This is a genomic window from Mucilaginibacter sediminis (genome assembly GCF_051903035.1).
Taxonomy (GTDB): domain Bacteria; phylum Bacteroidota; class Bacteroidia; order Sphingobacteriales; family Sphingobacteriaceae; genus Mucilaginibacter.
On record NZ_CP170602.1, the window covers coordinates 4,841,479 to 4,899,149 of the forward strand.

Annotated in this window: 52 protein-coding genes, 1 tRNA gene, 1 pseudogene and 1 riboswitch (1 of these 55 running past the window's edge); of the genes and pseudogenes, 30 read left to right on the plus strand and 24 right to left on the minus strand. The window is 43.8% G+C overall.

Features of this window, described 5'->3' with window-relative positions:
• The 6 genes in view from ACFGVS_RS19855 to ACFGVS_RS19880 are tightly spaced (at most 18 nt apart) and all read right to left on the minus strand, a layout consistent with a single transcriptional unit that may run on beyond the window.
• Window positions 1-301: the 5' end (the start) of an ABC transporter ATP-binding protein gene (locus tag ACFGVS_RS19855; RefSeq protein ID WP_439695284.1), read on the minus strand. It extends 446 nt beyond the left edge of the window; 301 of the gene's 747 nt are visible here — the first part of the coding sequence; the start codon lies at window positions 299-301; its stop codon lies off the left edge, out of view.
• A 2-nt stretch (window positions 302-303) separates the two neighbouring features.
• On the minus strand, window positions 304-1,314 hold the full coding sequence (locus ACFGVS_RS19860; protein ID WP_090637999.1) for a BtrH N-terminal domain-containing protein: 1,011 nt from the start codon (window positions 1,312-1,314) through the stop codon (window positions 304-306).
• Window positions 1,304-1,711 carry a hypothetical protein gene (locus ACFGVS_RS19865; RefSeq protein WP_274210802.1) on the minus strand — a complete coding sequence of 136 codons (408 nt, stop codon included), beginning with the start codon at window positions 1,709-1,711 and terminating at the stop codon, window positions 1,304-1,306. The genes ACFGVS_RS19860 and ACFGVS_RS19865 overlap by 11 nt, the downstream gene beginning before the upstream one ends.
• An 18-nt stretch (window positions 1,712-1,729) precedes the next feature.
• Window positions 1,730-2,878 (minus strand): beta-ketoacyl-ACP synthase III, encoded by a 1,149-nt coding sequence (locus tag ACFGVS_RS19870; RefSeq protein WP_439695285.1) that lies wholly within the window; start codon window positions 2,876-2,878, stop codon window positions 1,730-1,732.
• Between the two features lie 8 nt (window positions 2,879-2,886).
• A complete protein-coding gene (locus ACFGVS_RS19875; RefSeq protein ID WP_274210804.1) occupies window positions 2,887-3,789 on the minus strand; it encodes a hypothetical protein in 903 nt (300 codons plus the stop codon).
• Window positions 3,789-4,301: a hypothetical protein gene (locus tag ACFGVS_RS19880; RefSeq protein WP_439695286.1), complete on the minus strand. Its 513-nt coding sequence runs from the start codon at window positions 4,299-4,301 to the stop codon at window positions 3,789-3,791. The genes ACFGVS_RS19875 and ACFGVS_RS19880 overlap by 1 nt, the downstream gene beginning before the upstream one ends.
• Before the next feature lie 312 nt (window positions 4,302-4,613).
• Here ACFGVS_RS19880 and ACFGVS_RS19885 point away from each other — a divergent pair, with 312 nt between their 5' ends.
• From ACFGVS_RS19885 to ACFGVS_RS19905, 5 genes are read left to right on the plus strand one after another with little or no spacing between them, the layout of a single operon-like run.
• Window positions 4,614-5,429: an SDR family oxidoreductase gene (locus tag ACFGVS_RS19885; RefSeq protein WP_439695287.1), complete on the plus strand. Its 816-nt coding sequence runs from the start codon at window positions 4,614-4,616 to the stop codon at window positions 5,427-5,429.
• Between the two features lie 20 nt (window positions 5,430-5,449).
• Complete coding sequence (locus ACFGVS_RS19890) at window positions 5,450-5,908, plus strand: 3-hydroxyacyl-ACP dehydratase FabZ family protein (protein ID WP_439695288.1); 459 nt, start codon at window positions 5,450-5,452, stop codon at window positions 5,906-5,908.
• Window positions 5,905-7,206, plus strand: a complete 1,302-nt coding sequence (locus ACFGVS_RS19895) for a beta-ketoacyl-[acyl-carrier-protein] synthase family protein (protein ID WP_439695290.1) — start codon at window positions 5,905-5,907, stop codon at window positions 7,204-7,206. Before ACFGVS_RS19890 ends, ACFGVS_RS19895 begins: the two co-directional genes overlap by 4 nt.
• Window positions 7,181-7,438: an acyl carrier protein gene (locus tag ACFGVS_RS19900; protein ID WP_090637967.1), complete on the plus strand. Its 258-nt coding sequence runs from the start codon at window positions 7,181-7,183 to the stop codon at window positions 7,436-7,438. Before ACFGVS_RS19895 ends, ACFGVS_RS19900 begins: the two co-directional genes overlap by 26 nt.
• On the plus strand, window positions 7,435-8,103 hold the full coding sequence (locus ACFGVS_RS19905; protein WP_439695292.1) for a 4'-phosphopantetheinyl transferase family protein: 669 nt from the start codon (window positions 7,435-7,437) through the stop codon (window positions 8,101-8,103). Before ACFGVS_RS19900 ends, ACFGVS_RS19905 begins: the two co-directional genes overlap by 4 nt.
• A 15-nt stretch (window positions 8,104-8,118) precedes the next feature.
• On the opposite strand, the gene ACFGVS_RS19910 is transcribed toward ACFGVS_RS19905, so the two are convergent.
• Entirely contained in the window at window positions 8,119-8,598 is a 480-nt protein-coding gene (locus tag ACFGVS_RS19910; RefSeq protein ID WP_439695293.1) for a hypothetical protein, read from the minus strand.
• A gap of 381 nt (window positions 8,599-8,979) precedes the next feature.
• Window positions 8,980-9,044: riboswitch (Fluoride riboswitch) on the plus strand.
• A 212-nt stretch (window positions 9,045-9,256) separates the two neighbouring features.
• On the opposite strand from ACFGVS_RS19910, the gene ACFGVS_RS19915 reads away from it, so the two are divergent.
• Window positions 9,257-10,636, plus strand: a complete 1,380-nt coding sequence (locus ACFGVS_RS19915) for a voltage-gated chloride channel family protein (RefSeq protein WP_439695295.1) — start codon at window positions 9,257-9,259, stop codon at window positions 10,634-10,636.
• A 146-nt stretch (window positions 10,637-10,782) separates the two neighbouring features.
• Here the strand turns inward: ACFGVS_RS19915 and ACFGVS_RS19920 are convergent.
• Window positions 10,783-10,856, minus strand: a tRNA-Pro gene (locus ACFGVS_RS19920).
• A 256-nt stretch (window positions 10,857-11,112) separates the two neighbouring features.
• Here ACFGVS_RS19920 and ACFGVS_RS19925 point away from each other — a divergent pair.
• The 8 genes from ACFGVS_RS19925 (at window position 11,113) to ACFGVS_RS19960 (ending at window position 19,861) form a co-directional block, all read left to right on the plus strand.
• Window positions 11,113-14,442 (plus strand): DUF4175 family protein, encoded by a 3,330-nt coding sequence (locus ACFGVS_RS19925; protein WP_439695296.1) that lies wholly within the window; start codon window positions 11,113-11,115, stop codon window positions 14,440-14,442.
• A 1-nt stretch (window position 14,443) separates the two neighbouring features.
• A complete protein-coding gene (locus ACFGVS_RS19930) occupies window positions 14,444-14,866 on the plus strand; it encodes an ATP-binding protein (protein WP_090637941.1) in 423 nt (140 codons plus the stop codon).
• Complete coding sequence (ybeY, locus tag ACFGVS_RS19935; protein ID WP_439695298.1) at window positions 14,866-15,297, plus strand: rRNA maturation RNase YbeY; 432 nt, start codon at window positions 14,866-14,868, stop codon at window positions 15,295-15,297. The genes ACFGVS_RS19930 and ybeY overlap by 1 nt, the downstream gene beginning before the upstream one ends.
• 41 nt (window positions 15,298-15,338) lie before the next feature.
• Window positions 15,339-15,854, plus strand: coding sequence for a glutathione peroxidase (locus ACFGVS_RS19940; RefSeq protein ID WP_439695299.1), 516 nt, complete (start codon window positions 15,339-15,341; stop codon window positions 15,852-15,854).
• A gap of 700 nt (window positions 15,855-16,554) precedes the next feature.
• Complete coding sequence (locus ACFGVS_RS19945) at window positions 16,555-17,355, plus strand: sulfite exporter TauE/SafE family protein (RefSeq protein ID WP_274210814.1); 801 nt, start codon at window positions 16,555-16,557, stop codon at window positions 17,353-17,355.
• Window positions 17,356-17,433: 78 nt separating this feature from the next.
• A complete protein-coding gene (locus ACFGVS_RS19950) occupies window positions 17,434-18,852 on the plus strand; it encodes an MBL fold metallo-hydrolase (RefSeq protein ID WP_439695300.1) in 1,419 nt (472 codons plus the stop codon).
• A 38-nt stretch (window positions 18,853-18,890) separates the two neighbouring features.
• Window positions 18,891-19,451: a YeeE/YedE family protein gene (locus tag ACFGVS_RS19955; protein ID WP_439695302.1), complete on the plus strand. Its 561-nt coding sequence runs from the start codon at window positions 18,891-18,893 to the stop codon at window positions 19,449-19,451.
• Window positions 19,448-19,861, plus strand: coding sequence for a DUF6691 family protein (locus tag ACFGVS_RS19960; protein ID WP_439695303.1), 414 nt, complete (start codon window positions 19,448-19,450; stop codon window positions 19,859-19,861). The genes ACFGVS_RS19955 and ACFGVS_RS19960 overlap by 4 nt, the downstream gene beginning before the upstream one ends.
• Before the next feature lie 114 nt (window positions 19,862-19,975).
• Here ACFGVS_RS19960 and ACFGVS_RS19965 read toward each other — a convergent pair whose 3' ends face one another.
• Window positions 19,976-23,239, minus strand: coding sequence for a S41 family peptidase (locus ACFGVS_RS19965; RefSeq protein ID WP_439695304.1), 3,264 nt, complete (start codon window positions 23,237-23,239; stop codon window positions 19,976-19,978).
• A gap of 149 nt (window positions 23,240-23,388) precedes the next feature.
• Between ACFGVS_RS19965 and ACFGVS_RS19970 the strand changes: the two genes are divergently transcribed.
• Both ACFGVS_RS19970 and ACFGVS_RS19975 read left to right on the plus strand, forming a co-directional pair.
• Window positions 23,389-23,949: a cytochrome c oxidase subunit 3 gene (locus ACFGVS_RS19970; RefSeq protein ID WP_439695305.1), complete on the plus strand. Its 561-nt coding sequence runs from the start codon at window positions 23,389-23,391 to the stop codon at window positions 23,947-23,949.
• Window positions 23,950-23,977: 28 nt separating this feature from the next.
• Window positions 23,978-24,283, plus strand: coding sequence for a hypothetical protein (locus tag ACFGVS_RS19975; RefSeq protein ID WP_439695306.1), 306 nt, complete (start codon window positions 23,978-23,980; stop codon window positions 24,281-24,283).
• Between the two features lie 24 nt (window positions 24,284-24,307).
• On the opposite strand, the gene ACFGVS_RS19980 is transcribed toward ACFGVS_RS19975, so the two are convergent.
• Window positions 24,308-25,468, minus strand: coding sequence for an IS4 family transposase (locus tag ACFGVS_RS19980; protein WP_439695308.1), 1,161 nt, complete (start codon window positions 25,466-25,468; stop codon window positions 24,308-24,310).
• A gap of 397 nt (window positions 25,469-25,865) precedes the next feature.
• On the opposite strand from ACFGVS_RS19980, the gene ACFGVS_RS19985 reads away from it, so the two are divergent.
• Window positions 25,866-27,557, plus strand: a complete 1,692-nt coding sequence (locus tag ACFGVS_RS19985) for a hypothetical protein (protein ID WP_439695309.1) — start codon at window positions 25,866-25,868, stop codon at window positions 27,555-27,557.
• Window positions 27,558-27,669: 112 nt separating this feature from the next.
• Here ACFGVS_RS19985 and gltX read toward each other — a convergent pair whose 3' ends face one another.
• Window positions 27,670-29,190 (minus strand): glutamate--tRNA ligase, encoded by a 1,521-nt coding sequence (gltX, locus tag ACFGVS_RS19990; RefSeq protein WP_439695311.1) that lies wholly within the window; start codon window positions 29,188-29,190, stop codon window positions 27,670-27,672.
• Between the two features lie 182 nt (window positions 29,191-29,372).
• On the opposite strand from gltX, the gene ACFGVS_RS19995 reads away from it, so the two are divergent.
• Window positions 29,373-30,581 carry a sensor histidine kinase gene (locus ACFGVS_RS19995; RefSeq protein WP_439699255.1) on the plus strand — a complete coding sequence of 403 codons (1,209 nt, stop codon included), beginning with the start codon at window positions 29,373-29,375 and terminating at the stop codon, window positions 30,579-30,581.
• Complete coding sequence (locus ACFGVS_RS20000; RefSeq protein ID WP_439695313.1) at window positions 30,556-31,071, plus strand: DinB family protein; 516 nt, start codon at window positions 30,556-30,558, stop codon at window positions 31,069-31,071. Before ACFGVS_RS19995 ends, ACFGVS_RS20000 begins: the two co-directional genes overlap by 26 nt.
• Before the next feature lie 679 nt (window positions 31,072-31,750).
• On the opposite strand, the gene ACFGVS_RS20005 is transcribed toward ACFGVS_RS20000, so the two are convergent.
• Genes ACFGVS_RS20005 through ACFGVS_RS20030 form a run of 6 tightly spaced genes read right to left on the minus strand, consistent with a single transcriptional unit; the run spans window position 31,751 to window position 39,084 of the window.
• Entirely contained in the window at window positions 31,751-32,605 is an 855-nt protein-coding gene (locus ACFGVS_RS20005; RefSeq protein ID WP_439695314.1) for an N-acetylglucosamine kinase, read from the minus strand.
• The gene (locus ACFGVS_RS20010) at window positions 32,602-32,982 is read right to left on the minus strand and encodes a response regulator (RefSeq protein WP_090637883.1); all 381 of its coding nucleotides are present in this window, start codon (window positions 32,980-32,982) and stop codon (window positions 32,602-32,604) included. Before ACFGVS_RS20010 ends, ACFGVS_RS20005 begins: the two co-directional genes overlap by 4 nt.
• 44 nt (window positions 32,983-33,026) lie before the next feature.
• Window positions 33,027-34,346: a TolC family protein gene (locus ACFGVS_RS20015; RefSeq protein WP_439695316.1), complete on the minus strand. Its 1,320-nt coding sequence runs from the start codon at window positions 34,344-34,346 to the stop codon at window positions 33,027-33,029.
• Between the two features lie 5 nt (window positions 34,347-34,351).
• Entirely contained in the window at window positions 34,352-37,480 is a 3,129-nt protein-coding gene (locus tag ACFGVS_RS20020; protein WP_439695317.1) for an efflux RND transporter permease subunit, read from the minus strand.
• Between the two features lie 4 nt (window positions 37,481-37,484).
• The gene (locus ACFGVS_RS20025) at window positions 37,485-38,564 is read right to left on the minus strand and encodes an efflux RND transporter periplasmic adaptor subunit (RefSeq protein WP_439695318.1); all 1,080 of its coding nucleotides are present in this window, start codon (window positions 38,562-38,564) and stop codon (window positions 37,485-37,487) included.
• 13 nt (window positions 38,565-38,577) lie between these two features.
• On the minus strand, window positions 38,578-39,084 hold the full coding sequence (locus ACFGVS_RS20030; RefSeq protein ID WP_274210828.1) for a MarR family winged helix-turn-helix transcriptional regulator: 507 nt from the start codon (window positions 39,082-39,084) through the stop codon (window positions 38,578-38,580).
• A 70-nt stretch (window positions 39,085-39,154) separates the two neighbouring features.
• Here ACFGVS_RS20030 and ACFGVS_RS20035 point away from each other — a divergent pair, with 70 nt between their 5' ends.
• The 7 genes and pseudogenes from ACFGVS_RS20035 (at window position 39,155) to ACFGVS_RS20065 (ending at window position 46,289) form a co-directional block, all read left to right on the plus strand.
• A complete protein-coding gene (locus ACFGVS_RS20035) occupies window positions 39,155-40,957 on the plus strand; it encodes a M61 family metallopeptidase (RefSeq protein WP_439695319.1) in 1,803 nt (600 codons plus the stop codon).
• A gap of 96 nt (window positions 40,958-41,053) precedes the next feature.
• Window positions 41,054-41,257 (plus strand): DUF2683 family protein, encoded by a 204-nt coding sequence (locus ACFGVS_RS20040; protein ID WP_274210830.1) that lies wholly within the window; start codon window positions 41,054-41,056, stop codon window positions 41,255-41,257.
• Window positions 41,248-41,331: pseudogene (locus tag ACFGVS_RS20045) on the plus strand (Txe/YoeB family addiction module toxin); the annotation flags it as partial. The gene ACFGVS_RS20040 and the pseudogene ACFGVS_RS20045, both read left to right, overlap by 10 nt.
• 34 nt (window positions 41,332-41,365) lie before the next feature.
• Window positions 41,366-41,509 carry a type II toxin-antitoxin system YoeB family toxin gene (locus ACFGVS_RS20050; RefSeq protein ID WP_439695320.1) on the plus strand — a complete coding sequence of 48 codons (144 nt, stop codon included), beginning with the start codon at window positions 41,366-41,368 and terminating at the stop codon, window positions 41,507-41,509.
• A 109-nt stretch (window positions 41,510-41,618) separates the two neighbouring features.
• Window positions 41,619-42,956 (plus strand): APC family permease, encoded by a 1,338-nt coding sequence (locus ACFGVS_RS20055; RefSeq protein WP_439695321.1) that lies wholly within the window; start codon window positions 41,619-41,621, stop codon window positions 42,954-42,956.
• A 104-nt stretch (window positions 42,957-43,060) separates the two neighbouring features.
• Window positions 43,061-44,473, plus strand: coding sequence for a glycosyl hydrolase 53 family protein (locus ACFGVS_RS20060; RefSeq protein ID WP_439695322.1), 1,413 nt, complete (start codon window positions 43,061-43,063; stop codon window positions 44,471-44,473).
• Between the two features lie 163 nt (window positions 44,474-44,636).
• Window positions 44,637-46,289, plus strand: a complete 1,653-nt coding sequence (locus tag ACFGVS_RS20065) for a M28 family metallopeptidase (RefSeq protein ID WP_439695323.1) — start codon at window positions 44,637-44,639, stop codon at window positions 46,287-46,289.
• A gap of 61 nt (window positions 46,290-46,350) precedes the next feature.
• Here ACFGVS_RS20065 and ACFGVS_RS20070 read toward each other — a convergent pair whose 3' ends face one another.
• Together ACFGVS_RS20070 and thiL are read right to left on the minus strand one after the other, a co-directional pair.
• Window positions 46,351-46,776, minus strand: coding sequence for a hypothetical protein (locus ACFGVS_RS20070; RefSeq protein WP_274210835.1), 426 nt, complete (start codon window positions 46,774-46,776; stop codon window positions 46,351-46,353).
• Window positions 46,777-47,823 carry a thiamine-phosphate kinase gene (gene thiL, locus ACFGVS_RS20075; RefSeq protein ID WP_274210836.1) on the minus strand — a complete coding sequence of 349 codons (1,047 nt, stop codon included), beginning with the start codon at window positions 47,821-47,823 and terminating at the stop codon, window positions 46,777-46,779.
• A 526-nt stretch (window positions 47,824-48,349) separates the two neighbouring features.
• On the opposite strand from thiL, the gene ACFGVS_RS20080 reads away from it, so the two are divergent.
• On the plus strand, window positions 48,350-49,774 hold the full coding sequence (locus ACFGVS_RS20080; RefSeq protein WP_439695324.1) for a DNA/RNA non-specific endonuclease: 1,425 nt from the start codon (window positions 48,350-48,352) through the stop codon (window positions 49,772-49,774).
• 124 nt (window positions 49,775-49,898) lie between these two features.
• Here the strand turns inward: ACFGVS_RS20080 and ACFGVS_RS20085 are convergent, their stop codons facing one another.
• The 5 genes from ACFGVS_RS20085 to ACFGVS_RS20105 all read right to left on the minus strand — a co-directional run bounded on the left by ACFGVS_RS20085 (window position 49,899) and on the right by ACFGVS_RS20105 (window position 54,218).
• Window positions 49,899-50,894 carry a virulence RhuM family protein gene (locus ACFGVS_RS20085; RefSeq protein WP_090637837.1) on the minus strand — a complete coding sequence of 332 codons (996 nt, stop codon included), beginning with the start codon at window positions 50,892-50,894 and terminating at the stop codon, window positions 49,899-49,901.
• A 167-nt stretch (window positions 50,895-51,061) separates the two neighbouring features.
• A complete protein-coding gene (locus tag ACFGVS_RS20090) occupies window positions 51,062-51,850 on the minus strand; it encodes an MlaD family protein (RefSeq protein ID WP_090637831.1) in 789 nt (262 codons plus the stop codon).
• A complete protein-coding gene (locus ACFGVS_RS20095) occupies window positions 51,847-52,638 on the minus strand; it encodes an ABC transporter ATP-binding protein (RefSeq protein ID WP_439695325.1) in 792 nt (263 codons plus the stop codon). The genes ACFGVS_RS20090 and ACFGVS_RS20095 overlap by 4 nt, the downstream gene beginning before the upstream one ends.
• 1 nt (window position 52,639) lies before the next feature.
• Complete coding sequence (locus ACFGVS_RS20100) at window positions 52,640-53,416, minus strand: MlaE family ABC transporter permease (protein ID WP_274210841.1); 777 nt, start codon at window positions 53,414-53,416, stop codon at window positions 52,640-52,642.
• Between the two features lie 91 nt (window positions 53,417-53,507).
• Window positions 53,508-54,218, minus strand: coding sequence for a pirin family protein (locus ACFGVS_RS20105; RefSeq protein WP_439695326.1), 711 nt, complete (start codon window positions 54,216-54,218; stop codon window positions 53,508-53,510).
• A gap of 189 nt (window positions 54,219-54,407) precedes the next feature.
• Here ACFGVS_RS20105 and ACFGVS_RS20110 point away from each other — a divergent pair, with 189 nt between their 5' ends.
• From ACFGVS_RS20110 to ACFGVS_RS20120, 3 genes are read left to right on the plus strand one after another with little or no spacing between them, the layout of a single operon-like run.
• Window positions 54,408-55,064: an NAD(P)H-binding protein gene (locus tag ACFGVS_RS20110; RefSeq protein ID WP_439695327.1), complete on the plus strand. Its 657-nt coding sequence runs from the start codon at window positions 54,408-54,410 to the stop codon at window positions 55,062-55,064.
• Window positions 55,061-56,929 carry an ABC-F family ATP-binding cassette domain-containing protein gene (locus ACFGVS_RS20115; protein ID WP_439695328.1) on the plus strand — a complete coding sequence of 623 codons (1,869 nt, stop codon included), beginning with the start codon at window positions 55,061-55,063 and terminating at the stop codon, window positions 56,927-56,929. Before ACFGVS_RS20110 ends, ACFGVS_RS20115 begins: the two co-directional genes overlap by 4 nt.
• Window position 56,930: 1 nt before the next feature.
• Window positions 56,931-57,176, plus strand: coding sequence for a CBU_0592 family membrane protein (locus ACFGVS_RS20120; protein ID WP_147054254.1), 246 nt, complete (start codon window positions 56,931-56,933; stop codon window positions 57,174-57,176).
• Window positions 57,177-57,671: the final 495 nt, after the last annotated feature.

Genomic DNA, 57,671 nt, shown 5'->3' on the forward strand with positions numbered 1-57,671 from the left:
GGTTTTCTATCGGGCTAAGTTCCTGGTAAAAGGAAAAATCCTGCGGAACAAAACCAAACAGCTTATTTACAGCCTTGCTTTTGTTGCCTATTTTATGCCCCAGCAATTCAACCGTGCCTTTATCGGCAACCAGCAGGCCGGTCATCAAATTCATGAGCGTGGTTTTACCGGCGCCATTGGGCCCAAACAAGCCAAAGCGTTCGCCTTCGGCAATCTTTAAATTCAGGCCATCATAAGTCACCCCCGAGTTGCCCGGATAATGAAAACAGAGGTTTTCGATATTTACGGCGAGAGATTTCATGCTTACCATTTAATATTTTTAAGCAGTGTAAAAGCTTTCTTTTCTATTTCGGCAATTTCTAACAAATAGTTGCCCATCACATTAAAATCTTCCTGGCTGCCTATGCGGCCTTTGTAAATACCCGCGGCCTGTACGGCGGCTGTTCGCCACATATCGCCGGCCTGGGTAAACATTTCTGACGCCTGTAGCAACACCGGGTTTGGCAGGTAATCATTAGCCTGTTGTAAAAACGCGGCATAAATGTACCTGAATCCGCCGCCACCTGTGCCTATTTCTTCCTGCATACGTACCAACTGTGCAAGGTACAAACCTGCAGTTTTAAGGCCCAGCTTATCGCGCCAGCCTTTTATTTTATTGCCCGTGTACCTTATCCCGTTTACGCCAGCGAAAGGCCCGGGGATGGAGATCATGTTAAAAGCATTTTTTTTAATGCCGCTTTTAATAGCGCTCCTGATCTGGTCGTCGGTGATTTCCGTTTGATTGGCAGGATAGTATAATTGTCCCTTTGGTGCCAAAGCCCCTTTGGCAAAACGCACGCGCTCCAACTCGTAGCTGGTTAGCGTGGTGGCGTGCTCCATAATAGGGTCGCTAATCAGGTAATTATCCCCTTCTTTGCCAAAAACAATCAGGTTATGCGCGTTAAAGTGGAAGCGGTACTCTTTAGGAAAATAGGATAAATAATAAACCCCTACCTGCGCGCCAACCGGCTGCCCGGCTTCAAGGCTTTCCATCAAAGCGGCCTCGGCCTTTTCTTTGGAACTGAACTTTTTCTGTATCACCGGGATGCCCAGTGATTTACAGGTACGGTTAAATATAAAGCCGGGCATAGAGCGAAAAGCAATTGCCGGCCCATTATTTATTTTTATTAGCGGTACGTATACAAAAAACAGCCCGGCGCCAATACCAAAAGCCAGAGGCTCGGTTATTTTGCCGTTCGAGATCTTTTTTAATAAATTACTGGTAACCCCCGATTCGCAATGTGCAGCTTGTCCGTGTTCAAAATCAATCTTCATGCACATCCATACTTTTTAGCTCTTCAACCTTTACATTAAAGGCCTCGGCATATTTTTTTAAATCCTTTTCCGATAGTTTATTAAACACACCGGGTTTCAGGTGGCGTTTTATCTGCCATTTCCAAAAGCCGGTATAATCGGCCAAAATACTCAAATCCATCAATCGCAACTCCATAAAAAACAACAGCGGACTGGCCTCTCCATTTAAAACCCTTTGTTTAGCGTTGGCAATGCGGCCATCAATTTCCTGCCAGGCAACATCAAGCGCAGTTATTTTTACATCCCATCCATCACTAAGCTGGGTTACATACCTCCCGTCGCTATCGGTAGCATAGCAAACCTCTTTGGTAATTTTACCAAGCGAACTTAGGTCCTGGGGTACGTTTTCCTTTTTCATTACAAACAGCTAAAACGATCAAACAACGGTTAGCATAGCGTACATATATGAAAATCTGGAGCTTTCGGGCACCAACAGCAATATTTTTTCGCCTGCTTTTAGTTTGCCGCTGTGAAACAACTCGTTTATCATTAAATAAACAGATGCCGCGCCAACGTTACCTACGGTATAAAGGTTCATAAACCATTTTTCGTAAGGGATACCGCCGCCGTAAATCTCCACCATATCATAAATTTTCGGCCTGAAAAAGTCGCTGGAGATATGGGGTAAAAAGTGGTCGATATCCAAGGTGGTTAACCCACGTCGTTCAAAAATCTCTTTAATCTTGGCTCCGCCCAAAGGCACAATATTGTCACTCAGCAATCCAATATCCTGCTTTACACTGAAGATGGATTTATTTTTAATCTCTTCGGGCGTAAAGTCCATAAAACCTTTCAGGCTGCCATCCGGCTGTTTTTCGGCCCCCATGTACATACAAGCATCCATCTGGTTGGCGTATGATACACCTTCAATCCAGTCAACCCGCAAACTCAGGCCTGTTTCATTTGGTTTATCGGTCATTAAAAATGCCGATGCCCCGTCAGAAAGCATCCACCTTAAAAAATCTTTATGAAATGCGATATACGGATTTTCGGTAAGCTCTTTTAATTTCTGCGCCTCCTCTTCAAACACGTCAGACACCAACAAGCCCGAAAACCTTTCAGACCCGGTAGCCACCGCTTGTTTGGCATCGCCAGATTTGATGGCCATAAAAGCATATTTTAAAGCATGCATCCCGGCGCAGCAAACCCCAGCCGGCGATACCACCTCAATCGGACCCGCCTCGGGAAGCCAGCCATGCGTCATTACCCCGTGGCTTGGCATCATTTGATCGGGCGATGACGTACCGCATGATAGGATATCGGTTTCCTCTATTTTAGCATCGGTATTTTTAAACAGTTCCTTAACGGCCAATGCGGTCATCTCGGCATTGGTATGCGTAGCCTTTTTATTTTTATCTAAAGCATAATACCGGGTGGTTATGGCATTATTGCGCAGTACTATTTTTTTTGATTTAGAGGGTTTATTGTCGATATAACCCAGATACTGCTCCATATCATCATTTGCAACGGGTTCGTTGGGCAGAAAAGCAGCTGTGGCGTTTATATAAACCTGATTAAAAGACATGTATATTTTTAATTTAGTTGTAAGTAAAAGTTCTTTTTCTCCTGTATCCTGTCACCAAAAAACGGACGTATTAAAATCATATCAACCGTTAAGGCTATAGGGGCAACAATAAACAGGGCAAAAAAAAGATAATATTTAAAAGCTGCAAGCCATGCCCCCTTATTTTTGCGCTTGGAAATAATTTTTGCCCAAACCGAAAATATAATCCTGGCCTTCCCTTCTATAAACATCAGGGGGTATTTAATGTTTACGGCGTCGTTGTGCATTAGCTCGTCCTGCAGGCTATCCCAATAGTCAACCATATTAAGCCTGGCCGCTATAACCCTGCCAAATTTGCTGGTGTCTTTTATTTCCTGCTCATCAACACCTGGCTTGGGGAATATATTCAGGTAGCTTTCTTTTTTACCCGTAAGCATCCAGTAAAAAATAGTAACAAAACTTATTGGGTTAAGGTGCCTGTCAACCAGGGCAATGTTACCAACCAGTCTTCCGCCGGCATCCTGAATAGATTTGCGCACCCGCACAAAGGCGTTTAGCCACATATTACGGGCAGCACTGATGGTTACAACAGGCGTATCTTGTACTACTTTAATAAAGTCGGGGTGGTTAAGCAGTGAATTTGATGGGATGCTGGGCGATAAAAACCAGGGCTGGTAACCAACAATAATCAAATCGTATTTGGTTTCCTTTAATAAAAATGGCTCCACTTGAGCGGGTACGCCTAAAACACAGTCGGGCATAACCCCAAAAAAGCTTGAACCTGTCCATGGAAAATTATAGCCGTTTACCATTTTTATCTCCACCTTTTCAACCGATGCCCCTGCGTCAATAATAGGCTGTGTTAACGAGTCGATGACATCGCGCATTTGACCCGATTGGGTGTAGTAAATAGCTAAGATCTTCTTACTCATTATTCAGCAGGTTTAAGGTCTTCAGTGTGCAAAACTTTAGATGTTTTGGTATAATCAACTATTGCACGCTGTACTACAGGCGACAAGGTTTTAAAGTTTTTTATTACCATAGTTTTATCCTTTTCGATATCTGTACGGTAATGCACAATTTTGGGTGCTTTTTCCTGGATAACCAAACGTAAAAAATGCAGATCTGTATTGTCGGGCTCGGCCAGCAGGGCTGTTTCCAGCTTAATCCGGCCGGCTTTAAAAAAGCTTAGCTTATCTTTGGGCTTGCCGGCAAGGCTGGCTTTTTTCATTAATAAAGCGCCCTCATAGCCGCTTTTTGTTTCGGTTCCGGCATCAGCAAATGTGGCCAGTTCCTGGTTAATTTCGTCAATATTATCGCTTGCCATTGCTTTATAAAAAGCAGCTTTTTCTAATTTCTGCGCATAAAGCGTGGTGTTACTACCCGCCATAATTATCAGCACAAAACAAACAAAAGCAATGCGCTTTTCAATATAATTCTTCATAAAGCTTACCAAATGTAATAAATATTACGTGCCCTGCAAACAGCTTTGCTCTTTACTCATAAAGCATAAGCGCAACCGTTTTTGCTTCATTTAGTTTTAAATTTTTTTAATAACTTAAACCCATGGGTCACTGTATATGATGCTTTTTGCCTGTAATGGTTTAACCACGCCCAATTAATAGCGGTTGCACCATTAAAATCCGGTTTTCTTTCGCTTACTTTGGGGTTTGAATTTTTTTCGGAAATTTAATAGCGAAATAATTTACACTATCTTCCGTACCATAAATGACAAAATTAACTATCAGCAATTTACATGGATAAAACTAAACAGTTTTCGGGTTCATGGGCTGTAATTTTAGGGGGGTCTGGCGGCTTCGGGTTTGGGGCTTTGCAAAAGCTTGCCGCACATGGTATGAATGTAGCGGTTTTGTACCGGGAAACCTCCATTACCGAAAAACCACTCAAAATAAAACTTAGGCAGATTGCTGAAACAAATGGGGTAACCATACTGCCGTTTAACATAAATGCGCTTGAACAAACCGGGCGCGATTTATTTTTAAAACAATTTACCGAAGTTGCTGTACATAAACATTGTGTTAAGTTATTACTGCATTCAATAGCCCGGGGCAATTTAAAACCGCTGGCTACCGAATCAGAAAACGCCGGCAACACCGCTGTTCTTTCAACTGATGATATACAGGCCACAAGCTATGCCATGGCCAATAGTTTACTTGACTGGACGAGGTTGTTGCTTAACGCCGGACTTTTTAATGCAGATGCCCGTATTATAGGCCTTACCAGCGATGGGGCGCATAAATATTGGGAAAGCTACGCGGCGGTATCTATCGCCAAGGCTTCGTTAGAAAGCCTTGCAAAATACATGGCTGTTGAATTCAGCCGTTTTGGTTTAAAAACCAATCTGATACAGGCCGGGGTTACCGAAACGGCATCATTAAAAAGAATACCGGGCAGCGATAAATTAATTGAACTGGCCACGGCAAACAACCCGATGGGCCGGTTAACAAAGCCCGCAGATGTTGCAAACGTAATATATATGCTTTGTACCGACGAAGCCTTTTGGATAAATGGTGCATTGATTCATGTTGACGGTGGCGAACATTGTTTGTAACTATATTGATTTTTAGAAACATGAATAACCATATACTTAATCATTTACCATACAAATCTACTTTCCGCTTTATTGATAACATTACATCATTAAATGAAAACGGGGTTACCGGCGATTTTACGCTTAAACAGGATGCCTTTTTTTATGAAGATCATTTTGAAGGTAATCCTGTAACACCCGGCGTTATCATTACCGAAATTATGGCCCAGATTGGTTTGGTTGTGCTGGGTATATTTTTGATTATGAAAGAGCCCGGCAATGATTTTACCAGCGATACATCGCTGTACCCGGTGCTTACGTCAACAGATGTTTCTTTTTACAAAATGGTTTTACCTGGCCAAAAGGTGACGGTTATTTCTAAAAAACAATATTTTCGTTTTGGTAAGTTAAAATGCATTGTGGAGATGCTGAACAGCGAAAAGGAAATTGTTGCAAGGGGTACATTTGCCGGCATTATTAAACATCTTGACTTAAAATGAGCAGGCGCGTTGTTGTTACAGGTATGGGGGTGGTATCGCCAAACGGCATCGGGATCAGCACGTTCCTTGAGGCTATACAAAACGGCGTGTCGGGCATTAAATTTCAGCCCTTGTATGAGGAATTGAAATTTAGCTGTCATGTTGCGGGCAAGCCCGATTTTGTACTGGAAGATCTTAAAACCAAAAACTACATATCCGAGGTTGTTTTTCACGGCCTTAAGGGCACCAATATTGGTTATGGCCTTATGGCCGCGCTTGATGCCTGGGCTGATGCCGGCCTGGAATATGATACCGACGAACCCCGTTGGGAAACCGGCTGCATTTTTGGCAACAGCGTATCAGATACCGAGGCCATGAAAAACGTAATAACCCGCGTTGATAACAAAGAAGCCAAAAAATTAGGCTCGCGCGTGGTGGAGCAGGCCATGAACAGCGGGGTTACCTCCTATGTATCGGGCCGTTTAGGATTGGGTAATAAAGTAATTACTAACTCGGCGGCATGCGCTACCGGCACACAGGCTATTTTAATGGGCTACGAAACCATTAAAGATGGCTACGCCAAACGAATGCTGGTTGGCAGCAGCGAATATGTTGACACCTATGTATTTGGCTCGTTTGATTCTATGCGTGTATTATCCCGTAAATATAATGATCAGCCCGAAAAGGCATCAAGGCCGATGAGTATAACCGCGGGTGGCTTTGTACCGGGCTCCGGTTCGGCCGCCCTTGTTTTGGAAGACCTGGAATTTGCTTTGGCCAGGGGCGCAAAAATTTACGCCGAGGTTTTGGGCGGCTCAACCAATAGCGGCGGCCAGCGCATGGGCGGCTCCATGACGGCGGCTAACCCGCAGGGTGTTATCAAATGCATTGAAGATTCCATAGTCAACTCAAATATCAGCCCTAATGATATCGACCTCATCAGCGGCCACCTGACTGCCACCAATGCCGACATGCAGGAAATTCAAAACTGGTGCAAAGCGCTTGGCCGGGGCGGTGACGATTTCCCGCTGATGAATTCGCTTAAATCGATGATCGGCCATTGCTTAAGCGCAGCGGGATCTATCGAAGCTGTGGCATCAATATTGCAAATGGAACACGGGTTTGTTCATCCTAATATAAACCTGGATGATCCGAATCCCGAAATAGGCAACTACATCAATTTAAACCGTTTGCCTGTTTCGATAGTCAAAAAAGACATCAATATCGTTGCTAAAGCTAATTTTGGCTTCGGCGACGTCAATTCCTGCTTAATATTTTCTAAATTTAACCCTAATGACACGACAAGAGATTTTAATTGAACTAAAAAAAGTTTTATCGCCATATACCCTTGATAAAGAAGCCCTGGCCGGCATAGACGAAAATACCGACCTTATTAAGGACCTGAAAATCAATTCGGCCAATCTTGTTGACATCATTATTGATGCGGAAACTAAATACAATATCGAAATAGATTACGATGCTGCTGATAAAATGGTGAACGTGGGCGGCTGTATTGATGTGATTGAAGAAAAGACTAACCAGCAAACATGACAATAAGCGCCGGTAATGATATTGTAGACCTCCAGTCCATCGACACCGCGCGAACAAGCGACCCCAGGTTTTACAGCAAATTCATTACCGGCCCCGAAACTGGATTACGCAGCCTGTCCCAACTGGCTGATATGCCAACTGAGCATTTTGTGTGGCTTTTATGGTCGGTTAAAGAGTCGGTTTACAAATTTGAACAAAGGCATAACCCCGGGCTTGTTTTTTCCCCCTCAAAAATTATTGTCGAGCATATTACCCCCGCTTTGAATATGGCCCACGCCACCAACGGGCCAATTGAAGGTAAAGGGTTTGATGAGCAGCCCTGCTATAAAAGCACCATGGCTTTTAATCAACATACGTTTTATTCCCGGTCGATAATTACCAACCGTTATATCGTTACTGTAGTTAACAACCGTGATCATTTCGAAAATATGTACTGGGGTGTTAAGCCGATTGACAATAGCAGCCCCGCATATCAGTCAATACTAGTACGGGAATTTATCATAAAAAAACTCGGTGCTTTTTTTGAATCCAACCAGCTGAATATTATTAAAACCCCGTCAGGCTGCCCCATTTTACATGATGGACTGGCCGAAACAACTATACCTGTTTCATTGGCGCACCATGGCCAATATGTGGCTTATGCATTCCATTTAGCCGACGCATAGGATACTGCCTTTCGCTCAATTAGCTAATGCCTCTATCTTTTTGATATCGCGGTAGCAGATGTATAATGGGATAAAACCGAAAATGCCAAAACAACAATCAATGCACCGCCAATAAATGGGGATACCACGTATGGGGCCGGCAATAAATGCCAGCGGAAAAACCATAACGCAGGCTATCATTCCAAACTGTATTATCCAGATGTTTTTTACCGGATTACGCAGGGGGCCGATAAAAACCATGGCGATAACCAGGTGCCCAAATGCAAGCCAATCGGTTCCGTAGCTTAAATAAGGGTAGTTTTGATTGGTTGTTTTTACGGCCAGGTAAACCTGTGCAATCCAATTGTGCATAAAAACCGGGAATATATTTACGCTGGCCAGGAATGCCAGCTCGGTTTCTATCGGGAAGGCGGTTATCCCGCTTAATACCAGCCCTATAATAAATACAATGATCCAGGTTTTTACTTTTTTGCGTAGTTGAGGTTCGGTTTGCATGATGGGTGTGAATTTAAGATTATTCAGACCGAAAATGCCGCGCTAAATCAGCAAAAAAAAGTTTTTGCCCGGAAATTAAACGCACACTTTCCATGCCGTTACAATGCGTATATCTTTATATAGTGTACCGGCGGGTCAAACGCATCTGATTGGGTTAACATAACTTAACATATTTTGGATATTTTTTAACATAAATGCTTGACAATAAGCGCTTTATATTTTATCATGGTTAACACTAAACCGATTGCGCAATTTAAGCGCCTCCAAATATTTGTGCCTGGTGTTGGCTTGATATACTTGAAGCGGCAATACAATATGGGGGCGGGATTTCCGGCGAAAATTAAACTTCAAGCTGAGACACTCCCTTCTTTTTATTATATTTGTTGCAAAGGAAATGGTGTCTTCCTACTCAACCGCCCTAAAAAGCTGATGGCGCCTGCGTTAAGAAACCGTGGAATAATATTCCGCGCTAATTTTTTGCAGGTGAAAATTTTTCAGATCAAATCCCATTCAAAAACAGGCCGCTGCTCACGGCCCGTATTCCCTTTGTATAACATATCTGCGCATCAACCGGTAAGCATCAATGCTTTTATGGTATTGTTTTGCGTCATCGTTTACAATCCATCAATTTTAAAAACTAAATTAGCATCGCTATAAAATGAACGATAACCTTTTTACGTCCGAACATTTTTCGATAGTGAAAAACCTGCTGAGGTGGACACTTATCATCATCCCCATTGCCATAGTTATCGGCAGTATGGTGGCTTTATTTTTATGGCTGCTGAGCTGGGCAACACATTTCCGGTTTGCCCATACTTACCTTTTATATTTATTGCCTGTTGCCGGCGTTGTAATCCATTTGATATATAAACTGGCCGGAAAATCGGCAGAAAAGGGAAACAACCTCATTATTGACGAAATCCACCAGCCCGATTGCGGTGTACCCAAACGGATGGCACCGGTAGTTTTGCTTACCACGGTTATCACCCACTTATTTGGCGGATCGGCCGGGCGCGAGGGTACGGCGGTACAAATTGGCGGCAGTATAGCGCAGGCTTTTGCTAAATGGTTTAAGCTAAACCCGGCCGATACCCGCACCATACTTATTGCCGGCATAGCCGCCGGCTTTGGCGCTGTATTTGGCACACCTGTTACCGGGGCCATATTTGCTATGGAGGTTTTAACCATTGGCCGCATACAATACAATGCCTTGCTGCCCTGTTTAATGGCCAGTATTATTGGCGATGTCACGGTTGCCGCCTGGGGCATTCACCATACTGCTTATCATATTGATGTTTTTGCAAACGTGCCCCGGTGGTACGCTACTTATACGGCCTTTGATTTTTTATTGCTGGGTAAAATCGTTTTAGCTTCGGTAGCCTTTGGCCTGGCCAGTTACCTGTTTGCATACCTGGTGCATGGCTTAAAATCTTTTTTTGCAGCTATTGTTCCAAAACCATGGCTCGTTCCCGTCCTTGGCGGATTGATCATTATTGGCCTTACCATCCTGTTGGGCAAACCAGATTACCTCGGCCTCGGGGTCGACCCTGAACATGCCGGGGCAATCACCATACCATCGGCATTTAACGTGGGCGGGGCCGATACCTGGAGCTGGCTGTGGAAAACCATATATACAACCGTTACCCTTGCAAGCGGTTTTAAAGGCGGCGAGGTAACGCCCTTGTTTTACATCGGGGCAACACTGGGCAATACCTTATCGGTTTTAATGGATGCCCCGGCCGGCCTTTTTGCTGCCCTGGGTTTTATAGCAGTATTTGCCGGTGCAACCAATACCCCCCTGGCCTGTACTTTTATGGGAATTGAACTTTTTGGCAGCCAGTATGCATTGTTTTTCGCGGTAGCTTGTTTTACGGCCTATTTTTTTAGCGGGCATACGGGCATTTATGGTTCGCAACGCATAGGCATTGCTAAAACACCGGGCCGCTACGCCGATGCTGCAACGCTGGCCGAGGCAGATAAACGCAGGCGGGCATATATGCGGCAGAAATTGGCAAAGTATAGGTTAAGGGGAAAATAGCGTTGGCGGGGTTGTTAGGGGTTTAGGACTGTAGCGTCGGTTTTTATAACCGTGTTTGGGAAACACAAGGGGTCAACAAACAAAAAAGAGCACATCATATAAGGCCAAAACCACCTATGATATGCTCTCTATTGCTTCTTTTCTCGTCGGGATGAGAAGATTCGAACTTCCGACCTCCAGCACCCCATGCTGGCGCGATACCGGGCTACGCTACATCCCGAAATAATGTAGGGAGTGCAAATATATAATTTGCAGATTTAATTCAAAACTGTAAATTAAATACAATCCTTTTTCTGTCAAAAGAAACGCTGCCAGCCGTTCTGCAACGCGGCTAAAGGGGTTTCGGCCATTATATTGTTAAATATTATAACGTTGCTTTTTATTCGGCTTTGATTTTTTATCTTAACACCCTCGATAAATATAATATCGCCAATATTTTCCGTTTAATTATGTATTTGATACTTTAGCGCCGAACTATGTCAGCTGCCGGGAATTATGAATTACTCATTGAAAAGATAAATATCTTTATAAGGAAGTATTATTTTAATAATTTTTTGCGTGGGTTGATATTTTTGGGCGCCGGCCTGTTTAGCGCTTATGTAATAATTACGCTGGGCGAATATTTTGGAAATTTTAATATTCTTTTCCGCACTATCCTTTTTTATTTTTTTATCCTGCTCAACGCGGGCCTGGTATGTTGGCTTATATTACCGCCGCTGTTATCATGGCTTAAATTGGGCAAGTCGTTAAGCCACGACGAAGCCGCCGAAATTATAGGCAAACATTTTCAGGATGTAAATGATAAACTGCTGAACACCCTGCAGCTAAAAAAACTGGCCGCTGCCGATGAAAGCCACCGCGCGCTTATCGAAGCCAGCATTGATCAAAAAATCGAATCATTAAAACCTGTGAGCTTTCCGTCGGCTATCAACATCCGCGAGAATGCTAAATACCTCAGGTATATCCTGGTGCCGGTTGCCGTTATCGTGGTTATCGCATTGGCCGCCCCATCCGTATTAACCGAAAGTACCAAAAGGCTCATCAGGCATAATGAGTATTTTATACCTGCTGCGCCCTTTAAATTCAATCTGCTCAATAAAACCCTTTCGGCAGTTCAGGGCGATGACCTGAAGCTGGAGTTGAGGCTTGATGGCGATAAATTGCCTGCTGATGTATATGTAGAAACCGCCAACAACACGTTTAAGCTTGATAAAGAGAATATCAGCCGCTTTCATTATCAATTTACAAATTTGCAGCAAAACACCAAATTCAGGCTGATTGGCAATGGTTTTACATCGGCACCGTACGAGATTAAGGTAAGCCAGAAACCTGCTTTACTTCACTTTGATCTGGAATTAAATTATCCTGCCTACCTGCATAAAAAAAACGAAACACTTTTAAATGCCGGCGATTTGGTAATACCCGCAGGAACGGCCGTCAGGTGGCTGTTGCATACCCAATATGCAACCGGGCTGCGCTTTTTTATGGACAATGAACCACGCCAGGCCGTAGCCAGCGGTGCCGGATTATTTGAGCATAGCGAAAAAGTTTACAAAAATGCGGCTTACAGCCTTACCCCAATAAACACCCAGGTAAGCCACACCGACCCGGCCACTTATCATATTAACGTGATTTTGGATGAGCCTCCGGTAATAAGTGTTGAAGAGAAGCCCGACTCGGTAAGTATGAAATCGTTATATTTTAATGGCAAAATTCAGGATGATCATGGTTTTTCTGATTTGAGCTTCCATTACAATGTACAATCACCCGGCAATAGCGGCAATCCAAAAACGTTTGTAAAACATGTGGCGGCCGATATGGCACAAGCGCAGGCCGATTTCTTTTATTTTTGGAATTTAAAAGATATGGGCATTAAGCCGGGCGACCAGGTTACCTATTTTTTTGAAGTAGCCGATAATGATGGTATAAACGGACCCAAAAAAGCCCGCACCCCCGAACGCAGCCTTCATGTGCCGGATGCCAACGAAGTAACGGAGCAATTGAACGCCGGTACGCAGGCCATCAAACAAAAAATGCAATCGGCCATTAAATTGGCCGGGCAGGTTGAAAAAGAGTCGCAGAAGCTGAACCAGATGCTGCTGAACAAAAACAGCCTTTCGTTTGACGAAAAGAAACAGGTAGAAGATTTGCTGCAAAAACGAAAAGACCTGGAAGACCTTGTGAAGGAAATAAAGGACGATAACAAAAAAAATCTGTACAACCGCCAGGAAAGTCAGCAGCAAAATGAAGAGATACTGGCCAAACAAAAACAAATTGAAGATTTATTTAACAACGTACTTGATAAAAAAACAAAGGAGCTTTTGCAAAACCTGCAACAACTGCTAAACGAACAACAAAAAGATGCCACCCGTGATGAATTGTCTAAAATGCAGATGGACAATAAATCGCTAAAAAAGGAACTTGACCGGATGCTGGAACTGTATAAAAAGCTGGAATTTGATCAGAAACTAAACCAGCAGATTGATCAGTTGAATAAACTTGCTGATAAGGAACAAAAACTGTCTGAACAAACGCAACAACAGGGGGCCGATAAAAAACAATTGCAGCAGGAGCAGGATAACCTGAAAAAGGAATTTGACGATGTAAAAAAAGGATTTGACGATCTGCAAAAAACAAATGAACAAACCGAGCACAAAAGCGATTTTCAGAATCCCGAAAAGGAAACACAAAGCATAGCGCAAAAAATGGAACAAAGCGCCGGCGATTTACAAAAAAACGATAAAAACAAAGCCAGTAAATCGCAAAAGCAGGCTGCTGATGAAATGAAGGATTTGGCCGGCAAGTTACAGCAACAAGACCAGGAGGGCGAAAGCAAAGAAAACGCGGTTGATACCCAGCAGCTACGCGAGTTGTTGAAAAACCTGGTGAACAGTTCATTTAGCCAGGAAAAGCTGATGCAAACACTAAAAACTACCAGCCCCACAGATCCGGCTTACGTTACCCTCTCGCAAAGCCAAAAGGACATTAAAGATAACCTTAAAACGGCCGAAGATAGCTTGTACGCACTTAGCAGGCGCATCGCGCAAATTCAATCAACCGTTAATACCGAGATAAGCAGCATAAACACCCATATAGACCAGGCCCTGGATAACCTGGGCGACAGGCGCACGGCCGAAGCCAACCGCAACCAACAATATGCCATGACATCCATGAACAACCTTGCCCTGATGTTGAGCGAAGCGTTGGACCAACTGCAAAAAATGATGAATAAAAGCAAAAGCGGCAAGGGCAAGCCGCAGTCAATATCACAACTGAACAAAATGCAACAGCAGTTAAACAAAAACATGCAAAAAGCACGGGAGCAAATGCAGCAACAGGGCAATAAACCAGGACAGAGCCAACCCGGGCAAGGCAACATGAGCGAACAATTGGCCCGTATGGCGCGCCAGCAACAACAGATAAGACAACAGCTGGAGCAGATAAATCGTGAAGAAAATAACAATGGTACAGGTAAATTAGGTAATTTAGATAAAATTTCGCAAGAAATGGAACAAACTGAGCGAGATCTCGTAAACAAGAAGATTACAGACGAGGCGTTAAAGAGGCAACAACAAATACAAAGCCGGTTATTGGAAGCTGAAAAAGCGCAACAGGAGCGTGAGCAGGATCAGCAGAGAGAAAGCCAGGCCGGCAAAAATATACCTCCGGGATACATAAAAGCGTTGCAGGGTTACCAGCAACAACGGGCAAAACAGACAGAACAGGTAAAAACAGTATCTCCGGCACTTAATTTGTATTACAAGCAAAAAATTAAATCTTACTTTGATCAACTTAATGCCAAATAATATGGAACAGGCAAATGTTCAAACCGGCGAATTATTCACGTTACAGCTACCGTCGAACCCGGAGAGCATAACGCAGCTTGAAGCGCTGATAGAAGAGATTGCTGATAAATACCATGTTGCAGATGATACTTTTGCCAACATGATGACTTGCTTAAACGAAGCCGCTATAAATGCTATTATACATGGCAACAAACTTGATGCAACCAAAAAGGTAATTATTAATGCCGATGTTGCCCCAAAGCGCGTTATATGGACGGTTACCGACGAAGGTGAAGGCTTTGATTATAATCACCTGGCCGACCCAACAGCGCCGGAAAACCTGGAGAGCCTTACCGGCCGTGGCGTTTTTATTATTAAGCACCTGGCCGACCAATGCATTTTTAACGCAGCGGGTAACGAAATTGAACTACATTTTAAAATATAATGCCCGCCATCAGTTTTTTTGAAGAAGACATTAACTATAAGCTAAAAAACAAAGCCCTTGTGCGCCAGTGGATTAAAGAAGCCATTGTTGCCGAGGGTTTTAAATTGAAAGAGCTAAACTACATTTTTTGCTCTGATGCTTACCTGCTTACCCTTAACCAGCAATATCTTGATCATGATACCTACACCGATATCATCACTTTTGATAACAGCGAGGTTAAAGGCGATATTGTGGGGGATATTTTTATATCGATAGAGCGGATCCGTGAAAACGCCGTTAAGTTTGGCCATTCAGAAACAGAAGAACTTCATCGCGTAATTATTCATGGCGCATTGCACCTGTTAGGCTATACAGATAAAAGTGTTGTTACAAAGAAAAAAATGACACAAAAAGAGGATGAGTATTTAGCTAAGCGTAGTTTTATTGGCTAATTTTACCCGCATATTTGTTTAACCATCAATTATTTAAAACCATGAAATTACTTTCTTTAATATTGGGCTTCGTTTTAATGACGGCCGCTCCATCGTCGGTTTATGAGTTTAAGCTGAAAACTATCGACGGGGATAACTTTTCGCTGGCCAAATACAAAGGCAAAAAGGTATTGATTGTAAACACGGCCTCGAAATGTGGCTTTACCAAACAATACAAAGATTTAGAAGCATTGGCCGAAAAATACAAAGGCAAACTGGTTGTAGTTGGCTTTCCTGCAAATAACTTTGGCGGCCAGGAACCGGGCACTAATCAGGACATAAAGACCTTTTGTCATGACAATTTTAACGTAACGTTCCCGATGAGCGGAAAAGTTAGCGTTTTAGGTTTAGATATCGACCCATTGTTCCAATATCTTACAACAGCGCCAAATCCTGATTTTACAGGCGACATTAAATGGAACTTCGAAAAGTTTTTGATCGACGAAAATGGCAAACTCATCCACCGTTTCAGGTCGGCAACCACGCCAATGTCTGAAGATATTACCAAATACCTTTAATTAGATTTTAGATATAACTGATATTCCAGAAGGCCCCGGTTTTTCCCGGGGCCTTCTTTGTTTTTATCCGCTGCCGGGGCCCGCGTTAAATTTTTTGCGAAATTTAAGGGCTTCTGTCTCTAACATATTTTCGCCCTATTTACTACTTATACCTAATGCTGCCCGGGGACCCCGGGGAACGCTATTCATCGATATAAAAAGGGCATCCACCGATATTAGTATGCGGATGGAAACGTTTTAGTCTAATTTCAGCGCTGAAATTAAAACGGTTATTTTAATAATGCATGAATAAACTACTACTATAATCCCAAAGGGAGGTTTGCTTTGGCAAATCATCATACTCTTGTCGTTCTTTACTTGTTTCTTCATACTTGTTAAGAAGATACTTTCAGTTAATAGTTAATTAATCAGCGCCTGCTCGGAGTGCGGCGCTTTTTATTTTTCCCTGCCTGGTTAATTTACTATAAAACCGGGTTCGGGCTATCGCATGTTGGCAACCCATAGTATCCGGCACCTTTTAACCGCAAATAAAATAACCCCTTTCGATTTACCCCCTGGTTTGAAAATATCATTACCTCTTTGCGTCCTATCCCGGAAGCATATCGGGATTGCATTGGAAAAAATAAAAATCCGTGGTGACATAAGTCACCGCAGCAGGTGGGCAAATCATTTACTTTTGTGTTAATAATTAGTTTTAAACATGCACGTTTTCGCTTACCTCGCATCTGCTTTAATCGGAATTTCGCTTGGCCTGATTGGTGGGGGCGGCTCAATCATGACGGTTCCGGTGCTGGTTTACCTTTTTGGCGCCAGCCCGCTTTTGGCCACCTCTTACTCCCTGTTTATTGTTGGCTCAACCAGTTTGGTTGGCGCTTTTACCAACTACCGCAAGGGACTGGTGAATGTGAAAACAGCGTTGCTTTTTGGTTTAACATCTATCAGCACGGTTTTTATCGCCCGTAAGTTCCTGTTGCCCTTAATACCCCATAACATTTTACAGATAGGTTCATTTCAGCTCACCGAAAATATCCTTACCATGGTGCTTTTCGCGCTGTTGATGGTGGCCGCGGCAACAGCAATGATTAAAAGCGGCAGTAAGACGGAAGTGCCACAAAACACGGGCGAAAAAAAAAGCAACATTACCAAACTTTTACTTTATGGTATAGCCATAGGGTTGGCCACCGGCTTCTTAGGGGCAGGCGGCGGCTTTTTGCTTATCCCAACCCTTGTTTTACTGGTTGGCTTGCCCATGAAAGAGGCTGTTGGTACCTCGCTGCTCGTTATCGCCATGAATTCGCTGATTGGCTTTACCGGCGACCTGGGTCATTTTACTATAGACTGGGCATTTCTGATAAAAATAACCGCGATAGCCATCGCCGGCATATTTGCAGGCGGCTTAATTAGCCGCCGGGTTGATGCCAACAAATTAAAAAAAGCCTTTGGCTGGTTTGTATTGGTAATGGGTATTTATATACTGGCCAAAGAACTGTTTTTTAAGTAAATTTAATGCGGCGGTGACTTTGGTTACCATCTGTTTGCGTACGAAACCGCAACTTTGTTAAAGTATAAAGAATATATCATGCATATAGAACAAATATATACCGGATGCCTGGCCCAGGGTGCATATTACATCCAATCAGAAAATGAGGTTGCCATTGTTGATCCCTTAAGGGAGGTGGAGCCATACATAGCTAAAGCCAAAGCGGCCGGTGCCACCATCAAGTATGTTTTTGAAACTCATTTTCATGCCGATTTCGTATCGGGCCACATCGACCTGGCACGGGAAACCGGCGCGCAGATTGTTTATGGGCCAAACGCAGTAACCGGTTTTGAAGCGCATATAGCTAAAGATAACGAAACCTTTAAAGTTGGCAAACTCACCATAAAAGTGCTGCACACACCCGGCCATACTATGGAATCCGCCTGTTACCTTTTGAGTGATGAATTTGGCAAAGAAACCGCGTTGTTCTCTGGCGATACTTTATTCATCGGCGATGTTGGCCGTCCCGACCTGGCACAAAAAGCATCGGGGCTGACACAGGAAGGCCTGGCGGGTATTTTGTTCGATTCGTTGCGCACCCGCATCCTGACATTGCCCGATGATGTTATTATTTACCCCGCCCACGGTGCCGGATCTGCCTGCGGCAAAAACATGAGCAAGGAAACTACCGACACCTTAGGCAATCAAAAAAAATACAACTACGCCTTGCGCCCTAACATGACGCGTGAAGAATTTATAACTGAGGTTACCCGTGGATTAACCGCCCCGCCGGTATATTTTCCATTAAATGTTAAAATGAACAGGGAGGGTTACGAAAGCTTTGAAAAAGTACTGAGCCAGGGAACCCAGCCATTAACCCCCGACGCGTTTGAAGCCGCGGCCAACAGCACCGGCGCCATTTTGCTTGACACGCGCGATCCCCTGGTTTTTGCGAAGGCCTTTGTGCCTAACTCCATCAATATTGGCATAGATGGGAGCTTTGCCCCATGGGTTGGCGCGTTGGTGCCGGATATCAACCAGCAAATTTTGTTGATTACCGAAGACGGGCGCGAAGAAGAGGTAGTTACCCGCCTGGCCCGCGTGGGTTATGACCATGCCATTGGTTATTTAAAGGGCGGCATTGCGGCGTGGCAGGCTGCCGGTAACGAAACAGACAGCATTGTATCTTTAACTGCTGATGAACTTGCAGATAAAGTAAGCAACCATAGCCCGGTAAAAATTCTTGATGTGCGTAAAGCACCAGAGTACTATGCCGAACATATATTAGACGCCGAAAACCTGCCGCTGGATGACATCAACAGCAATATGGCCCGGTTGGATAAAAATGAGACTTACTATGTGCATTGTGCCGGAGGATATCGTTCAATGATATTTAATTCGATGCTGAGGGCGCGGGGCTTTACTAACCTTGTTGATGTTCAGGGCGGCTTTAAAGCCATAAAAGATTCAGGCAGGTTTAATATAAGCGCGTATGTGTGTCCAAGCACAATGCCCTGATTAATTTGTAAATTAATAATAAGGACTAATATATAACGATGCTTAATTTGCTCAAACAACCCTGGCCCTGGTATACTTCGGGGGCTGCAATTGCAGCTATCATGGTTTTATTGCTTTATTTCGGAAAATCATTTGGTTTTTCATCAAACCTGCGTACCATCTGCTCCATGGCCGGCGCGGGTAAAAAAGTGTTGCTTTTTGATTTCGACTGGCGGGCACAAAAATGGAACCTGCTTTTTTTGCTGGGCTCGGTTTTAGGCGGATTGATATCCGCGACCCTGTTAAAAAACGATGCGCCATTAAAACTGGCCGCCTCTACCGTTACCGATCTTAAAACTATCGGTATAAATTTTGACGGTCAGCTAAATCCCGCACAGCTTTTTGGGGTTCATAGCCTTTCTTTCAAAAATGTTTTCATCCTGTTATCCGGAGGTTTACTGGTAGGCTTTGGCTCCAGGTATGCGGGCGGATGTACATCGGGGCATGCCATTAGTGGCCTGTCAAATCTGCAATTGCCTTCATTAATAGCGGTCATTGGCTTTTTTGCCGGCGGGCTTATCATGACACACTTTTTATTGCCGCTGATATTATCGATATGAAAGGATTAAGATTTATCATCGCCGGCATCATTTTCGGCATCATCATGACCAAGTCTGAAGCGGTGTCCTGGTACCGCATCCAGGAGATGTTCCGTTTCCAGTCGTTTCATATGTATGGCATTATTGGCACCGCTGTAATTTTAGGCGCATTGTCTGTTTACCTCATTAAAAAGTTTCACCTCAAAGATTCGCAGGGCAACCCTATCATATTTGCCGATAAAGAAAAAAGTCGGGCAAAGTATATCATCGGCGGCCTGGTATTCGGCCTTGGCTGGGCGCTTACCGGCGCATGCCCCGGCCCTATGTTTGTAAATATCGGCTACGGGTATGTATCCTTTATCATCGTGGTTATCGGCGCATTGGCGGGTACTTACCTCTATGGTTTGTTGCGGCATAAGTTGCCACATTAAAACCAGTTATAAAGTATCGTCAATTAAAAAAACGCCTTAACTTATTGGCTGTTAATGCCATTAATAAGCGAAGGCGTTTTTAATTATTAAGTTAAACTTAAAACAACACCGTTACTATTTATATATAAATGATTTATCCGGGTGTTGTGGTACCTTTGGCGCTTCTACAGGCTTATCGGCTATTTGTTTTTTCAGGTAAGCCAGCGCGGCCTCTAACTGCGCATCTTTTCCTTTGAATGATTCATTAGGCAGGTTATCCATAACTATATCCGGATCAACGCCGTGCCCTTCTATCAGCCATTTACCTTCGGGACCAAACACGCCCATCTCGGCAGCAGATGCTATACCGCCATCAACCATCCTGTTATCGCTTGATAACCAAATCTCGCCGCCCCAGGTGCGCATCCCTATTACTTTGCCCAGGCCCAACCTGCGGAAACCTTCGCTGATTGCTTCGCCGTCTGATGCGGTTTGCTGATCGCAAAGCAATACCATATGGCCCCTGAAAGCATACTGCATGTTCCAGGTTGGCCCGCCCGCGCGGCCCTGCCAGTACATCCACGCTTTACGTAACAGCTTTTCAAGTACCCAGCTATCTATATTACCGCCAAAATTTTGGCGCACATCCAGTATCAGCCCCTTGCGGTTAAAAATCGGATAAAATTGTTTTACAAAGGCATCCATATCATCGCCCCCCATGGCTTTCAGGTGGATATAGCCAATATCATTATTGCTTGCACTATCTACCTTTTGGCGGGTATTATACTCCCACTCGTCATAACGCAATTTGTAGGCATCGTTTGCAGAAAATGGCTTCACTACCTGCTCGTACGGCTTTTTGGTCTTGCTTAAAAGGTTCAGCTTAACGGGGATGCCCACCTTATCGGCCAGAACCTCGCCAATATCATTTACACCGGTAAGCGGTATGTTATTAACCGCGGTAATGATGTCGCCCTCTTTAATTTTCAATTCAGGCTTATCCAGCGGCGAAGAAAAAGCATAGTCAGGGTCGGCTTTATAAATATGTTCTATTTTAACACCCGCTGCAACTTTGCTAAATGTAGCACCCAAAAAGCCCGTGGGTATCTTATCTACGGCTGTACGTTTGTCGCCGCCATACACAAAGGTGTGCAAGGCCGATAGTTCGCCAACCATCTGGCCAAGCAGGTCGTCAAGTTCATAACGGTCGGTTACGCGCGCCAGCAAGGGCTCGTACTGCTTTTTCACATCGGCCCATTTTACTTTGTGCATATCACGGTCGTAAAAATAATCGCGCATCATGCGCCAGGCATCGTCAAACATCTCTTTCCAATCCTCCTGCGGATTGATGGAAAAACTCCAGTTAGCCAAATCGACTTTTGTTTTTTCCAGTTCCATTTTCTGGCCGTTGGCGTCACCTACAGCCAACGATTTATTGGTAAACTGGATCAGTATTTTTTTGCCATTAGCCGATACGTTGAAATCCCGTACAAACGACGCTACCTCGGTCGGCTCGTACTTTTTACTCTCTTCAATTTTCAGCGCGAATATTTTGCCGCCATCGTTCTCACCGTCGGGGCCGCTATCCAGCCAGTACAAAAATCCGTTGGCAATAGCTACCGATGCCATATTGCCGCTTTTTACCGGCACCTGGTAAACGCTTTGCATAGCCGTTGCCCAGTCATAAATCTTAGATGGCGCTACCGCACCTTTGCTTTTTTTATCGGCTTTTTTCTCCATCTTCTTTTTTTCCATCGCCGTAAAAACCGAATCGGTAAGCCATGAATCCGTCTGCAGGAAGGGGAATTTGGCGCCTGTATCTAACGGCATAGCGTAAATGCCTGCGGTTTGTGTGTAATACGGCTCGGGTTGGCGCGGCCCCCAGGGACTGCGGGTTTTTGAATATAAATTACGCTCGCTCACAAAATACAACCAGTTATTATCTGCCGACCAGGCCGGGCTATAATTGTTAAGCCGGGTTGTGGTAACCGCTTTCATCTTCATGGTGCGCGTATCAACCATGCTTATCTGCATGTTGGTATTCTCAATGCTTTCAGTAACGTTCAGCAACAAGCTATTCGGCGACCATGAAAGCTCAGCTATGCCTCCGTAAGTCTTATCGTAAGTAAACTTTATTTCGCCTGTTGTAGCATCGGCTATCCGCAGCACTTCGTTTTTATCGCTGTAGGCCACAAACTTACCATTAGGCGATACCTTGAAAAGAGAGATGGTGGTGGTGCTTTTCTGGGTCATCTGCACCGGCTTGTCAATGCCGTCGGCGCTCATCTTCCACACTTCAAATTCGCCGTTCTGGTCGGATAGTACGGCTATGCTTTTATCGTTTATAAAATGAACGTCTTTTGCCCGGATGCCGCTTTTGGGGTTGATCTCCACCCAGCGATCGCTTTTAGCCGGCGATACAAACACGCGGCCACGACTTACGATAGCCACATAGTTACCATTTGGCGAGATATCTGAAAAGCTGATACTGTTTACCGGTCCTTTTATCCAGCGGGGTTTGCGCTGATCAAAATCGGAGGTGAGATTAATGTCCAGTAGCTTTTCCTGGTTGGTATTAATATCGTACAGCCAAATATCGGCCCCCTTCTGGTAAACCACTTTCGATTCGTAAATGCCCGGCGTTTGCAAATCCCAACCCTTTGAAAAAGTTTGCTGTTTTAAATTTTTGCCGCCGGTATCCATCGACCATAGGTTCATAGTGCCATCTCTGTCTGTTAAAAAGTAGATGCGGCCATTGTAGTACATGGGGCTGGTACTGGTTCCGTCAAAATCGCCTGTGAGGTTAGTGGCCTCCTGCCTGCCATCAAACTTCCACACCTGCTCTATCAGGCCCCCCTTATATCGTTTTGTTTTACTGCCCTGGTTAGGGAAACGGGTAAAATAAAGCACGCCATTGTCGTCATAGCACCCCAACGAGGCCTGCCATAGCGGTATAATCTGTTTCTTGCCTGTAGCCGGGTTCAGCTTTACCATCTGCGGATTGGGCAGTGCGCTTATAGCTGTGGTTCGGTATAAAATATCGCCCTCTTTTGTCCAGCCAGAAATAAATTCATTGCGGCCGTCATAGTCGTAAGTGAGTCGTTTAGGCACGCCGCCATTAATATCCATCAGGTAAATTTCGGCAACACCTTCATACTGACCCGTAAAGGCCAGCTGCTTTCCATCCGGCGATATAGCCGGGTTTTGTTCAACCCCGGCATTGGTGGTTAACCGGGTTGATGCCTTACTGGCAAGGTCGTATTTCCAAAGGTCTCCTTCGGCAGTAAATACTACGGTGTTTTTGCTGATGCAGGGCGTTCGGTAATATCCTTTTTGCTGGCTGTAAGCAAATGAAAAACTGAGTGTTAACACAGTTAGAGCGATAAGTTTGGTACGCATAAGTAGCTTTTTTACCAAATATAAATAATGGGGACCTCAAAAGCAATTTGATTGATTTTACGCGTAAAAGTACCCGGCCTGTTTAATGCCAGTTGCGGAAAATACGCCGGCAATTGCACTTTTAACACAACAATTCGCTAATTTTCGGCATGGATGAACGCAAGGATATACAAAACCTGAATGCCCGCAAGTTTATGGTTTGGCTGGCCATAGCATCTTCGTTTATGTTGGTTGCCGGGCTAACCAGCGTGTTCCTGATATCAACCTCGGCAGGCGATGTCATACATACTCAATTGCTGTTTGTTTTTATCATTAGTACTGTTGTTATACTCGGTAGCAGTGGCACTTTACATGTAGCCGGCAAAAGTTTAAAGCAATTGCAAAATGCCAAATTCCACCTGTACCTAAAAATTACGATGGTGTTGGGGCTACTGTTTATGTTACTGCAGGCTGTTGCCTGGGGTATTTTGCTTCATCAAAAAGTTTATTTTGATATGCATAAAAGCTATCAATCGTTTATTTATGTTTTTGTGGCCGTTCATCTTTTACACATCATAACCGGCATTGCGCTGCTGGGCTACACCCTATCCGGCTCGTTAAAAAACAAGCCCCGGTACAGAATTTTGTACCGCATGGAAATGAGCACCACCTTTTGGCATTTTATAGATATTTTGTGGGTGTATCTTTATTTGTTTTTGGTGTTGAAATAATAAAATCGATTACATAATATGCTGAGTTATGATAATAGTTCCATTTAAATCTGTTGGTTATTTGCTTTTTTCCGATACCCGGGAAGATATAAGGAAAAAACTAAATGAAAAATTTACATCCGGCGTTAAGGGGAAAGATAACTACAAGGATTATTACGATCACTTTAAGCAAAGCGAGCTATTTGTTTATTATGATGAAAAAGGAAATATAAACGCGTTCGAGTATTTCAGGCCCAATCCTATTTTTAATAATGTTAATCTTTTAGAAACGCGCTACCGCGATCTGGTGTCCCTGTTTCAACGTTTCGATCCTGAATTAACAATTAACCATTAGTACTGATGCGTTAAGTTTTTAATGTTAAAATAAGTCATATTGTTCTTTGACATTTTGAATGATTTGATCTTCTGTTAATAACTCTTTCAAAGGAGTTTTATCAAAAGCAGATATCCCCAGAACTTGCATGATCTCGTAAATAGAAAGGGTGCTTTTCAGAGTATGCTTCACACTGGCTACGATTAGGTAAGTACAAATAGCAACCCAAACGTGAATATTCACTGCGTTTTCTGATTGCCCCCACAGAGATTTAATGGTCAGGTTCTGTTTTATCCACTTGAAAAAAGTCTCTATTTGCCACCTGTTACGGTACAGCCTTGCAATTTCCAGGGCGGATACTTCGAAGTTGTTAGTTAGGAACACCAGTTCGGTATCTTTCTCACCATCGTAATATTCCACCAACCTTAGCTGTTCTGGATAAAGTTTTTTAGACTTTGGCCCGTTCAGCACGACAGTTTTGTCCCCTGTGAGCCCTGAGTTCGGATCAATGTTGAAATTTCGCTCAACAATCGCGCAATCCATGACGCTCTTTGCCCTTGTGATAAAGGATGCACCGCAGTTGTGGATATTGTACAAAGCCTTAAAGTCAACATACGCTTTGTCCATTATATATATTGCCCCTGGAACTGGAGTTATTGTATCAAGCGCGTTGCTGTCGTGGTATTTACCATCGGTGATCAGGATAAAAGCAGGTATGTTCCCTCTTAAGTCCAGTAGTGTATGTATCTTGATAGCGCCACGCGAGTACTTGCCAGGAGCCCAAACGAATAGCTTCAGACTCAAAGAAACCGTTGTGGAGTCAAGGGCAAACACTTCATTGCCAATATCCACATTGGCAATTGGTTCATTGGAATACATCGGCCTTACCTTTTCAATCAGGTATTTGCCGAAGTCTTCGAATATCCGGCAATCCCGGTTTTCGTTTGCGCGCGATAACGTGGATTGGTTCACATAATCCCTAATTCCGAGGTGGTACAGTTTGTTCTTGTGCGCTTTTAGGCAAACACAGATATCACGGAGCGAGTTTCGGGAGGTCAATTGACCGAAAAACAGTTGGATGAACTGGTTCCAACAATTGAAATTCCTTGTCCGGAAATCCCCATTATACTTAGAAACGCATTTCTCAAACTCATACCTATCAACCAAATGCAAAAGTTGAGCAAAAACATACTTCCCTGAATTCATAGCCTTTAAAAAAGGCCTAAACTAAAGGTCAAATCAAATCAAAAAATCAAATAACAACTATATTATATTTATATTCAGCTATTTACAACGGTTTATAAAAACTTAACGCATCACCAATAATTAACCATGATGAATTTACTTCTCTTAAATATGGTATCGGTGTTAATACAATTGACGATCCTGACGAAGAAAATGCTATTCCTCAATCAGTAGTTATATTCAAAAGGGGCTATTTTGATTTTATATAAACCGGTTACATATTTCCTTAGCCGTCAGCTGAACGTTACTCTCTCATATATAACTGTTTTCCAACATCAGACAGATAGGGATGCCAAACGCCAATCAATTCACTACGTTAGTGAGTTGATTTCCAATTTGACCATACATTACCTACCCTATGATTTTTACAAAAGCTAATGCTGCCTGCAAATTCATTTTTTGCGCTTTGTTTATTTCAATGGCGATAACTGCAATCGCCCAAAATAAAAAACCAATACCCGCCGATAGTACACCTAAGATCGTTAACATTGTTAACTTCATTCGCCTGCTGGAACCGCGCGACCCGGCAATTACCGAAGATGTATTGTACCAAACTGTGGTAAAACAGGTGGAGATCATGAAAAAGTATCACCTGGGCGGCACATTCCTTTTACAGTATGATGCGCTGATGGATAAGCGATATCAAAAGCTACTGGCAAGCCTGCCAAAGGGGACGTTCGAGATTGGCGCCTGGTGGGAGATCCCGCAGCCTATGGTGGAAAATGCCGGCCTTAAATGGCGCGGCCGCTACCCCTGGGATTGGCGGGCCAACATTGGCTTTTCTACCGGCTATACACCAAAGGAGCGCGAAAAACTGATAGATGTATACTTTCGCGATTTTAAAAAGATTTTTGGCTATTACCCCCAATCGGTGGCTTCGTGGTTTATTGATGCCTACAGCATTAACTATATGTATCAAAAATACCATATCGTGGCTTCGGCAAACTGTAAAGATCAGTATGGCACCGACGGGTATACCTTGTGGGGCGGCTACTGGAACCAGGCCTATTATCCAAGTAAAATAAACTCGTATATGCCGGCCCAGCACGCGCAGAACCAGATCCCTGTTCCCATCTTCCGGATGCTGGGCAGCGATCCGGTACGGCAGTACGATAACGGCCTTGGTACAACCCGGCAAGGCGTTGTTACATTGGAGCCCGTTTACAAATTTGGCGGCGGCGATTCAACCTGGGTAAACTGGTTTTTCAAATCATTTACCGATGATCCTTCGCTCGGCTTTAATTATACCCAGGCCGGACAGGAAAACTCTTTTACCTGGGATGCCATGGCCAAAGGCCTCGAAATGCAGATGCCACTGATTGCCAAACTACGCGATGAGCATAAAGTGAGGGTTGAAACCCTCGAACAATCGGGCCGCTGGTTTAAAAAGAAATACCCGGTTACCCCGGCAACTTCATTTACAGTAAGCAACGACATCCCGGGCAGCGATTTGAAAACCGTTTGGTACAACAGCCGCTTTTATCGTATCAATATGCTGTGGGAAGATGGCAGTCTGCGCATTCGCGACATTCATTTGTTTGACGAAAAATTCCCATCGGTATACGAAACCAAAGCTGCGACATCAAACGAATGCACCTTTTTTACCCTGCCTGTTGTGGATGGATACATTTGGAGCAAGCCCGATCATATTGCCGGCTTAAGGCTGAAAAAAATGGTGGATGGAAAGGAAGTCCTGGTAAAAGGATATTCGCCGGTGTTTACAAATACCGGAAAAAGCGGCATGCACATATCATGGCGGCTGAATGAAGGCGGCATGCTGGAAATTGATTTGACCGAGAAGCAAATTAAAATATACATGGATAACAAGGCCAGCTATAATTGGTGTTTGGATATGGATGTAGCTCCCGGTGCTGCAACACCCTATATTAACATCAACCCGAAACAACTGAACTGCAGGTTTGAAAATACAAATTATAAATTAAAGGCTTTGCAAGGAACGCTTTCGAAACCGGCCAACGGTTCTGCCTGGCGCTTAACACCAGAGGGGGATGCAATTGTGCTGGATTTGGGGAATCTTACACGGCCATAGAGATGAAGCTTAATGGCCCGGAAAAGACTTACGAAGTTTTAAAAACTTCGTAAGTCTGGATCTCGACAACTAATTTCGGTTAGTAACCTGCGTTTATTGGTGGCGATGGCACTTACAGGGTAAACGCCGCCAACGCTTTCTCAATCCTGCCAATCGTTTCTTCCTTTCCCAACAAGGCCGCGATATTAAATACATGCGGACCAAATTTACCGCCTACCAGCATAATGCGAAATGGCAACATTACATCCCCAACCTTCAGCGCCTTTTCTTCAGCAAGGGCTTTAAATTTGGTTTCAAAATCATGGGCTTCAATGCCGGCTTCGGCTGTCAATAAAGTAATCAGCGCGTTAAAAAATCCGGTTTTTGCATCTGTCCATTTAGGCTTTACGGCGTTAAGGTCATATTCTTTCGGCTGCTCAAAAAAGTAACCCGCCTGCAAGTAAAAATCAGGCAATACCACACAACGGTCTTTTATTAAATTGATAACCGTTTCCAGCTTAGCATCATCTGTTACAACAATGCCTTTATCGGCCAGCACTGCTTTGACTTTCGGCTTTAAGCTTTCAGCTTTCAGCCTTTTTATCCACTCGGCATTGAACCATTTGGCCTTTTCAAAATCAAACTTAGCGCCGGCTTTGCTCACTCGCTCTATCGAGAATTTCTCTACCAGTTCATCCAGCGTAAATAACTCCTGGCCGGTACCATCGTTCCAGCCAAGGGTAGCCAGCAGGTTTAAAAACGCTTCGGGCAAAAAACCAAGTTCCCTAAAGCCCGGTGTTAATTCGCCCGTTTTGGCATCAAACCAACTCATAGCGTAAACCGGGAAACCAAGGCGGGCACCATCGCGCTTACTTAACTTGCCGTGGCCATCCGGTTTTAATATCAATGGTAAATGCGCCCATTGCGGCATATCGGCTTTCCATCCTAAATACTCCCAAAGCAACAAATGCACCGGGGCAGATGGCAGCCACTCTTCGCCACGGAAAGCGTGCGAAATTTTCATCAGGTAATCATCAACTACCACCGCAAGGTGGTAGGTTGGCATACCATCGGCTTTTAGTAATACTTTATCGTCAACCAGGTTGGTTTCGAAGCTTACATGTCCGCGAATCATATCGGTAAAACTTACCGTTTCATCAGCCGGCATTTTTATGCGGATAACGTGCGGGGTATGCGCATCTAACAGTGCATCAACCTCATGCTGGGGCAACGATATCGAGTTTCGTAATGTATCCCGGTACGCCTGCCCGTATTGAAAGTTGGGGATCTCCTTACGGTTTTTGTCCAGCTCTTCGGCGGTATCAAATGCATAGTATGCGTGGCCCTGCATTACAAGGCGTTCGGCATATTCGCGGTAAATGGCTTTGCGCTCGCTTTGGCGGTAAGGTGCATATTGGCCGCCAACAACGGGGCTCTCGTCGGGCTGCAGGCCACACCATTTAAGGCAGTCTAAAATATATTCTTCGGCACCTTCCACATAGCGGGTTTGGTCGGTATCTTCAATTCTCAAAACAAAATCGCCGTGGTGTTTTTTGGCAAACAAATAATTAAACAACACGGTGCGTACGCCACCCAGGTGCAAACCACCTGTTGGGCTCGGCGCAAAACGTACTCTTACTTTTTTATCGGTCATAGTTGGGCAAAGATAAGGTTATTTTAGATGTGCAAATTCCAGATTTCAGATGTGCAGATTTTTTTGATACTACCTGGTATATAGTAATATGAAAAATGCCCTAAAACCGTTCATTCATCTGCATATCTGAAATTTGCACATCTGAAATCTAAAAAAATCCCGTTATTTGAACCGTGGCCAGTATAAACCCGTATCAGCAAAAAAAAAGGTGGAAGTATTTACTGCTCGCATTTGCGACTGTTATTGCCAGCGGTTCGTTATTTTACACCAGCTACCTGGTTAAAAATATAGCCCGGTCCGAGCGTACCCGTGCGCAGGTTTGGGCCATGAGCATGCGACAGATCCTGAACTCCGACGATAACGACTTTTTGAAATATACAATTGCCGTTCGCGATAGCCTGGTGGTGCCTGCCATTGTTACCGATGCCAAAGGCGATATTCGTTTATCACGCGGACTGGATACCACCAAAACCTATATTGATTTGCCTTCGCCCGGTAAAAAATACGACCTGCAGTATTTTAAGGACGAGCTGGAATACATGAAAAAGCAGCACGAACCTATCAGGCTGCAAATATTGGGCGAAGAAAACTTTGTTTATTATAAAGATTCGCCGCTATTAACGCAGCTCAAGATTTTTCCGTATGTACAGCTATCTGTTATTGCCGTGTTTTTGCTGATGGCTTATACCGCGTTCAGCTCGTCGCGTAAATCGGAACAGGACCAGGTTTGGGTGGGGCTGGCCAAAGAGACAGCTCATCAATTGGGTACCCCGATATCGTCATTGATGGCCTGGATTGAGTTGATGAAAGAGAAGTTTAACGCCGAGGATGACGTGCTGGTTGCCGAAATGGAAAACGATGTAAAGCGACTGGAAATTGTTGCCGACCGTTTTTCAAAAATTGGCTCGAAGCCTGTACTTGAAGAGCATGGCGTTTACGCCGTGGTTAAAGATTTTGTTGATTATTTTAGGGTACGTGTAAGTAAAAATATCACTTTTGAAATGAGCGGAAATCCGCATTTGAAGGCCGGCATTAATATCCCGTTGTTTGACTGGGTTATTGAAAACCTGCTAAAAAATGCCGTTAACGCTATTGATGGCAAAGGCACCATTAAAGTGGAAATAAGCGGTAATAAAGTGAAAAACCAGGTGTTTATTGATGTAACAGATACAGGCAAAGGTATTCCCCGTTCCAAGTTCGACACCGTATTTCAACCGGGTTACACCACCCGAAAACGGGGCTGGGGCCTGGGCCTTTCGCTCACCAAAAGGATGATAGATAACTACCATAACGGGCAGATATTTGTAAAAGACTCGGAACTGGGCAAAGGCACAACTTTTAGGATTGTATTAAAAAACACACGCAATGATAAGCAGACCAAAGAGCGATGAATATTCGCCATTCGCGGCCGGTTATATAGGGCTGGTACCCGATGAAAATGTAATTGAAAAGCTTGAACAGCTAATGGTGTCAAGCTATCAGTTATTTAGCGGCCTGACCGAAGAACAGGGCGCGTACACCTATGCTCCCGGCAAATGGACAGTTAAACAAGCGCTTGGCCACATGATTGATACCGAGCGCACTTTTGCATACCGCGCCCTGGTTTTTTCGCGCAACCATATTGAGTTGCCTGGTTTTGACCAGGATATTTACGTTGCCAATCACGATGTAAACAACATTAGCGTTAAAAACCTGGCCGAAGAGTTTAGGGCTGCCCGCCTGTCAAACCTTTACATGATTAAGGGTTTTAGTGATGAGCAGCTATTGCGCGATGGCATTGCCAGCAGCAGTCGCTTTACCGTACGGGCTTTTGTATATATGCTGGCCGGGCACGAGTTGCATCACCTGAATATTTTTAGGGATAGGTACGGCATTGCGTAACCTTGCCAAGAGTGGTAAAACCGGCGAAATGCTGAAGGGGGTATATCGCATGGCGGCGACGACTCACCCCGGCTACGCTGCGCCCGTCTGCCCCTCCTATCCGACTGCGTCGCATAGAGGGGCGAAAAAATAAAAAATGAAGTTTACCCTCTTTGCGGCGTAAGCCGGAGAGCGGGTCGGCCAGCGCAATGCAGCCCGGGTGAGTCGTCGCCGACATGCGAGTTACGCCGTTGTCCCTTCATTAGAAGTATAAAACATTAGTAAACCAAATTTATATGGAGGCTAAGAAGCAAAAAAAGAAGCTGCTTTGCCTTTCACCTTCTTTGTGCGAAATGGATTTTTTAATTTGAATTACAAAAATTAACTATCGGTGGTGTACCACCCCGTACCAGGGTGTTTCAGGCCGTACCAGGGTGTGTCAGGGCGTACCACCCCGTACCGGTACACACACTTTGTTGATTATTCAAAATATAAAGCGCGGTTTTATTGTGCAGTCTTCTTTACCAAAAAACGCGATTTTTATTCAACTGTGAAAAAGTATTAATGGTAACTAACCTTAAGCGTAAATTATTTGATTGTCATTTAAAGACCGATAAATAAAGATAATTCAATCTTGCACGGCCCGGCCATCTGCACATCTGTAATTTGAAATCTACACATTTGCCTCATATCTGCACTTCTACCCTTCGTTCCTTTTTAAAATAAAGGCCATCAAGTCGGTAATAGGCTGTTTAATGATTTTGCCTGTTTTTACGCCATGTGAATGGCAGAGCGCAGCAAGCTCGTCTTTAAAAAAGTACGCTATTGATCCCACAAAATGGCATTTGTATTTGTGGTATTCGGGGTACGATTTGATATTAGTTTCGATAAACTCCAACAGGCCGCGCTCCAATATCTCCTGCCCATAAGGTGTTGCTTTTATCTCGCTTACAAATTTTGAAAAAGAAGCCAGGTAGGTATTCCCGTTGGGCTTTTGATATACATTTTTGATAACGATATCTTTATTAAGGTGGTAGGCGTTTTCAAACTTCCCGTTGATTTCGGCAGGCATACGGCCATATAAAAAATCGGTAATCAGGGTTTTACCAAACCAGGTGCCCGACCCTTCGTCGCCCAAAACGTAGCCTAAGCCGTGCTGGCCCTCAAAAATTTCTTCCCCGTCAAAAAACGAGATATTTGATCCGGTACCCATTACGCAACAAATACCCTTCTCGTGGCCACAGGTTGCATAAGCACAGCCCAATAGATCGCTATCAACGGATACATAAGCTTTGGGAAAATACTGACTGATGGCATTGGAAACAATCTCATGCCTGTCTGGGCTGGAACAGCCGGCACCAAAAAAATAAATCTCTTCAATTGCATCCCCATAAGCCAGCATTGCAGGCGCCTGGTCGGCAATTATCTTGGCTATCTCTTTTTCGCCCAAAAAGTACGGGTTTAGCCCCGCTGTTTTAAATGATACCGGTTGCTGTTGAGGAATGTGTAGTAACCAGTCTGTTTTTGACGATCCGCTATCGGCTACTAAAATCATGCACTAAGTTCTTCAAGGGCCTTTAAAGTTAATGGCTTATGGATAAACTGGGTAATATATTTGTTATTGGCTGATTGTTTCATGTCAACAGGGTCAAGTGACGATGAAAGCATAAATATTTTAATGCCCTTTTTATCAATATCCAACAAATCAAACTCCTTTAAAAATTCAAACCCGCTCATCGTGGGCATCCGGATATCAAGGAAAATCACATCGGGCTTAACAATACCAAATCTCAGGGAATCAATCGCTTCTGTTGGCGATTGGCGCACAACTATCGTTTCGGCAAAGTTACTTGCCTCCAAAACCTTGCGCGTAACAAAGTTGTCGATGTAGTTATCGTCAATCAACAGACAGGTTTTGTAGGGATTTGACATGTTTTCAAATATATGTGTTTTTATATTTAAAATAAAATAATCCGCTACTGAATATTTATACTGCTGGTTATCTGTTTTAGTGTGATTTCTGCTTGTTTGGATTGATACTGGGCGGCAAAAAAAGTTGATTGGGCGGCAAGATAGTTGCGCTGTGCCTCGCGGATTTCGAGCGGAGTGATATTTCCCAGCTTATATTTTTCTAAGGATATGTCGAGATTCTTCTTCGCGATAACCACGTTTGCCTGGCCTAAAGCCATCAGGTCAAGACCCGACAAATATGAAGCATATAAACTATTTACCTGTGCTTCGATATTAAGCTGCACCTGTTTAGCGCTAATGTTGGCATTATCTATCTGGATTTTGGCGTTCCGCTCCCTGCGGGTTTGATTAAAGCCATCAAAAATATTAATGGTTGCGGTAAGGCCATAATTTAACCCATGCTGGTTTTGCTGCAAAGTAAAACCGGCCGGCGTTTTATTATCACTAAAAGTATATCCTGTTGTTACGGCCACCTGCGGATAGCGGGTTGATTTTACCTGCTTAAGATTAATTTCGGCAAGGCGGCGGTTTAACTGGGCGGATAATATAGTTGGATTTTGCGATTGCGCGCTGCTTAAAATATTACCCAGCAACAATTTGTCATCAACCACAATGGTATCGGCAACAGAAAAATCGGTTTGCAAATCGCGAATGAGGATTTGGTTAAGCTGGATTTTGGTTGTTTTAAAAACCTGGTATTGGTTAACCAGGTTGGCTGTATCTGTATTTAAGTTTACCTGGGCGTTTAAAACATCAAGCCGTGAAGCCCGCCCTACATGAAATTTATCGTTGGCATAACGCAGCTGGGTGCGCGAAATATCTATCGCGCCCTTCAAAGCCTTAATCTGCTCGTTTTGGCTGATGAGATCATAATAAGTAGTAATTACGCTGGCTACGGTGCGCTGAATGGTATCCTGCAATCGTAGTGTCCCCAGCTGATCAAGTTGTTTCAACTGGTCGTACGTGGCAAACATGTTAAAACCATCAAAAATTGTCCAGTTAAGGGCAACGCCGTAGTTGATACCTGTGTTGGGGGCATTGTGAATATTATTAACCGTACCATCAGTACGGGTTTGTTTGGTAGTTAACCGGCTGTTGGTTGATGCAAAATTACCGTTAACCTTTGGCAAAACGCCGGCGTTGCCAAGCGTAACATTATTGACCGCGATGGTTTTGTTATTTTGCGAAAGCTTTATATTGTAATTGTTTTTTAACGCTATTTCCACCGCTTCTTTTAACGTAAGCATCGGGGCTTCCTGCGCGCTGGTGTACATCCGTAGTAGGATGCAGCAAAAAACCAGGAAAGCTGTTTTTTTAATGATCATATCGCTTAAAGGTTTTCAATCAATTTTATTTCTTTTTTTTCTGGCGCCGTTTCTTCCTCCGGCTCTTCTTCAGGGTCGCGGCGGGTTTTTGATGCGAAGATCACGTACATTAATGGGATAATATAAAGTGTTAATACCAGCGAGAACAACATCCCCCCCATAATAACAATCCCTAATGACACCCTGCTTTTTGCGCCGGCGCCCAATGCGAAAGCAATTGGCACCGAGCCTAATACTACGGCCAGGCTGGTCATCAATATCGGGCGCAGGCGGGCTGTGGCGGCTTCAACAGCGGCTTCATATTTAGCAATGCCATGTTCCATGCGCTGGTTGGCAAACTCTACTATCAGGATCCCGTTTTTGGTTACCAGCCCAACCAGGGTAATGATCCCTATCTCGCTAAAAATATTCAACGTTTGATTGAACAACCATAATGATAAAAACGCCCCGGAGATTGCCAGCGGCACGGTAAGCATCACGATGAATGGATCCATAAAGCTTTCAAACTGGGCCGCCAAAACCAGGTATATCAGCAAAAGGGCAAAGCCAAAAGCAAATAAGATATTTGATGATCCTTCGGCATAATCCCGCGATGGACCGCTAAGGGCGGTACTGAATGTCTCGTCGAGCAGGCTTTTGGAAATCCGGTCCATCTCGGCAATACCATCGCCAACCGTTTTGCCCGGCGCCAGGCCTGCCTGTATGGTGGCCGATTTATAGCGGTTAAAGTGGTAAATGGCCGGCGGCGTAGCGCCCTCCGTTATTTTCACCACATTATCTAATTGTACCAGGTTGCCTTTGGTGCTGCGCACATATACCGATTTCAGGTCGAGCGGTTGATCGCGGTTGGCCCTGTCAACCTGGGCTATTACCTGGTATTGCTTGCCGTTAATGAGGAAGTAATCTAAACGGCCGGCACTATAATACAACTGCAGGGTTTGCGCTATATCATCCACAGAAACCCCTAAATCGCGCGCCCTGTCACGATCTGTAACCACCCTTAATTCGGGCTTGGTAAATTTAAGGTTCACATCCGTTCCCTGGAAAACAGGGCTACGGGATACCTCGGCAAAAAACTTGGGCAGTACTTTTCTTATCTTTTCAAAATCCTGGTTTTGTATAACATACTGCACCGGTAACGATGTACGTGCGCCGCTGCCACCGCCGCTTATAGTTTGCTCCTGCACTACAATGGCCCGGGCATCGGGCATTTTGCTTAATTTTTTGTTCATCCAGTCGGCCAGTTGCTGCTGGGTTCGGGTACGCTGATCTGGCGGCACCAGACCAACACGCCCGAAACCGGTGTTTGCCGCGCCGCTGCCGCCAAATGAAGGCGAAACGATCTCGAGGTTAATATTGGCTTCCGGGATAGAATCGGCTACCATGTTAGATACCTTGTCCATATACCGGGTCATGTACTCATATGTCGCGCCTTCAGATCCGGTTACGCTGTAACGCAATAAGCTTCTGTCGTCAAGCGGGGCCAGTTCTGATGGGATAACTTTCACCAATATCCCAATTATAAGCAATGATACCGCCAGGATAACAAATGAAACCCAACGCACTTTCATAAATTTAACCAGCGTTTCGGTATAGGAAGTGGTCATGTTAACAAAAAACGGCTCGGTTTTTTCATAAAACCTCGATTTTTTATTGTTTTTACGGATCAGCTTCACGTTCAGCATCGGTGTTAACGATAACGACACAAAGGCCGATATTAAAACCGCCCCGGCCACTACTACCGCAAACTCGCGGAACAGCCTGCCTGTAAAGCCTTGCAAAAACACAATGGGTAAAAACACAGCAGCCAAAGTAACCGAAGTTGATACTACCGCGAAGAAGATCTCGGCCGAACCCTCAAAGGCCGCTTTACGGATTGCCATGCCCGCCTCTACTTTTTTGTAAATGTTTTCTGTTACCACAATACCATCATCAACCACCAGTCCTGTTGCCAGTACAATACCCAGCAGGGTTAAAATATTGATTGAAAAGCCAAACACATACATAATGAAAAAAGCACCGATCAATGATACCGGGATATCTATCAGCGGGCGGAAGGCAATAAGCCAATCGCGGAAGAACAGGTAAATAATAATAACCACCAGCACAAAAGAAATAATTAAGGTTTCCTGCACTTCTGTGATTGACTGGTTAATAAACCGTGTATTATCCAAGGCCACTTTTACCTTAATATCGGGGGGCAAATCTTTCTGGATCTGTTTTAACCGGGCATAAAAATCTTTGGCTATTTGTACGTAATTAGCTCCGGGCTGCGGTACTATAGCCAGGCCCACCATGGGCACCCCAGATTCCTTGAATATCGTTTCTTCATTTGCCGAGCCTAAAACAGCGTAACCGATATCACTCAGGTGGATAACCCGGCTGCTATCGGCACGAATGATCAGGTTGTTAAAATCTTTTTCGGTTGATAGCTTGCCAAGCGCTCTGATAGTCACCTCGGTATTATTGCCCTCAATTTTACCGGCTGGTAATTCAACATTTTCCTTGGCTAATGCGGCTCCAATATCTGTAGCAGTTAAACCGAGCGCCGATAATTTGTTAGGATCTATCCATAAGCGCATGGCGTACTGGCGCTGGCCCTGAATATTGATGGTACTTACACCGGGGATAGTTTGCAAACCTTCCTGTAATACGTTTTCGGCATAATCATCCAGCTGGTTAATATTACGTTTGTCGCTGCTTACCGTCAGGGTGATGATCTGGTCGGCGCTGGCATCAGCTTTGGTAACCACCGGCGGGGCGTTAATATCCTGCGGCAACTGGCGCTGCGCCTGCGATACTTTATCACGCACATCGTTAGCGGCAGTTTCCAAATCGGCATCCAGGTCAAACTCCACCGTAATATTACTTGATCCAACCGAACTGGTTGATGAAATATTACGGATACCCGGTACCCCGTTGATTGATTTTTCCAGCGGTTCGGTTATCTGCGATTCAATTACATCGGCATTGGCGCCCGAGTAACTGGTAGATACCGAAATAATTGGCGGATCGACCGAGGGAAAATCCCTCACTCCCAAAAATTTATAGCCGATAATACCAAACACAACAATAACTACCGACATTACTGTTGCCAATACCGGCCGTTTTATACTAACTGAGGATAAACTCATGGTGTTACTTTATTACTTTAATAATTTTTAAAGGAACTTTAGCCCTCATCTGTATCAAGCCCGAAACCACTACGCTATCGCCAGGCTTTAAACCATCAATAACCTGTATTTTAGTGTCTGTCCGCATGTCGGTTTTTACCGGTCTTGCTACAGCAATGCCGTTATGGGCAACATATACAATACTGCTTTTCAGATCAGGAATAACGGCTTCCGTTGGTAACAGGATGGTTTTGGGAATCTGGTCGAGTGTTAAATTAATTTTAGCAAAACCGCCCGCGGTTAATAAGCCTTTGGGGTTTGGCGCTTTCGCCCGTACGGTAATGGTGCGCGAGTTTACATCAATAGATGGCTCGATAGCGTACACTGTTCCGGTAAAGTTTTCCCTCGAACTTTCGGTATTAAACCTTATTTTGCTGCCTACACCGAGTATGGTTAGGTATCGCTCAGGAACTGAGAATGTGATTTTTGCCGGATCGATATTTACCAGCTGCGCAATAGGCGATGCCGGCGACAAATAGCTGCCGGGGCTCACATTCCTTAAACCAATGGTGCCCGAAAACGGCGCCCTGATTTCGGTACGGGATATTTGTGCTTTAATTACGTCGGCCGCCGCTTTTAATGAGTTTAGTGAAGTTAACGAAGTATCGTATTCTTCCTGGCTTATGGCTTCCTTTTGCAGCAATACCTTATTACGGTACTCCACCTGTTTGGCCAGTGTTACCTGGTATTGGTTTTGGGCCAATGATGCTTCCAAATCCTGGTTGTATACTTTAACCAGTAACTGTCCTTTTTGCACCTTGCTGCCTTCATTAAAATAAATGCCGGTGATATTGCCTGCAGTCTGGCTTACCAAACTCACTTTTTCGTTGGCATCAATGCTGCCGGTTACATCAATAATATTGTTTACGGTGGTATCCTTCACAATCATGATGTTAACGTTTACCGGGCCGTTCTTTTTTTTGCCGCTTTTGCCCCCAGCCTGGGCAGCCGCGCTTTCTTTAGCGCTTTTGCTAAAGAATTTGTTGTAAACCAAATAAGCAACCAGCAAGGCCAGCGCCGTGTAAATGATATATTTTGCTTTCATATTTAATCAACAATCATTTTGTGATTTTTAAATTGGGTTCGGTTGTACTTGGCTTTATGTTCGCCTGCATTTTTTGCAATACGCTTTCAAATATTTTCATTTCATGGGCCGATATACCCCTGGTAATATCCGCGTTGATCTGCTCAAAAGTTTCCACAATCTGCGGCACTGCCAGCTTTGCCTTTTCGGTAACCCGCAGCAAATGCTCGCGGCGGTCGTTAGGGTTGCTTTCTCGGTAAACAAAACCTTTCGCGGTAAGCATATTAATAATACTTACCATCGCCGATTTGTCCTTATCCAGTATTTGCGCCAGTGCGTTCTGGGTAAGCTGCCCGTCATGGTAATATATAAGCGACAGAATAAAATGGTACCGGGTAACATCCAGGTGTGCGGTATGCTTTGCCAGCACGTTAAGATATAACTTACCTAAACGTATCAGTTTTCGGGATATGGGTTCTATCAGCTGCATTTTAAATAAGCGGCAGCAAACATACTGAGCCACCGCGTTAATTAGTTGCATGTATCAACCATTTTACAAGTGTAAAACAGCCCGATATTTTAAAAAACTATAATTTTTATAACTTGCACACATGAAACCAATTAAGCTGACCGCGACTGTATCATTAATTTTACTTTTTATGAATGTAAACGCCAGTAAGGCGCAACCCCAAACAAATATATCGTACTCCGTTTCATTCCCTGAAGCCCAGGCCCATTATGCCGAAATAGAGATGAATATCACCGGGCTTAAGCAAACCACCCTTGACCTGAAAATGCCCGTTTGGACACCCGGCTCATACCTGGTGAGGGAGTTTGCCAAAAACATCGAGGCCTTTAGCGCCAGCATCAACGGCAAAATGGTAGCCTCGCCCAAAATCAATAAAAACACCTGGCGCATTACTACCAAAGGTGTAGCCGCCGTTACCATCAGGTACCGCGTTTACGCCAACGAGGTGTCGGTTCGCACCAGTTATATTGATGTAACACACGCTTTTTTATCAACATCCGGGATATTTATTTATCCTGCCAATATGTTGCACTCGCCGGCAAGCATCACCATAACACCCTATAGTGACTGGGCAAAAGTTTCATCCAGTTTGGAGATGGTTAACGGCAACCCTTTTGTACGCCACTCGCCAAATTTTGATATTTTGTTCGATTCGCCTATTGAAGTGGGCAACCAGGACATTTTTGGGTTTGACGTTGACGGCGTTAAATATGAAGTATGTATGTACGGCGGCGGCAACTATGATAAAGAGCGCATTAAAAAAGACATGCATGCAATTATTCAGCAGGAAGCGGCCATATTTGGCGAAAACCCTAATAAGCATTACACTTTTATTATACACAATCATTTGCGTGGCGGAGGCGGCATAGAGCATCTTGCGTCGACTGTTTTGGGTATTGGCCGCGATAATTACGGTAACGAAAAAGGATACCAGGGTTTTTTGGGGCTGGTAGCGCATGAGCACTTTCACCTTTGGAATGTGAAACGTTTGCGCCCGATAGTATTAGGCCCATTTGATTACGACAATGAAAATTATACCACAAACCTATGGATTGCCGAGGGCTTTACCGAATATTACCAGGAGGTAGCCGTTCGTCGCACCAATCTTTATCCCCCCGAAAACTACCTGGAACAAATTGCCAACGAGTTTAACGTATTAGAAAACCTGCCCGGCAAAAACGTGCAAACCGTAGCCGAATCGAGTTTTGATGCCTGGATAAAAGCATACCGCCCCAACGAAAACTCAAACAATACCACCATTTCTTATTACACCAAGGGCGCAATAATTGGCATGATGCTGGATTTGGAGATCATTAACAACTCGGCCCAAAAACACAATCTTGACGATGTAATGAAGTACATGTATGTAACCTATTACAAAACCAAAAAACGTGGCTATACCGATGCTGAGTTTAAAAAAGGATTTGAAATGTTTGCAGGTAAAAAATTGGATGATTTTTATAAAAAATACATAAACGGCCTTGACCCTGTTGACTACAACAAATACCTGGGTTACGCCGGATACAAAATAGTTGATGAACTGGCCGATAACAATGATGCAGCCCTGGGTATTACCACCGGCACCACCGCAGCCAAAAAAGTAATGGTCACCAGCGTAACCCGTGGCACTGCAGCATATATAGATGGGGTTAACGTTGGCGACGAAATAACCGCAATTGACGACAACCCGATATCCGATGGCTCAAACCTGATAACCGGCAAAAAACCAGGCGACAAAATACAGGTAACCGTTAACCGCGACGGGCAATCTGTTACCTTGCCGGTAACGCTGTTGAAAAGCAACAGGGTAAAATATAAAATAGTACCTGTTGACAGCCCATCGGCACAGCAGCTGGCCGTGCGCAAGAAGTGGCTGAGTTTGTAATTACGCAATTTAGATTGTTGAAAGCCCCGGGATATCGGGGCTTTTTTTGTGTTATACCTGACTGGTATTTACATATTAATTTAGCTAAATTTGTTTATGGAAACAATTGTTGTGCATCCCGAAAACAAAGAGCAATCTGCAGCAATCAAGGCGTTTTTAAAGGCCCTCAAAATTAATTTTGAGAAACATGATAAAGACACTTACAATCCAGTTTTTGTAGAACAAGTACTGGAAGGTGTAGCTGCGAGGAAAGCCGGAAAAAAGGGCGTTAGGATCGACACCGATAATCTATGGAAATAGATTTATATGAAAAAGCCATAAAGGACTTTGAATATTGGAAAAAGTCTGGCAACAAAGCTGTTCAGAAAAAGATTCAACAGATATTGGCCGACATGAAAGTTCATCCTTTTGAGGGCATCGGAAAACCAGAGCCCCTTAAATATAAACTATCCGGGCAGGTGGTCAAGACGCATCAACTCCGAACATCGAATAATATACGATGTGGTGAATGAAATTATAAATATATATTCTCTTCGTGGCCATTATGAATAACCGGGCTCTTTTCTTACCAAAGGGTTAAAACTCATTCATTTTTATTTTTTAGATAGAAGTTGTGGTTAAAAATATGCTTATTACCGCTTAAGTTATATTTTTATACCCTATGCCATCACCCGCCGCATTAAAAAAGATAAGGCCCATACAGCTTATTGCTGTTATCTTCTTTACCGTATCCGGTGGGCCTTATGGCCTGGAACCTTTGTTAAGCTATGCCGGCGATCATGCCGCATTGATTATCCTGTTAATTACGCCGCTTTTATGGGATGTGCCTGCCATATTAACCGTATTGGAATTAAACAGTATGATGCCCGTTAATGGCGGTTATTATAAATGGGTAAAACACGCACTTGGCATCCGCTGGGGTTTTTATGAAGGCTGGTGGACCTGGCTTTATACATTTGTAGACCTGGCCATTTACCCCGTGTTGTTTGTAATGTATGCTTCCTTTTTTTACCCCGAACTGACTCAATATAAAATACAGGTTTGTTTAATTGTCATTTGGGCTTCAGCGGGCTTAAATATATTGGGTATTGTACCTGTGGGCAAAGCAAGCTTATTTTTAAGCGCCATTGTACTGGCTCCCGTGGTTATAGTAATTGTACTGGCCCTTCATCACCATAGCGGGTCATTAACGCTGCCTGCACCATCTTTTAAGGGCCTCACATTTCCATCGTTCGGGATGGCATTGTATACCGTGATGTGGAATTGCCTGGGCTGGGACAACGTGACAACCTATGCCGAGGAGGTAGAGCGGCCGGTACGCTCCTATATTCTATCCATAATCATCGCGTTTACGCTGGTTATAATGGTTTACTTTTTTATAACCTGGGTAGCCCAGCAATCGGGCATCAATCATACCAAATTTACCGATGAAGGAATGCCGGCCCTGGGCGTGTTAATAGCCGGACATTGGCTCGGCGTTGTAGTTGCAGTAGGCGGTATGGCAAGCTCCTTAGGTATTTACGCCGCTGTGCTGTTATCTGTTTCGCGGGTGCCGCACGTAATGGCCCAGGACAAGCTGCTGTCGGCAGGAATCAACCGTTTACATAAACGGTTTAACACGCCCTTTGTATCCATCATTATTTGCTCGCTGGTGGTAAGTTTTATGATATTATGGAAATTGGGCGAATTGTTTATTATCGACGTAACCGTGTATGGGGCAGGTCTTTCATTAGAATATATTTCGCTGGTAAAACTGCGCATAAAAGAACCCGACAGCGCAAGGCCATTCAAAATCCCCCTGGGCGTGCCGGGGCTTTGTATCCTTTTAATGCTTCCAGTTCTGGTATATGTGATAGCCCTGGCCGGAACCTTCTCTTCAGAGGGCGATGCCATAAAGGCGTCTGTATTCGCAATCATCGCCCTGCTTAGTGCCGAGGTTGCCTGGCAGCGCATTGCCTTTTTCGCCTGGCTAAAACGATGGTACAAAAGAAACTGGTGATAAAACAATCCGAACATAGCCTTTGTAAAGATCATGTTATCCATTGCCGATAGTTTTACATCGACGCCTGTAAAGCATTATCTTTATTAACCATTTATAAAGTTATGTTAAGATCCTCTTTCTCTTTTATTGTCATTGGTTCCCTGCTTTTATTGGCTTCTGCTTCGTTTGGCCAGCGTCGCCGGGCGGTGAAGGCCGCCGGTCAGCCGGCCGAGGTACAACTTACCCCTTATAAAACTACCGTTATTGCCAATGGTACCGACGATGTAATGATTAAAGTGGTGGTAATTGACAGTAAAGGCGACGAAGTAAAAACGGCCCGTAACCCTATCCGTTTTTCGGTACTGGGCGATGCGCGGATAGCGGCAATAACAACATCCGGCAAAGCGGATGCTGCAGCTACAATAACTGATACATCGGCGCGGGCCAGCATGAAAAACGGCGGGCTTTGGGTAAAGTTAATCGCAGGGCGTACCCGTGGCCATATAAAATTTGAGGCTAAAAGCGATAGCTTATGGGCCGGATCAACCGAAATTCACACCGTACAGCCAGGAAACCCAGATAAGGTAACCAACGATAAGTACGTTGCCAAAAAGGTGACTGACAAAATATTGGGTGCAGATATATCTTTCCTGCCCGAGCTGGAAGCAAAAGGGGTTAAATTCAGTGATAAAGGCGTTGAAAAAGATGCCATTCAGATATTGAAGGAGCATGGCTTCAACTACATCCGGCTGCGTATTTTTAACGACCCAGCCGGGCCCAAAGGGTATTCGCCAACAAAGGGATTTTGCGACCTGGAGCACACCCGGCAAATGGCCAAACGCGTAAAAGCTGCGGGGATGAAGCTACTGCTCGATTTTCATTACAGCGATTACTGGGCCGATCCGCAGCAGCAAAACAAACCGGCAGCCTGGGTTGGGCAGGACTTTATCACCCTAAAAAAATCGGTGCAGGATTATGCCACTATGGTGATGCAACAGCTGAAAGATCAACACACCACGCCCGATATGGTACAGGTTGGCAACGAGATTAATCATGGAATGATTTGGCCCGAAGGGCAGATTAACAACCTGGATAGCCTGGCGCAGCTCATTTATGCCGGGATAAAAGGCGTAAAGGCCGTTAGCCCGAAAACCATCATCATGGTGCATATTGCCCTGGGCGGTCAAAACCTCGAGTCGCGCTTTTTTATGGATAACATGGCGGCGAGAAATTTGCCGTTTGATGTGATAGGGCTGTCATACTATCCCAAATGGCATGGCACCCCGGATGATTTGAAAGCCAACATGGCCGATATGGCCCATCGTTATCATAAACAGGTTATGGTTGCCGAGTATACTCAACTAAAAAAAGAAGTTAACGATATTGCATTTACAGTACCTGGCGGAAAAGGTATCGGTTCATTTATATGGGAGCCGCTGAGCACCTGGGAACAGATTTTTGACAGGGACGGAAAATCAAACGCGCTGATTGATGTGTACCCGCAAATTGCGCGCAAATACGGCATTAAGCAATAGTGGTAAGTCTAAAGTACTAAGTCGTAAGTCTAAAGTTGATTTTTTTGAATTAGCACTTAGGGCTTTGGGCTAAATACAATCCGTCAATTTATCGTTGATACTACAATTGGGGCGGCTTTTATAATCAACCCCAATTAATTACATTTGACAAAACACCACCTATATGAATATTAAACAATTTTGTTTTTTATTATTATTCGGCGCCGTTGTATTTACGGGTTGTAAACACGATAAAAAAACGGAAGAGGCAGCCAAGGCCATCAGCCCCGAAGAAATCAAAGAAAAAATAGCGGTACTGGCAGCCGATTCGATGATGGGCCGCAAGCCTTTTACCGCCGGAGAGAACAAAGCCATTGCCTACATCTCATCTGAGTTTAAAAAAGCAGGGTTAGAGCCAGGAAATAATGGCAGTTACTACCAGGATGTTCCTATGGTTGAGGTTACCAGTACGCCATCGCCAACCATGGAGATCAGCGGAGGTAAATCGCCGTTAAGCCTGCATGTTACCAGCGATTTTGTAGCTTTCACCCGCCGCGAGGTAGCTACTGTTGAGCTTAAAAACTCTCCTTTGGTTTTTGCCGGATATGGTGTTGTAGCACCCGAATACCATTGGAATGATTATGCAGGGCTGGATGTAAAAGGCAAAACGGTTGTGGTGCTGGTAAATGATCCGGGCTTTAAATCGGGCCGGAAGGATTTGTTTAAGGGCGATACCATGACCTATTACGGCCGCTGGACTTATAAATTTGAAGAAGCCGCCCGCCAGGGTGCCGCGGGGGTTATCATAGTTCACCAAACAGCGCCTGCAAGCTATGGCTGGAATGTTGTTTCGAACAGTAACTCGGGAGCAAAACTTTATTTAACACAACCCGACAAGCACATGAACCGCTGTAAGGTTGAGGGATGGATTACCGAAGATGCCGCCAAAAAACTTTTCGCAGATGCCGGCATCAACGGAGATCTTCGCGCCATTGCCCGCGATAAAAATTTTAAGGCTATTCCGCTTAACAGGACTGTTAACTTAACCGTTAACACCAAACTAAAATATTCTACATCTCATAACGTCATTGGCATTTTAAAAGGTAGCGCCAGGCCAACCGAGTGCGTGTTGTATACCGCCCATTGGGATCATTTGGGAATTGGCAAACCTAACGCGAAGGGAGATAGCATTTACAACGGGGCAATTGATAATGCCGATGGCGTGGCATCCATTATCGGGATAGCCAACGCGTTTAAAAAATCGGCGGCAAAACCGCAGCGTTCCATTGTTTTTTTAGCGGTTACGGGCGAAGAACAGGGTTTATTAGGATCTGAATATTATGCAACCCACCTTATTTATCCCCTAAACAAAACCGTTGCCGATTTAAACATCGACGCCATTGGCGATTATGGCGAAACCAAGGACATTGCCATAACCGGTAAAGGGCAAAATGAACTGGAGGACTACGTAGGTGATATCGCACAGCAGGACGGGCTAACTACGGTTGGCGACCGTACACCCGGCTCCGGAAGCTATTACCGGTCAGATCATTTCAATTTTGCCAAACTGGGTGTGCCTGCGCTTGATATTAATATAGGTAGCATCAGCAAGTTACATGATGGTACCTATGGCGCCGATAAAGAAAAAGATTATAACGAAAACCGCTACCATCAGCAGGCCGATAATTACATGCCGGATATGGACGCAACAGGTATGGCCCAAATTGCCGATATTCTTTTCAGGATAGGTACCAAATTGGGTAATGAAATCATCTTCCCTGGCTGGAAGCCTGGTTCGGAGTTTAAAGCGATAAGGGATAAAACTATGGCTAAATAAGCTCGAAAGGCTTAAAGCAACATACAATGGCCGGGCGCAATAGCATCCGGCCATTTTATATTTATAAGGCAACCCTTGGCCTGTTAAACCAAACGGACGCGCCCTTTGAAAAAAGCAAGGTGATGGCAGTAACTTCTAACAGGATCTCTGCTAAAAACAATCCCATTACTACCGGACTTAATTTTACAGCCGGATTTTTTTGAAAGAAAACTATGGCAGCCCATATGAACGATAGTAAATTAAAAACAATAAAAATCAATGTTACGATCCTGGCCCATTTGCGACCCTCGCCTGTAGCAAATATGATATAGATAGCCAAAAGCAATTCGGTAATAAATTCAAATAGGTGGATATGATCAAGCGAGTTATTGGCCATTTGAATAATCAATGCTAAATAAAGCAATGCTACGCCCCTTTTTACGGCTACAGGTACATTACCCTCGGGGTGATTGTTTAAATAAAACCTATTTAAAAGCCTGCCCAACATTTATTCTGATTTTTTGAAGGCGTTCCATCCCTGTGCTTTAAGGGGGTGCGAATTTCCGGATTTTGTAATCAGGTTACAGCCTGCAGATGCCTCGGTGATGTGCCCAATAATGGTGATATCCATTTTAAACTTGATTTTATCGTAATCAGATTGTTTTACGGTGAACAGCAGTTCATAATCTTCGCCGCCGCTTAACGCACAAACTGTTGGGTCAAGGTTAAACTCGCGGGCTGTTTCGTAGGTCATCGGATCAAGCGGGATCTTTTCCTCGTAAATATTGCAGCCTTTATCGCTTTGCCTGCAAATGTGCAGTATCTCAGAAGCAAGGCCGTCAGATACATCTATCATCGCCGTAGGTTTTACCTCGATGCTTTTAAGCAGCTCCACTATATCGCGGCGGGCTTCCGGCTTTAGCTGGCGCTCTACGATGTAGTCCTTACCTTCCAGGTCGGGCTGAATGTTGGGGTTTTCCAAATAAATCAGCTTTTCGCGTTCCAGTAATTGCAGGCCGGTGTAGGCGCCGCCCAAATCTCCGGATACGCAAATCAAATCACCTTCGCCGGCCCCATTGCGGTAAACAACATCGGCTTCGTCGGCATAACCTATTGATGTTACGCTGATTACCAGCCCTTGTTTTGATGACGTTGTATCGCCGCCAACCAGATCGACATTATATTTTTCGCAGGCTATGTAAATACCTTCGTACAGTTCTTCAATTGCTTCTAAAGGAAACTTGCTCGACAGGCCGATAGACACCGTAACCTGCGAAGCCGTACCATTCATGGCGTAAATATCGCTCAGGTTAACCTGTATTGCCTTGTAGCCCAAATGCTTTAAGGGAGTGTAAGCCAAATCAAAATGAATCCCCTCCAACAGCATATCTGTACTTACCAGCACTTTTTTACCTGTAAAATCAAGCACAGCGGCATCGTCCCCTACTCCCTTATTGGTACTTGGCTGTGTTAGCTTTATATTTTTGGTTAAATGGCTTATCAGGCCAAATTCGCCTAATTCTTCCAGATTGGTTCTTTCCTGATTTTCAAACATGTTTTTTGTAATTATGCCGGCATCTTGCCATCAATCAGCAAAAATACAATTATTCCCATTAGGTAAAGCGATAGAAGGTAAGGGTTTTAGGGCAAACGCATCTAAATTGGGTTAACATAACTTAACACATTTCAAATAAAATTCTTTGCAAATATTTGATTATCAATATCTTATTGTTTTGCATGGTTAACACAAAAACGGGTGCTTTACGCAATGTAAGCGCATACAAATATTTGCGTCTGTTGTTGGTTAAAACAAGTACCGGATGGACATGGATTTTTTAATCAGAACCGGGGAATAACGCAAGTTATGGTTTGATGCTTATATCTTCTTCACCTCCTAAGTTTATTCCGTCAACTACTATTAAATAAAGGTTCATCGTGCTAAGTATTTAGATGCATTTGCCTTGGTAAAGCCTTGAATTTGTGATTATTTCGATAGACAACTCACAACTATAGCATTGCTATAATTTATTAATATTTAGTTAATATAAATAGCTGATTTTTGCCTCATTAAAAACTATCCTATGAAATTACGAAATTTATTTATCTGCATTGGCTTAATGCTGGCTATGGCCGGCTGTAAAAAAGACCTTCAAAATCCGCACATCCCGCCCGGTGATACCACGGTTATACAACAGCCTGTGCCTTATACCGTTGTTGAAAATTTTGAAAACGGCAGCAAAACGGCCTATGCCATTGCAAACGTCCAGCTAAGTACCGGTTTGTGGAGTTTCAACGACGCATTGATCGGTAGCCTGGCTGCTGATGTTAAAGACGGCAATAAAGCAGTAAGGCTACGCGCAGGCGATATCACTATGAAATTTGACGTGAAGGGTTTAAAGCAAATCAGCATCAAACATGCCAAATATGGTAATGACGCAGCATCAACCTGGCAATTAATGATGTCGACAGATAGCGGCGCCACGTTTACGCAACTGGGTACAGACATTGCCGAAAACAGCACCAGCCTGGTTACCGACTCATTTAAAGTGACCACTACAGCAAAAGTGCGTTTCCAGATCAGGAAACTGGGTACAACCCGCATTAACATTGATGATATAACCTTTAAAGGCCTTGGCGATCCGGGAATTATTGTTGGCCCGCCCGATACCGGCGGTAGCGATACTACAGGCAACACCGGTACAGCCGCGCCCGACAGAGGCGTTATTGCCGGCACCGACGCACAGCCAGCAACCGGCGACAATAGTAACATTTTGCTGGGCAACCCCTCAGACGCGCAACCGGCTATTGTTATGGCCAATAACTACCTCATTGACCAAAAATATTACGAAGAATCATATAACAGTACCCGCGGTACACCAAACTGGGTAAGCTGGCACCTTGACGCTACCAATATCACCAATGCAACAGCCCGCCTGGATAACTTTGCCGGTTTTAACGGCTTGCCCACGGGCTTTTACGAAGTAGAAAGCAACAGCTATTCGGGCTCCGGGTTTGATAGGGGACATAATTGTCCTTCGGCCGACCGTACAAGCTCTGTTAATGCCAATTCGGCTACATTCCTGATGACCAATATGATACCACAGGCGCCGCAAAACAACCAGCAAACGTGGGCAAACCTTGAAAATTACCTACGCGAGCAAGTTGTTGCCGGGAATGAAGTATACATAATAATGGGGAGTTACGGAACCGGCGGAACGGGCTCAAATGGCGCCGTAAGTACTATTACCAGCGGCCATGTAACGGTGCCAAGCAATGTTTGGAAAGTGGCTATTGTTGTGCCAACCGGCGATGGCGATATCAGCAGGATTACAGCAGGCACAAGGGTTATAGCTGTTAACACCCCCAACATTAACACCATTAATGCCGACTGGAAACAATACCGCGTTACCGTGCGGGACATTGAGAAAGCTACCGGTTATAACCTGCTCTCAGCTTTGCCGCAAGTGGTGCAGGATGCTGTAGAAACCAAAAAGGATAACCTGTAACAATACTCACAAACACAAAAGAGGGCCTACTTTAAAACTAACAGTATAGTATAGAGGGTGGGCCCTTTTTTAATTAAAAATCAAAGCGGGATTATTTGCAGGCCTTAATTGGATAACACCGTGCTTATCCGGTTTTTTTAGGTTTTATTTTTTTAATGGTCTTGTCAATCTGGGTCAAAAAATGCTTTTCGACTTCAGAAAGGCCATTTTTGGTTTGCTCTTTATATTTTTCGAATTCCTCTTTCGCTTTTTTTAAGGCCTGATCGTGACTGATACTGCCGGCATTTTGTAAAATGTCGTTACCGGTCATTCTTACAAATTCGTCTAAACGTGCTATCCAATCACTCATGTACATAGGTTTCCGGTTAAGCGCCTGCAGCTCGGCCAATTCTAAATAGGCTGTTACCATGCGGTTAAGTACGTTCAATTCATTTTCGTTAAGGTAGTTTTTTGCAACTTCTATTTCCTGCCGTGTTGGTTTGTTCCCCTTGATATGGGTAAGGCCAAGGTTTGTTTTTTGGGCATCAATACGCTGATAAATAATTTCGGCTGCGGTATGGCCGTGGGCAGCCCAATGCATTTTATTTTGTACCGTTTGGAAAAAGAGGACTGATATTTCGAGTTTGGGATCGTAATCTATGCTGGTAGCGTAAATATCAAGTACCTTACTCCAAAATACCTTTTCGGACGACCGGATATCGCGGATGCGGGCAAGTAACTCTTCAAAGTAGTTTCCGCCTCCGGCTTGCTTCAACATATCGTCGTTCATTGTAAAACCTTTTACAATGTATTCCCTTAGCCTGGCAGTGGCCCATTGACGAAATTTGGTACCCTGGTGACTTTTTACACGGTAGCCGACGGAAATGATTACGTCGAGGTTATAGTAATTAGTTGGTTTGGTAGAAAAATCGGAAATTCCGATTTTTCTTATAGATAACTCACTATTGAGTTCCTGTTCTTCAAAAATATTTAAAATATGTTCATTAATTGTTGATCGCGATTTTTGAAAAAGTTCGACCATTTGATCAATCGTAAGCCAAACGGTTTCGCCCTCCAGGCGCGTTTCAATTTTTGTATTGCCGTCTTCGGTTTGATATATAATAATATTGCTATCGTCCATGAATTAGTATCTCCGTTCAAGGTTTAAACGAAGATACTAAAAACAATAGCATTGTAAAGGCTTTTTACCTATAACACCCGTTCCGATTGCCGCAACATATCTGAAATAGGTTCCTTCCCAATTAATGTCTTTTACAGTACAACACAGCCCTTTTAATTGAATCTTTTTTAGTTATTATCGTCTGCCTTTTCTTTCGCGGCCTTATCCTGGCCCTTCTGCAATTTTTCCTGGGCTTTCTTGATAGAGTCCTGCTTGGCTTTGGCTGCTTTTTTCTTTTTGTTGAAGAAACCCTTTAATAAAAAGTTTGATTGCGCAGCTTTCAGATCCTCATTTAAGGTGCCTGTGGTAGCATGCACATTTTTCATAGTTGTACGGGCCTGGGCAACAGTGCTTTCCAGGCTCCTGGATAGGTTATCGTTATTTAATAGCCTGCCAATACTCCCTTTTCCACTGTTTATTTTGCCTACAATTTCAGCTAAGTCGCCGGTCATCTCTTCGGCATTATCGGCCACCTTAGTTAGTTTGGTTATTATTTTATCCACATCAACCGGGTTTACTGAAGCAAGCCGGCCACCATCGGCAACCTGCTGGTTACTGGCGATACCGCCGGGAGCCAAAACAACCAGCTTATCGCCCATTAAACCATCGCTGCCGATGCTCAGTTTCGAGTCGGTTTTTACAAATTGCCTTACCTTATCGTTCAGGGTAAGATCAACCCGTACAGAGCTATCGGTTATGATGTTGATGGATTGAACCACACCAACGTTAATACCCGCAAAGCGTACATTGTTGCCCACCTGCAATCCGTTTACATTTTTAAAGGTGCCATAAACAGTAAAGGTGGAGTTAAACATACTTTTCTGGCTCCCGATGAAAAATACGGCGAGTGCCAGTATTACAAGGCCAAGAAATGTAAAAAGGCCGATTTTTATTTTTTGTGATGATGTGGTTTTCATGTTGTTTTGTTAAAAAATGATCGGACAAGTTCGTTTTCTGATTTTTGTAGCGCTGCCCAGCTGCCTTCGGCTATAAATTCTCCATCGTTCATAACCATAATTCTGTCTGCTGTAATGCGGGCGCACTCCAGGTCGTGGGTAATGATGATGGATGATGTTTTATATTTTTTTTGCATGTGGAGTATCAGCTCACTTATCTCGCGGGAAGTTATTGGGTCTAATCCCGTAGTGGGCTCATCGTATAACATAATCTCGGGGTTCACAATAAGCGTACGGGCCAGGCCCACCCTCTTGCGCATCCCGCCCGACAGATCAGAGGGCAGTTTATCAATCGCATCAAGCAATCCTACGTTATCTAATACCTCTTCTACTTTTTTATCAATCTCGGCCTGGTCTTTTAGTTTAAGTACCCTGGTGAGCGGAAATTCGAGGTTCTCGCGTACGGTCATGCTATCATACAAAGCACCGCTCTGGAACAGGAAACCTATTTTAATACGCAGCTGCTTAAGCTCTTCATCGCTCATTTCGGCTACCTCATCGTCAAAAACCATTAATTCTCCGCCATCGGGTTTTAGCATGCCAACCACACATTGTATGGTAACCGATTTGCCTTGACCCGATCGGCCCAGCACCACCATATTCTCGCCCCTCTTCAGGTCGAAAGTGATATTTTTTAATACCTCCTTCTCCCCGAACGACTTCTTTATACCTTTGGCGTGTATAACCACCTCATCCTTAGACTCAAGTGGTTTTTCCGTCTTTTCAATATTTTCCTTTACTACTGCCATCTTATCTATAATATAACATACTGGTGATTTGTACAGCAATAGCGTCGATAACGAAGATCCAAAGCGAAGCGGTTACCACAGCAGAATTTGCGGCAATGCCCACACTTTCAGTTCCTTTATTGGAGTGATAACCCTTGTAGCATCCCACAAAGCCTATCGCGAAGCCAAAGAATACTGTTTTAACTACAGCTGGTAAAAAGTCTGAAAAATCAAGCGAGCCAATACATTTCTGAAAATACAGGGTGAAGCTTATTTTGTCGTTGATGTTAAGGGCCAGGAAACCACCCGCTAAGCCTATTACATCACCAATTACCGATAATAATGGCACCATTAAACTGGTTGCTATAATGCGGGTTACTACCAGGTATTGTATTGGGTTGGCGCCGGATACCTCCATGGCATCTATTTGCTCGGTAACCTTCATACTGCCCAACTCGGCGCCAATACTGGAGGCTATTTTACCAGCGCAAATAATGGCGGTAATAACAGGGCCCATTTCGCGCACAAACGATACAGCGAGTGTTTTAGGCAGCATACTTGCCGCACCAAGCGAGACCAGCGATGGTCTTAGCTGAAGAATTAGTACAAAGCCCATGATGAAGGAGGTAATGCCCACCAACATCAGGGACCTGTAGCCAATTTCGTAACATTGCCGCACAAACTCCGACCATTCGAAGCCGCCTGCAAAAATATTTCTGAAAAATCTGCCGAAGAAGACACATTGTTCGCCAATGTTTAGCATCCACCTTCGCCAGCCGGTAATTACCTGTTCTGCCATATATTAGGTTATAATTTGACATACAACAACGTATTGTCAAAATGTTTTGCAGTTCAGAAAAAATCGGCTCTTGGCGGTCGGCTTGCAGGATTTATGACATGGGTACGTCAATGATCAGGTAACGGGATTCTTCTTGGGCTTCAATTGTAAATGAACTACTATCATAAACACCTATAGCGTCCCGTTTGTTTAGTAGGGTGCCATTTATTTTAGCAAGGCCATCTAACAAGAACACATAAGCGCCGTTACCGGGTGTTTTTATAGCATAATTTAAGGCCTTTCCAGCCTCGAAAGTACCCATGCTGAAAGTGGCATCCTGGTGCAGCCAAAGGTTGCCTTCGCTCCTATCCGGTGATACCAGCACGGTTAGTTCATTTAACTTAAACTGACCACTAAAACTCTTTTGATCGTATCTTGGTGCTACATTTCGCTCTTTAGGAAACAACCATATCTGTAATGTTTTAGCGGCATCTGTTTTAGATGCATTATATTCTGAATGATAAACACCGGTTCCGGCCGACATTACCTGTACATCACCGGCATTAATAACGCCTTTGTTGCCCATATTATCCTGATGTTCAAGGCCGCCTTCCAGCGGGATGGTAACAATTTCCATATTATCATGCGGATGCAGGCCAAAACCCTTGCCCCCGGCTATTATATCGTCATTTAAAACCCGAAGAGCTCCAAAACTCATCAGTTCGGGGTTATAGTAAGGGCCAAAGCTGAAAGAGAAATTTGCCTTTAACCAACCTATATCATTTTTTCCACGTTCGTTTTCGGGATAAAATATTGTTTTCATTGTTATATGTTCCTTTTTATATGTTTAAACATCAATAGACGTGCCAAGAGGCTGGCCTGGCGTGTTAATATGGCGGTGAAGACTCACCCGAAGGGCGCAGCCTCGTCGGGTGAGTCTTCACCGCCGTTCAAACCGCTTTATATTTACACTGATTTAATTATGTGTATTTTTGCAAAAAATTAAGTATCAATGGCAAATAAAGCTATTATTGCAGGTTCAACAGGACTTATTGGCAGTAAATTGCTCCAAATTTTGCTGCGCGAAAGCTTTTACGACGAAGTTTTGATCCTTGTGAGGAAAAAAATAGATTTCGATCATAAAAAATTAACGCAGCTGGTGGTCAATTTCGACCAGTTGGATAGCTATGCCGATACGCTAACGGGGCATGCTTTATTCAGTTGCCTCGGTACAACCAATGTCAAAACGCCGGACAAAACAGTTTACAGGCATATCGATCATGATTATCCTGTTCAACTGGCGCAATTGGCGTTAAAGAATGGTATCGGGCAGTATCATTTGGTATCATCCATTGGTGCTGATCCTGGTTCGTCGTTTTTTTACACCAAAACTAAGGGCGAAACAGAGGCTGATATCTGGAAATTGGGGTTACCTAAGTTATATATTTACCGCCCATCGATGCTAACAGGCAACAGACAGGAAAAACGATCAATGGAAAAAGCGCTGATCGCCTTCTATAAAATAATAGATTCCTTGTTATTTGGCAGCTGGAAAAAATACCGGAGCATCGCCGGCGAAACTGTAGCTATAGCCATGTACAAACAATCAACAAAAAACAATACTGGCACGTTTATATACGAGTCTGATCAAATAAAGCAACTATCGTGAGTACTTATCTATCTGCCGAGAACCTTGGCCATCAATTTCATGACAACTGGTTATTTAAAAATATAACCATAGGCATTAACCGCGGCCGCAGGGTTGCATTGGTTGGTGTTAATGGCGCCGGCAAATCAACCTTATTAAAATTATTGGCCGGCTATATCAAACCGACCGAAGGTAAGGTAGTGCAGGCGCGCGACCTGAATATGGGCTACCTTGAACAGGATCCCGGCTTTAAGGATGCCGTAACCATCAGCGATTATATTTTTCATGCCGATGATGTACAGCAGCAAATGATCCGTAAATACGAAGAATTGCTGGAAAACGACCCTGACAACGCCAAGGCGCTTGAAAAAATCATGGAAGAGATGAGCGAGGTTGATGCCTGGGAATACGAGTACAAAATAAAAACTATTTTGGGCCGGTTGGATATTCATCATCTTAACCAGCACATCAATACCTTGTCGGGCGGGCAAAAGAAACGTTTGGCGCTTGCCAAGCTGTTGATTGAGGACCCTGACATTTATATTTTGGATGAGCCTACCAACCACCTGGATATTGATACCATTGAGTGGCTGGAAAAGTTATTGACCGACGGATCAAAAACTATACTGATGGTTACGCACGACAGGTACTTTTTAGATAACGTTTGTAACGAGATACTGGAAATTGACCGTGGTAAGATAGTACCCTACAATGGCAGCTACGCTTATTACCTTGAAAAGAAAGCCGAGCGCGATGCGGCAGACGAAGCATCCTTCCAGAAAAACAGCAACCTGTTAAGGAAAGAATTGGAATGGATGCGTCGTCAGCCACAGGCGCGCGGTACCAAATCAAAGGCCCGTATTGATGCTTACTATGACCTTGAAGAAAAAACCAAACAGGGCGGAGCCCGTGATAAGGTTGAACTGAGTGTAAAAACAGCACGCCAGGGCAACAAAATTATGGAGATGGAGCACCTGTATAAAGGCTTCAATGGCAATACCTATATCGAAAACTTTAGCTACGTATTTAAAAAAGGTGACAGGATTGGCTTAGCCGGTAAAAATGGTACAGGAAAATCAACCTTGCTAAATTTAATCACCGGAGGCTTACAACCCGATAAAGGAACCATTGTAAAAGGCGAAACCACGGTTATCGGCTACTTTCATCAATCTGGAATTTTATTTAAAGAGGATGACCGCGTGATAGATGTGGTAAAAAACGTGGCCGAGTTTATTACTATGGCCGATGGTAAAATGATTTCAGCCTCGGCCCTGCTCACTTTGTTCCTGTTCCCTCCTGCCAAGCAGTATGGTTTTATATCCAAACTAAGCGGTGGCGAAAAGAAACGTTTGCAGCTGATGAGCATCCTGATGAAGAATCCTAATTTCCTGATCCTGGATGAGCCTACCAACGATTTGGATATTGATACTCTGAATGTATTGGAAGAGTTTTTAACCAACTATTCGGGTATATTAATGATGGTATCGCACGATAGGTATTTGCTTGATAAACTAACCGACCAGCTATTTATTATGGAAGGACAAGGTAAAGTGCGCATATATAACGGCAACTATTCATCGTACCGGGTTGAGTTGGATGAAGCCAAACAACAGAATAAAAAAGGCAATACTGCCCCTACCCCTGTTGCTGCTCCTGTAGCTAAAAAAAGCAAATTAAGTTTCAAGGAAGCTAAGGAATTAGAGACTATAGAGGCCGAAATTACCGTTATAGAAAACAGCATAAAAGCTAAAACCGACGAACTAAACAAGGTGGGTATTGAACTGGCAAAGCTTAATGAAACCATAGCACAGATAGCAGATTTAAATAAAAAACTGGATGCCAAAAGCGCCCGTTGGATGGAATTAACCGAGTTAAACGAAGTATAAAATGAAACTATCAGATATCATAGCATCTATAGGTGTTATTATTTTATTGATAGCCTTTGTGCTTAATTTACTGAATAAACTTTCGTCAGAAAGCAGGTTATATAAACTGTTGAATTTTATAGGTGCGGGTACTTGCTGCTATGCATCGTATATGGTAAGCTTCTACCCTTTTGTTGTTTTAGAGGGTGTTTGGGGTACTGTAGCACTGGTATCTTTATTGCGGGTTCCACGTGGAACGTCAGTTTAAAAGGAGATTATTTATAGTTATTTTAACACACAAATGCTATACAAATGAGATACTAATAAACAATAAAGTTACTTTTTTATGTAATAAACTGATACTTTTTAATACAAGTATTACAAACGATAGGCTGATACAGATTCTCATGTTCCACGTGGAACATGAGAATAAAACAGAGCCATCCTGTCAAAATATATTCAGTTCGATCCTCGTTATTTTATGTTCCACGTGGAACATAAAAAGAATACCATCATTAACTCGGTATTAGCAAAAGAGGCCATAACTGTAGTTTAATAAATACTATTGGCACCGATTAAAGCTAATTACGGCGTATAAATCATTCAGGTTTTATTCGTGTAATTCGAAAAAATTCGGAACAATTAGTGTGATAAATTAACAAAAGCAGTAATAACTGCAGTTTAAATAGATACTAATTGGCTCCTATTAAAGCTAATTAGAGCATACAAATCATCCGGGTTTTATTCGTGTAATTCGAAAAAA

Excerpts from the sequence above, each read along its gene's own strand:
- ACFGVS_RS19860 (WP_090637999.1), bottom strand. The coding sequence starts at position 1,314 with ATGAAGATTGATTTTGAACACGGACAAGCTGCACATTGCGAATCGGGG.
- ACFGVS_RS19865 (WP_274210802.1), bottom strand. The coding sequence starts at position 1,711 with ATGAAAAAGGAAAACGTACCCCAGGACCTAAGTTCGCTTGGTAAAATT.
- ACFGVS_RS19870 (WP_439695285.1), bottom strand. The coding sequence starts at position 2,878 with ATGTCTTTTAATCAGGTTTATATAAACGCCACAGCTGCTTTTCTGCCC.
- ACFGVS_RS19875 (WP_274210804.1), bottom strand. The coding sequence starts at position 3,789 with ATGAGTAAGAAGATCTTAGCTATTTACTACACCCAATCGGGTCAAATG.
- ACFGVS_RS19880 (WP_439695286.1), bottom strand. The coding sequence starts at position 4,301 with ATGAAGAATTATATTGAAAAGCGCATTGCTTTTGTTTGTTTTGTGCTG.
- ACFGVS_RS19885 (WP_439695287.1), top strand. The coding sequence starts at position 4,614 with ATGGATAAAACTAAACAGTTTTCGGGTTCATGGGCTGTAATTTTAGGG.
- ACFGVS_RS19890 (WP_439695288.1), top strand. The coding sequence starts at position 5,450 with ATGAATAACCATATACTTAATCATTTACCATACAAATCTACTTTCCGC.
- ACFGVS_RS19895 (WP_439695290.1), top strand. The coding sequence starts at position 5,905 with ATGAGCAGGCGCGTTGTTGTTACAGGTATGGGGGTGGTATCGCCAAAC.
- ACFGVS_RS19900 (WP_090637967.1), top strand. The coding sequence starts at position 7,181 with ATGACACGACAAGAGATTTTAATTGAACTAAAAAAAGTTTTATCGCCA.
- ACFGVS_RS19905 (WP_439695292.1), top strand. The coding sequence starts at position 7,435 with ATGACAATAAGCGCCGGTAATGATATTGTAGACCTCCAGTCCATCGAC.
- ACFGVS_RS19910 (WP_439695293.1), bottom strand. The coding sequence starts at position 8,598 with ATGCAAACCGAACCTCAACTACGCAAAAAAGTAAAAACCTGGATCATT.
- ACFGVS_RS19915 (WP_439695295.1), top strand. The coding sequence starts at position 9,257 with ATGAACGATAACCTTTTTACGTCCGAACATTTTTCGATAGTGAAAAAC.
- ACFGVS_RS19925 (WP_439695296.1), top strand. The coding sequence starts at position 11,113 with ATGTCAGCTGCCGGGAATTATGAATTACTCATTGAAAAGATAAATATC.
- ACFGVS_RS19930 (WP_090637941.1), top strand. The coding sequence starts at position 14,444 with ATGGAACAGGCAAATGTTCAAACCGGCGAATTATTCACGTTACAGCTA.
- ybeY (WP_439695298.1), top strand. The coding sequence starts at position 14,866 with ATGCCCGCCATCAGTTTTTTTGAAGAAGACATTAACTATAAGCTAAAA.
- ACFGVS_RS19940 (WP_439695299.1), top strand. The coding sequence starts at position 15,339 with ATGAAATTACTTTCTTTAATATTGGGCTTCGTTTTAATGACGGCCGCT.
- ACFGVS_RS19945 (WP_274210814.1), top strand. The coding sequence starts at position 16,555 with ATGCACGTTTTCGCTTACCTCGCATCTGCTTTAATCGGAATTTCGCTT.
- ACFGVS_RS19950 (WP_439695300.1), top strand. The coding sequence starts at position 17,434 with ATGCATATAGAACAAATATATACCGGATGCCTGGCCCAGGGTGCATAT.
- ACFGVS_RS19955 (WP_439695302.1), top strand. The coding sequence starts at position 18,891 with ATGCTTAATTTGCTCAAACAACCCTGGCCCTGGTATACTTCGGGGGCT.
- ACFGVS_RS19960 (WP_439695303.1), top strand. The coding sequence starts at position 19,448 with ATGAAAGGATTAAGATTTATCATCGCCGGCATCATTTTCGGCATCATC.
- ACFGVS_RS19965 (WP_439695304.1), bottom strand. The coding sequence starts at position 23,239 with ATGCGTACCAAACTTATCGCTCTAACTGTGTTAACACTCAGTTTTTCA.
- ACFGVS_RS19970 (WP_439695305.1), top strand. The coding sequence starts at position 23,389 with ATGGATGAACGCAAGGATATACAAAACCTGAATGCCCGCAAGTTTATG.
- ACFGVS_RS19975 (WP_439695306.1), top strand. The coding sequence starts at position 23,978 with ATGATAATAGTTCCATTTAAATCTGTTGGTTATTTGCTTTTTTCCGAT.
- ACFGVS_RS19980 (WP_439695308.1), bottom strand. The coding sequence starts at position 25,468 with ATGAATTCAGGGAAGTATGTTTTTGCTCAACTTTTGCATTTGGTTGAT.
- ACFGVS_RS19985 (WP_439695309.1), top strand. The coding sequence starts at position 25,866 with ATGATTTTTACAAAAGCTAATGCTGCCTGCAAATTCATTTTTTGCGCT.
- gltX (WP_439695311.1), bottom strand. The coding sequence starts at position 29,190 with ATGACCGATAAAAAAGTAAGAGTACGTTTTGCGCCGAGCCCAACAGGT.
- ACFGVS_RS20000 (WP_439695313.1), top strand. The coding sequence starts at position 30,556 with ATGATAAGCAGACCAAAGAGCGATGAATATTCGCCATTCGCGGCCGGT.
- ACFGVS_RS20005 (WP_439695314.1), bottom strand. The coding sequence starts at position 32,605 with ATGATTTTAGTAGCCGATAGCGGATCGTCAAAAACAGACTGGTTACTA.
- ACFGVS_RS20010 (WP_090637883.1), bottom strand. The coding sequence starts at position 32,982 with ATGTCAAATCCCTACAAAACCTGTCTGTTGATTGACGATAACTACATC.
- ACFGVS_RS20015 (WP_439695316.1), bottom strand. The coding sequence starts at position 34,346 with ATGATCATTAAAAAAACAGCTTTCCTGGTTTTTTGCTGCATCCTACTA.
- ACFGVS_RS20020 (WP_439695317.1), bottom strand. The coding sequence starts at position 37,480 with ATGAGTTTATCCTCAGTTAGTATAAAACGGCCGGTATTGGCAACAGTA.
- ACFGVS_RS20025 (WP_439695318.1), bottom strand. The coding sequence starts at position 38,564 with ATGAAAGCAAAATATATCATTTACACGGCGCTGGCCTTGCTGGTTGCT.
- ACFGVS_RS20030 (WP_274210828.1), bottom strand. The coding sequence starts at position 39,084 with ATGCAACTAATTAACGCGGTGGCTCAGTATGTTTGCTGCCGCTTATTT.
- ACFGVS_RS20035 (WP_439695319.1), top strand. The coding sequence starts at position 39,155 with ATGAAACCAATTAAGCTGACCGCGACTGTATCATTAATTTTACTTTTT.
- ACFGVS_RS20040 (WP_274210830.1), top strand. The coding sequence starts at position 41,054 with ATGGAAACAATTGTTGTGCATCCCGAAAACAAAGAGCAATCTGCAGCA.
- ACFGVS_RS20055 (WP_439695321.1), top strand. The coding sequence starts at position 41,619 with ATGCCATCACCCGCCGCATTAAAAAAGATAAGGCCCATACAGCTTATT.
- ACFGVS_RS20060 (WP_439695322.1), top strand. The coding sequence starts at position 43,061 with ATGTTAAGATCCTCTTTCTCTTTTATTGTCATTGGTTCCCTGCTTTTA.
- ACFGVS_RS20065 (WP_439695323.1), top strand. The coding sequence starts at position 44,637 with ATGAATATTAAACAATTTTGTTTTTTATTATTATTCGGCGCCGTTGTA.
- ACFGVS_RS20070 (WP_274210835.1), bottom strand. The coding sequence starts at position 46,776 with ATGTTGGGCAGGCTTTTAAATAGGTTTTATTTAAACAATCACCCCGAG.
- thiL (WP_274210836.1), bottom strand. The coding sequence starts at position 47,823 with ATGTTTGAAAATCAGGAAAGAACCAATCTGGAAGAATTAGGCGAATTT.
- ACFGVS_RS20080 (WP_439695324.1), top strand. The coding sequence starts at position 48,350 with ATGAAATTACGAAATTTATTTATCTGCATTGGCTTAATGCTGGCTATG.
- ACFGVS_RS20085 (WP_090637837.1), bottom strand. The coding sequence starts at position 50,894 with ATGGACGATAGCAATATTATTATATATCAAACCGAAGACGGCAATACA.
- ACFGVS_RS20090 (WP_090637831.1), bottom strand. The coding sequence starts at position 51,850 with ATGAAAACCACATCATCACAAAAAATAAAAATCGGCCTTTTTACATTT.
- ACFGVS_RS20095 (WP_439695325.1), bottom strand. The coding sequence starts at position 52,638 with ATGGCAGTAGTAAAGGAAAATATTGAAAAGACGGAAAAACCACTTGAG.
- ACFGVS_RS20100 (WP_274210841.1), bottom strand. The coding sequence starts at position 53,416 with ATGGCAGAACAGGTAATTACCGGCTGGCGAAGGTGGATGCTAAACATT.
- ACFGVS_RS20105 (WP_439695326.1), bottom strand. The coding sequence starts at position 54,218 with ATGAAAACAATATTTTATCCCGAAAACGAACGTGGAAAAAATGATATA.
- ACFGVS_RS20110 (WP_439695327.1), top strand. The coding sequence starts at position 54,408 with ATGGCAAATAAAGCTATTATTGCAGGTTCAACAGGACTTATTGGCAGT.
- ACFGVS_RS20120 (WP_147054254.1), top strand. The coding sequence starts at position 56,931 with ATGAAACTATCAGATATCATAGCATCTATAGGTGTTATTATTTTATTG.